General features: G+C 40.9%; 31 protein-coding genes and 5 pseudogenes (1 of these 36 running past the window's edge). 3 read left to right on the top strand and 33 right to left on the bottom strand.

The genetic code is table 11. The annotated features are described in order from the left end of the window. The 7 genes and pseudogenes from DXA05_RS12940 to DXA05_RS12910 form a co-directional block, all read right to left on the bottom strand. Nucleotides 1-528: pseudogene (locus tag DXA05_RS12940) on the bottom strand (FecR domain-containing protein); it reaches 446 nt to the left of the window's first position. Between the two features lie 173 nt (nt 529-701). After that, entirely contained in the window at nt 702-1,010 is a 309-nt protein-coding gene (locus DXA05_RS12935; RefSeq protein WP_120068471.1) for a helix-turn-helix transcriptional regulator, read from the bottom strand. Beyond that, nucleotides 992-1,378 carry a type II toxin-antitoxin system RelE/ParE family toxin gene (locus tag DXA05_RS12930; RefSeq protein WP_128859227.1) on the bottom strand — a complete coding sequence of 129 codons (387 nt, stop codon included), beginning with the start codon at nt 1,376-1,378 and terminating at the stop codon, nt 992-994. The genes DXA05_RS12935 and DXA05_RS12930 overlap by 19 nt, the downstream gene beginning before the upstream one ends. 76 nt (nt 1,379-1,454) lie before the next feature. Further along, complete coding sequence (locus DXA05_RS12925; protein ID WP_008647509.1) at nt 1,455-2,006, bottom strand: RNA polymerase sigma-70 factor; 552 nt, start codon at nt 2,004-2,006, stop codon at nt 1,455-1,457. Between the two features lie 100 nt (nt 2,007-2,106). Then, on the bottom strand, nt 2,107-2,352 hold the full coding sequence (locus DXA05_RS12920; protein WP_128859226.1) for a DUF3098 domain-containing protein: 246 nt from the start codon (nt 2,350-2,352) through the stop codon (nt 2,107-2,109). Between the two features lie 11 nt (nt 2,353-2,363). Further along, nucleotides 2,364-5,498, bottom strand: a complete 3,135-nt coding sequence (locus DXA05_RS12915) for a DUF2723 domain-containing protein (protein ID WP_128859225.1) — start codon at nt 5,496-5,498, stop codon at nt 2,364-2,366. Between the two features lie 878 nt (nt 5,499-6,376). Beyond that, the gene (locus tag DXA05_RS12910; protein WP_128859224.1) at nt 6,377-7,480 is read right to left on the bottom strand and encodes a tetratricopeptide repeat protein; all 1,104 of its coding nucleotides are present in this window, start codon (nt 7,478-7,480) and stop codon (nt 6,377-6,379) included. Nucleotides 7,481-7,733: 253 nt separating this feature from the next. Here DXA05_RS12910 and DXA05_RS12905 point away from each other — a divergent pair, with 253 nt between their 5' ends. Further along, nucleotides 7,734-8,354, top strand: a complete 621-nt coding sequence (locus DXA05_RS12905; protein ID WP_004314330.1) for an HAD family phosphatase — start codon at nt 7,734-7,736, stop codon at nt 8,352-8,354. Between the two features lie 37 nt (nt 8,355-8,391). Then, the gene (locus DXA05_RS12900; RefSeq protein WP_128859223.1) at nt 8,392-9,201 is read left to right on the top strand and encodes an SDR family oxidoreductase; all 810 of its coding nucleotides are present in this window, start codon (nt 8,392-8,394) and stop codon (nt 9,199-9,201) included. Between the two features lie 150 nt (nt 9,202-9,351). Here the strand turns inward: DXA05_RS12900 and DXA05_RS12895 are convergent, their stop codons facing one another. Genes DXA05_RS12895 through DXA05_RS12885 form a run of 3 tightly spaced genes read right to left on the bottom strand, consistent with a single transcriptional unit; the run spans nt 9,352 to nt 11,346 of the window. Continuing rightward, complete coding sequence (locus tag DXA05_RS12895; RefSeq protein ID WP_004296021.1) at nt 9,352-10,080, bottom strand: DUF6064 family protein; 729 nt, start codon at nt 10,078-10,080, stop codon at nt 9,352-9,354. A gap of 11 nt (nt 10,081-10,091) precedes the next feature. Then, nucleotides 10,092-10,577 carry a threonine/serine exporter family protein gene (locus tag DXA05_RS12890; protein WP_004318282.1) on the bottom strand — a complete coding sequence of 162 codons (486 nt, stop codon included), beginning with the start codon at nt 10,575-10,577 and terminating at the stop codon, nt 10,092-10,094. A 1-nt stretch (nt 10,578) separates the two neighbouring features. After that, nucleotides 10,579-11,346, bottom strand: coding sequence for a threonine/serine exporter family protein (locus DXA05_RS12885; protein ID WP_022198938.1), 768 nt, complete (start codon nt 11,344-11,346; stop codon nt 10,579-10,581). A gap of 77 nt (nt 11,347-11,423) precedes the next feature. Between DXA05_RS12885 and DXA05_RS12880 the strand changes: the two genes are divergently transcribed. Beyond that, complete coding sequence (locus DXA05_RS12880; protein ID WP_118299382.1) at nt 11,424-12,677, top strand: MFS transporter; 1,254 nt, start codon at nt 11,424-11,426, stop codon at nt 12,675-12,677. 118 nt (nt 12,678-12,795) lie between these two features. On the opposite strand, the gene DXA05_RS12875 is transcribed toward DXA05_RS12880, so the two are convergent. The 23 genes and pseudogenes from DXA05_RS12875 to DXA05_RS12765 all read right to left on the bottom strand — a co-directional run bounded on the left by DXA05_RS12875 (nt 12,796) and on the right by DXA05_RS12765 (nt 57,470). After that, on the bottom strand, nt 12,796-13,047 hold the full coding sequence (locus tag DXA05_RS12875; protein WP_004309749.1) for a hypothetical protein: 252 nt from the start codon (nt 13,045-13,047) through the stop codon (nt 12,796-12,798). Nucleotides 13,048-13,129: 82 nt separating this feature from the next. Further along, entirely contained in the window at nt 13,130-13,681 is a 552-nt protein-coding gene (locus DXA05_RS12870) for a sigma-70 family RNA polymerase sigma factor (RefSeq protein WP_004296026.1), read from the bottom strand. Between the two features lie 176 nt (nt 13,682-13,857). Further along, nucleotides 13,858-16,983, bottom strand: a complete 3,126-nt coding sequence (locus DXA05_RS12865) for a DUF6298 domain-containing protein (protein WP_118299383.1) — start codon at nt 16,981-16,983, stop codon at nt 13,858-13,860. 30 nt (nt 16,984-17,013) lie between these two features. Further along, nucleotides 17,014-18,695 (bottom strand): annotated as a pseudogene (locus tag DXA05_RS12860) (thrombospondin type 3 repeat-containing protein). A 58-nt stretch (nt 18,696-18,753) separates the two neighbouring features. Next, nucleotides 18,754-23,184 (bottom strand): two-component regulator propeller domain-containing protein, encoded by a 4,431-nt coding sequence (locus tag DXA05_RS12855; RefSeq protein WP_128859222.1) that lies wholly within the window; start codon nt 23,182-23,184, stop codon nt 18,754-18,756. Nucleotides 23,185-23,320: 136 nt separating this feature from the next. Next, a complete protein-coding gene (locus DXA05_RS12850; RefSeq protein ID WP_128859221.1) occupies nt 23,321-25,975 on the bottom strand; it encodes a glycoside hydrolase family 2 TIM barrel-domain containing protein in 2,655 nt (884 codons plus the stop codon). A 312-nt stretch (nt 25,976-26,287) separates the two neighbouring features. After that, the gene (locus DXA05_RS12845; RefSeq protein ID WP_128859220.1) at nt 26,288-29,608 is read right to left on the bottom strand and encodes a glycosyl hydrolase family 65 protein; all 3,321 of its coding nucleotides are present in this window, start codon (nt 29,606-29,608) and stop codon (nt 26,288-26,290) included. A gap of 31 nt (nt 29,609-29,639) precedes the next feature. Continuing rightward, entirely contained in the window at nt 29,640-30,563 is a 924-nt protein-coding gene (locus tag DXA05_RS12840) for a glycoside hydrolase family 43 protein (RefSeq protein WP_165861512.1), read from the bottom strand. 205 nt (nt 30,564-30,768) lie between these two features. Beyond that, nucleotides 30,769-31,437: a DUF3826 domain-containing protein gene (locus tag DXA05_RS12835; protein ID WP_004300481.1), complete on the bottom strand. Its 669-nt coding sequence runs from the start codon at nt 31,435-31,437 to the stop codon at nt 30,769-30,771. Between the two features lie 2 nt (nt 31,438-31,439). After that, nucleotides 31,440-33,177, bottom strand: a pseudogene (locus tag DXA05_RS12830) (thrombospondin type 3 repeat-containing protein). 326 nt (nt 33,178-33,503) lie between these two features. Further along, on the bottom strand, nt 33,504-34,358 hold the full coding sequence (locus tag DXA05_RS12825; protein ID WP_004311799.1) for a DUF6261 family protein: 855 nt from the start codon (nt 34,356-34,358) through the stop codon (nt 33,504-33,506). A 446-nt stretch (nt 34,359-34,804) separates the two neighbouring features. Further along, a complete protein-coding gene (locus DXA05_RS12820; RefSeq protein WP_004311798.1) occupies nt 34,805-36,997 on the bottom strand; it encodes a RagB/SusD family nutrient uptake outer membrane protein in 2,193 nt (730 codons plus the stop codon). Between the two features lie 12 nt (nt 36,998-37,009). Continuing rightward, entirely contained in the window at nt 37,010-40,396 is a 3,387-nt protein-coding gene (locus DXA05_RS12815) for a TonB-dependent receptor (protein WP_008640535.1), read from the bottom strand. A 29-nt stretch (nt 40,397-40,425) separates the two neighbouring features. Beyond that, the gene (locus DXA05_RS12810) at nt 40,426-41,862 is read right to left on the bottom strand and encodes a DUF4992 family lipoprotein (protein WP_008640536.1); all 1,437 of its coding nucleotides are present in this window, start codon (nt 41,860-41,862) and stop codon (nt 40,426-40,428) included. 159 nt (nt 41,863-42,021) lie between these two features. Continuing rightward, nucleotides 42,022-42,915, bottom strand: a complete 894-nt coding sequence (locus tag DXA05_RS12805; protein ID WP_074706494.1) for a sugar phosphate isomerase/epimerase family protein — start codon at nt 42,913-42,915, stop codon at nt 42,022-42,024. Between the two features lie 301 nt (nt 42,916-43,216). After that, entirely contained in the window at nt 43,217-45,490 is a 2,274-nt protein-coding gene (locus DXA05_RS12800; protein WP_128859219.1) for a GH92 family glycosyl hydrolase, read from the bottom strand. A gap of 7 nt (nt 45,491-45,497) precedes the next feature. Beyond that, a pseudogene (locus tag DXA05_RS12795) lies at nt 45,498-46,465 on the bottom strand (1,4-beta-mannosyl-N-acetylglucosamine phosphorylase). Between the two features lie 16 nt (nt 46,466-46,481). Next, the gene (locus tag DXA05_RS12790; protein ID WP_004306233.1) at nt 46,482-47,810 is read right to left on the bottom strand and encodes an MFS transporter; all 1,329 of its coding nucleotides are present in this window, start codon (nt 47,808-47,810) and stop codon (nt 46,482-46,484) included. Between the two features lie 98 nt (nt 47,811-47,908). Next, nucleotides 47,909-50,092, bottom strand: a complete 2,184-nt coding sequence (locus DXA05_RS12785) for a DUF4838 domain-containing protein (protein ID WP_117684348.1) — start codon at nt 50,090-50,092, stop codon at nt 47,909-47,911. Nucleotides 50,093-50,246: 154 nt separating this feature from the next. Further along, the gene (locus DXA05_RS12780) at nt 50,247-51,380 is read right to left on the bottom strand and encodes a DUF1735 and LamG domain-containing protein (RefSeq protein WP_128859218.1); all 1,134 of its coding nucleotides are present in this window, start codon (nt 51,378-51,380) and stop codon (nt 50,247-50,249) included. A gap of 31 nt (nt 51,381-51,411) precedes the next feature. Next, a complete protein-coding gene (locus tag DXA05_RS12775; RefSeq protein ID WP_128859217.1) occupies nt 51,412-52,548 on the bottom strand; it encodes a glycoside hydrolase family 18 in 1,137 nt (378 codons plus the stop codon). A 25-nt stretch (nt 52,549-52,573) separates the two neighbouring features. Further along, the gene (locus DXA05_RS12770; protein ID WP_248005604.1) at nt 52,574-54,148 is read right to left on the bottom strand and encodes a SusD/RagB family nutrient-binding outer membrane lipoprotein; all 1,575 of its coding nucleotides are present in this window, start codon (nt 54,146-54,148) and stop codon (nt 52,574-52,576) included. Nucleotides 54,149-54,159: 11 nt separating this feature from the next. Further along, nucleotides 54,160-57,470: pseudogene (locus DXA05_RS12765) on the bottom strand (TonB-dependent receptor). Nucleotides 57,471-57,671: the final 201 nt, after the last annotated feature.

Here is a 57,671-nt window from a genome sequence, read left to right as displayed (position 1 = left end):
CGCTTCTACAATAAAAGGACTTGCGGTATCTTTTTTGACAGAGAAATAAGCTTCGCCGTCAAGCATGACCAAGCGTTTATCTTTGGCAAAAGTTTCCGGGTATAAAATGGTACTTCCCGCGTTCAACCATACTTCCGAACTGTCTGGTAAGATCAGGCGTTTCTGTTCTCCGTAGGCAACGGATACTTCTATCATTTCGTTTTGGGGAGAAAGATAGTAGAACATTCCTCCTGCAAATAAAAACAAAGGAATAATAACGGCGGCAATACGGGCAAATTTCTGATAAGAAACTATGTTGGTGAGATGCTCCTTATTATATCCCGTTCTTAAATTCACCCGTTCCAATGAAGCATAAGTATTCGAATCGGCTTCTACGTCCAATTCATTCCAAAAATCCAGTGAAGCTTTAGCTTTCGCCTGCTGATTTTTATCTTTGATGATCCACTTCTGCACTTTTTCTTCCGTTTCGGATGGAAAACGGGCGGAGAGGAACATTTTGATGATTTTACTGATATTACTTTTCTTCATTTTTGCTGCACTTTACTATATATACAGTTTGGTGGCAAAAAGCTCAATAAGAAAATAGAAGTTTTTTTGAAAAGTAATTATATAAAGAAAAAAGGTGAAGATATTACAAAAGTTTTCTTTGTTTAGACCTCTGTAACAGCACCACCTTGATATATACATTTTCAGTTTCGCGATTACATAATTGTGAAACTGATTTTACGTCCCAATCCTTGGAATATTTTAAATAACGTAGAAAGTTGAATATCAGTATGACCATTTTCAATACGCGATATATAACTTTTTTTTGTACCAATTTTAGCAGCAAGCTGCTCTTGTGTCATACCAGCCTTTAATCTTTCTGCTCGTAATTGTTCACCAATGATAAATGCTTCACAACTGTTTTCAAACTCGTAACGTTCTGCAGTTCCAGGAACTCCAAAATCTTCAGAGATTAAATCTTCAAGAGGAGTACATCCTCTTTCTTTCAACTTTTCATTATCCATTGTTTATCCCTCCTTTCTCTTTTTTTCTGAAAATACTCATTCATTATTCGTTTGGCTCTTTCTATTTCAGCCAAAGGTGTTTTTTGAGTTTTCTTTTGGAATCCATTGAATAATATCACTAGATTCCCATCATCCATACAACAGAAAACACGATATATGTTACTACTTTCTTCTATGCGAATTTCGAATAATCCCTGCACACCAGTTACCGATTTAAGATATTTTTCAGGTATTTGCTCCAATGTCATGATGTATATGAAGATCTGATACATTTTCTGCAATACATTCCGAGGCAAAGTCTTCCTAAAATCTTTAAAGTAGTTTGCATATGCTACTACTTGGCGAACATATTCCCTTTTTCCTGTCATACGACTCTCTTTTGTTTTACAAAGATAACTAATAAGTGAACAGCAGAAAATGATTGGGCGTTTTTTTTTCGTCAATTTATAGTAGTGATACCAAAAAACATGAAATCACCTTCCGTATTTCTTTCAAAGCAAGGCTTAACTGGCTTTCAACATTTCTTTTGGTAGTATTCAGGCGTTCGGCAATCTCGGCATTGGATAGTCCTTCGTTACGGCTCAATGTATAAATCATTCTCCGTTGTTCGGGCATTCCTCCGACAAGTTTGTCAATCAGCATTTCCAGTTCCTTGGCAATAAGGTCTTCTTCGGAAGTAGAGCTATATTCTGTATCTTGGTTGTTGTTCAGATAGGCATCGCACACATATTTATGTTTCAGGAAGTTGATGGCTGCATTTCTGGCAATGGTGTGCAAATAAGAATTGAATGATTTGGATGTATCAATGGAATGACGATTGATCCAAAGATTGACAAATAAATCCTCTGTCAGCTCTTCTGCATCGGGCTCCGATTTTATATATCCGTCAATGAATGTTTTGGTTTTGTTGTAGTATGCTATAAAAATAGTCTCAAAGGCCTTGTGATTCCCATCCTGAAAGGCCTCCAGCGTTTTTATATCAATGTTATTACTCATACTATTTCCCAACTTTCATTTCATTAGGACAAAAGAAACAATAATTTATCTTATATGAATGCTCTTTTTTGAAATATTAATGATATTAGGAGGATTTATTTTATTTTAATGGCCGGTAAAGAATACCAAATACATTCAGCAGATAGCCTAACAAACAGACTAAAGGGGCAATGCGTATGCGTGTTTCGCTAAATATATCGGGATGATAGGCGGCAAGGGTACTCCCCTCGCCGCTCATCAATATATATCCTGCGATAATCAATATCGAACCGATTATTAAAATGATGTAATTCTTTTTGTTTAATACAGTTTCCTGTTCTTTCTCTTTTACTATTTTTGTTTTCATCTTTCTTGAGTTTAGTTTTGATAATTCATTAGTTGAGTGAGTCGCATGTATTTCTCTTCAAACTGTTGATTACTCTGTTTATACCTCTCTTTATCCATATCTTTCAGTAATTCATTACACTGATTCCACTGCCAGAACTTATACAGGCAATCCCGTTGAACCATTGCTATCCGGCTATCTCCCAGCGAGAAAGCCCAGTCGATATAATCTTTCGATTCTGCTATCAGATCATTCAATAAAGTGATCGCTTTCCCGGTTTTTCCTATGGAGGCATAAGCTGTGGCTATCTCATACGAACCACTCTCGTATACTTGAGGTACATTATACGCCGGAATAGCTTGTTCGGCATACGCTAATACTTTTTGGGCACGGGCATTGTCTCCTTGTTTCACCAGTTCTTTCGCCAGTTGAGCAAAGAGCCTTCGGTGGGAATAGCAGATGCGCATAGTCGTTTCGTCCAGATAAAGTCCGGGAGTATCTAATCCTCCATATTTATATTTGTTCATCACATTCTCGTAGAATTTCTCCGTATCTATTGCATATCCATTGTCCCCTTCCGCGTCTCCCCATTTTTTATAATTAAACGGGGTAAACCGGAATGCCAATCCTTCCTGGACAAAGTAATCATCAAACTTCAATTTAGTGGCATTTCCCACCGAGATAGCCATGTATAACGGACGTTCCCAGTTGCAGTTAGCCAATATTTCGAGTATGAGCAAATCTACTTTAGTCAGCAGGCGTATATCTTTCAGAGAAATAGATAGTTTATCCGGTATCGCATTTTTCAATTCTTCTCCTTTTAAATGACGAATGGCTTTAGGTAGCATTATTCCCGAACGAAGCACTGCATCCTTATCGATGTGAATATTTATCGTATCGGTAGGTATCACATGAAATTCCTGCTTCTCTGCAAATACCCAATGTTTCAAGATATTCTTTATCTCATACGGATCATCTCCAAAACTGTCACGGGCTTCTTCGGGATGCTTTTGATACAATTCTTCTATTTGTTTTTTCAACTCCGGACGAACGGCTACATATTCGTTTTTTCCCTCTTGATATTGATTTTGTTTCCAGCTGATCGGTAGTCCGGGAGCATTGTATAGAGGACATTGTTGCTGATAAATATACCAGTCGGTTTGCGCATAACTTAAGTTGCAGATGCGTGAATCTCTGCGTACCTCTTCCGTGTCCTGATTATACCACAAAGGGAACGTATCATTGTCTCCGTTACAGAATATGATCGGATTTCCTGTATCGGGAAGCGTCATTAGATAATTAGCCCCAAAGTCACGGCAGGTATACCGGTTGCTCCGGTCGTGATCGTCCCAAGTCTGGCTTGCCATTTGTACGGGGATGAGCAGGCAAAGCAGCATGAGTAAGCTGACTGGGAGGACTTTAAAGTGCTTCCGACGAAGCATGTCACAGCATCCGGCAGCTCCCATCCCGATCCAGATAGCGAAGGCATAGAACGAACCTGCATACGCATAATCCCGTTCGCGAGGTTGTCCGGGAGTCTGATTCAGATAGAGCACAATCGCCAATCCGGTCATAAAGAAAAGGAAAAACAAGACACTGAATTGTTGCTTGCCTTTCTTTCCACGTGCCCATTGCCAATAGATACCAAGTAGTCCTAATAATAACGGCAAACCATAGAAAACATTGTGCCCTTTATTCTGACGCAAAGATTTCGGTAAAAGCTTCTGATCCCCCAAGCGCAGGTTGTCAAGCCAGGAAATTCCTGTAATCCAGTTGCCGTGTTCCGGTTCACCGCTTCCTTGAATATCATTCTGCCGTCCGACAAAATTCCATAGGAAATAACGTACATACATGTAGTTGAGTTGGTATGTAATGAAATAAGTCAGGTTCTCTTTTTGTGTGGGTACATCATTCGTGCTTCCCGACCATCCTTTATAAGAAGCAGCCAAACGATCATTCCACATTCGCGGAAACAACATATTTTGAGTGTAGCACACATTTTCTTTATAGCCGATGATTTTATACTTGCCTTCTTCTTTATCTTGTCGATATATGGCACTACCTTTTTCTGTTTTCACTTTGTAATAGTCTCCTTCGGGCACATACTCCGGTTCGGAAGCGTAGGTTCTTCCATAAAGTAAAGGGGCACTTTCATACTGTTCGCGATTCAGGTAGCTTTTGAGCGTGAAAATATGATCCGGTGCATTTTCATTAAGCGGTGTATTGGCATTGGCACGAATCAATATGACCGCATAAGTGGTATATCCTATGGTGAGCATGAGCAGGCACCATAAACCGGTATGTACTATGCGTTTTTTGAATCGGTAGATGGCTCCTATCAACAAAAACAGGACTAAAGTCAGAAAAATGATTAATCCTGTTTGGAAAGGAAATCCCAATACATTGACGAAGAATAGCTCGAACCATCCTCCCATATCAGCCATTCCGGGTATATAAACAAAGAGAATCAATACAATAAGAAGACCGGACAGCGCAATCGTTCCGATCACTCCCTTGAGTGATATTGCTTGGTATTTTTGGTAATAGAACACCAATACAATAGCAGGAATACAAAGCAGATTGAGCAGATGTACTCCGATGGAAAGTCCTATGATATAGGCTATCAGGATAATCCAGCGGTCGCCGGATATTGAATCTGCTTCGTCCTGCCAGCGAAGAATCATCCAAAAAACCAAAGCTGTGAGGAAGGAAGAGAAGGCATATACTTCACCCTCTACCGCACTGAACCAGAATGTATCGCTGAAGGTGTAAGCCAAAGCTCCTACAAACCCTGCTCCTAAAATGATAATTACGTCGGTCGTTGATAGCTTCCGTGCATCATCCGTAAGTATGCTTCGCACCAATCGGGTAATACTCCAAAAAAGAAATAAAATGCACCCTGCACTTAATAGTGCATTTAAAAAGTTGACCATGCGCGACACCTGCGAAGCATCGGATGCAAACTGGGTGAATAGATTCCCGACAAGCATATAGAAAGGTGCTCCCGGTGGATGACCTACTTCTAGCTTTTCGGCACACGAAATAAATTCGGGACAATCCCAAAAACTTGCGGTAGGTTCAATAGTCATTCCATACACAAAAGCTGCTATCAGAAAGACAATCCAACCTCCTAAATCGTTTCCTCTTTTAAATAATAAGTAACTCATTGTTCTGTCATTTTTTTGTTTGCAAAGTTACAGAACATGCATATATGATAAGTGTTTTTAGCCGGACAGATACGGACAAAATGATTCCGTAATTTATTGATATTCAGACTTAATAGAAGTCTAAATACAGACAAAAGCAGACAGCATATATATAGAGGAAATTTATTTATTCTGTAATTTCATTGTTTCTTCAATTTTAGCTTATTTCTGTACGGGTTTTCACCACAGAGGACACAGAGGGCACAGAGGTGAATTTTATTCATTACTTACGGTTTTGAGCATAATTGTGATGCGTAATCCCCTACTATAAAGTTGAAAAACGTAAAAACATCTGCCACCTGCAACGAAAAGCGTGTAATGTGCTAGTTGATAAATAGTTGGAACGTTGCAGATACCTGCGGCAGATAGGTTGCAGATACTTTATCTGCAACACAGTATAAACTTTACATAAGCTAATTCTTTAGGAGTGCAAAAGTTTATTTGAATACATAACTTCCTGTTTCCAGGCGGGGAATTATCGTTTCCTGCATTAGAAACTACAGTTTCCACGGTAGGAACGAGAGTTCCCAAGGCGGGACACTACAGTTTCTACGTAAGGATACTGTCGTTTCTCCGTAGAGACACTACAAATTATCCATAGAGCCATCCCAATTATCCCATAGCTTTGCATAAAGGAATAAAGGCTTTTTCTTTGATTATATAACGTGTTGCAGATACTTTATCTGCAACCTATCTGCCGCAGGTATCTGCAACGCTCCAACTATTTGTCAACTAGTGTATTACACGCTTTTCGTTGCAGGTGGCAGATGTTTTTACGTTTTTCAACTTTATAGTAGACAAAACTTTCATTCATTTCTGCACTGAAATAAATTTCTCCACTAAAGTGGCGAAGTCCCCAGTGATTTAATAATATCTTCCAATGATTCTTTCGAGTTTATCAGCATCAGTTTCTCCGTTTTTATTCTGGAAATTCTTCGTGTTAGTGTTTCGGTAGTAAGTTTCATTAAATCAGCAAAATAAGCCGGTTGAACTCCTTCCCGTAGAAAAGCACATACCCTTAAATCTTCTTCCGTGAGTTTTGGACTTATCTCTTTCAATTTAGAAACAAGTCCATAGACATTCTCTTGAAGTCGCAGCAACTCTGTCCAGTCTTTCTCGGAGAAAGAAGGGATTTTAGAAGACAAAACATTCCGTTCCTTAAATTGCCGTACTTTTGAGACAACCGGAGAACTTTCATAGATATGTAACTGAAGAGACTGATACTTCTCTTCGAGATGATTACATCGCAACATCAGCTTATCCGATTCGACATCTTTCTTCAGTATTTCCTCTTTGAAAAGATTCAGTTGGGAAAGTGCGTGCCGGTTTTTCTTCCAGAGTAGTCCAAGCAACAAAGACATCACACCAAACATACCTAAAGCAGAAGACAGAATGACCGAAGAATCACTTTTGTTATCATTTAATATCAACTGACTGGCGTATGCCTTTCTTTCCATTTCCAGTGCTTCATCAAAGTTACCGTATTTCTGATAATAAAGACTACATCGTTTGCATATTTTTGCCAGATGATCGTATTCCTCTGTTTCTTTGGCAAGTTTGATTGCCTCCTTAAAGTGGATTTCTGCATCCTCTTTCTGTTCCAAATCACTTTCTACACAGGCAAGATAATAATATACTTTAGATTTTTGATATTCATCACCGTGTTTCTCATAATAAGATGCCGCCTGCCTAATCTGCTTATCAGAGGAATGAGGAATGTTTTTATCCTCGTTGAGCTGGGTACACAATAAATTATACTCTGCCAGTTGAGCCTCATTCATTTGGCTTGACTGAATAGTCTCAAGAATAATGGATGCTGTATCAGGGTCCTGCTCCATCAGTTGCGCAGCCTTGTCCAGCCCTTGCTTCACGCTCGTCCCTTCCGGATGACAGGCAGCCAGTGAAAGGAGCATCATATACAATAAAATTCGAAGATTATTCATAACTCTATTTTTGTCTTTGCAAAGGATTGATTGGATTTGCAAATATAAAAAATAATCGGCATTTATGCTTCTATAAGTTACACAAAATATAGTGACGCTATCCTGTTCTTATAGTGACACTATCCTTGCTAAATGGCGTCACTATCCTGACAGGATAGCGTCACTATGTTTTTTTGACAAATATCAAGCCGTTGCGGGCTATTAATTAAGAAGATAAGCCGTATCTTTGTAGCAAACAAGAAAATTATATATCATGATTAAAAACATTGTATTTGATTTTGGAGGAGTGATTGTAGATATTGATCGTGACAAAGCGGTTCAGGCATTTATCAAACTAGGACTGGCAGATGCTGATACCCGGCTGGATAAATATCACCAGACCGGCATCTTTCAAGAATTGGAAGAAGGAAAGCTAAGCGCGGATGAGTTTCGGAAACAATTGGGGGATTTATGTGGCCGTCCATTGACGATGGAGGAAACCAAACAGGCATGGCTGGGCTTTTTCAATGAAGTAAATCTAAATAAACTCGATTATATATTGGAATTGAGAAAGTCCTATCATGTGTATATTTTAAGTAATACCAATCCTTTTGTTATGTCGTGGGCATGCAGCCCCGATTTCTCATCGAAGAAAAAGCCGTTGAATGATTATTGTGACAAACTATATTTGTCTTATCAGGTCGGTCACACGAAACCTGCACCCGAAATTTTCGAATTTATGGTGAATGATTGTAATATCATTCCTTCCGAAACTTTATTTGTTGATGACGGCGCTTCAAATATCCATATAGGCAAGGAACTCGGATTTGAAACGTTCCAGCCGAAGAATGGTGAAGATTGGCGGGAAGAAATGACTGCTATCTTGGAGAAATGATAATTGAGCAGTTAGTACCATACCGCAAATAAGAAATATGCAACCACAAGTCATACTTATCACCGGAGCATCTTCCGGATTCGGCAAGATTACCGCTCAAATGTTATCGGAACGAGGGCACATCGTTTATGGAACAAGCCGGAAACCTTCCGAAGACATGAATCAAGTAAAGATGCTTGTTGTCGATGTTACCAATTCCTTTTCCGTTTGTCAGGCCGTAGAGCGGATTCTATCGGAGCAGGGACGGATTGACGTATTGATTAATAATGCCGGAATAGGTATCGGCGGCGCATTAGAACTTGCTACTGAAGAAGAAGTGAATATACAAATGAATACAAACTTCTTCGGCGTAGTGAATATGTGTAAAGCTGTTTTGCCATCTATGCGAAAGGCGCGAAAGGGCAAGATTATCAATATCAGTTCTATCGGTGGTGTAATGGGAATTCCCTATCAGGGATTTTATTCTGCTTCGAAATTTGCAGTGGAGGGATATAGCGAAGCATTGGCTTTAGAGGTTCATCCGTTCCATATAAAAGTTTGTGTAGTAGAACCGGGAGATTTCAACACCGGATTTACTGATAACCGGAATATCTCCGAACAGACAAGACTGGATGCCGATTACGGAGAAAGTTTTCTGAAATCATTAGAGATTATAGAAAAAGAAGAACGTAATGGATGCCATCCGCGGAAGTTGGGTGCTGCCATCTGTAAGATAGTGGAACGTACCAATCCTCCTTTTCGGACGAAAGTAGGTCCCTGGATACAGGTATTGTTTGCGAAGAGTAAAAAATGGTTGCCTGATGCAGTGATACAATATGCCTTACGGATATTCTACGCAATTAAGTAAACGATACGATATATAAAAGAAACTGTTCTCAAAGTTCCTAAAAGAAAAATCGTCCTTACTATAGTCTATCGTAGTAAGGACGATTTTATAAAATCAAGGTTTTTTTGAACAGCCTCTTTTTTTGATCTGAATATCTTCTATGTGGCCGGATTAACCCTTCGGAACCAATTCCAAAAACATGGTAGTAGTCAGCAACACGGCCAGTCCGACGCAAACGCTTATCAACAGCCAATTGATATATTTTGCTTTCGGCTTGGTGTCGGCATGCAGATTGTTCAGGAAATATTCCCTAAAGAAAAGATACAGGCCGGGGATCGTGGCACTTGCCAATAAGAAATCTTCCGGAATCTGAAAGAAATAAGTTTTGGATAATCCGATCAGTGACCAATGGCAAAGGAACAATACCAAAAACATATTGACCTTTTGCGCAAACAGCAATAACAATCCGATGGTAAACACCACTACCGAACAAGGCATGACCGGAGAAGTCATTTCCGGGAATGAAAGTCCGCGTGCCAATGAAACCAAAGGATATATAAAAGGCATTGCCAACAGGACATAAGACAGTAGATCATATTTGTGGGTACGTTCAAAGGTAGTATATCCCGTAATCGCATCCCATATCCAAATGATAGCCATCACACCCCAAAACATAGCCATTACTCCATTATAACTACGCTCTTCACAGTAGATATAATAGTAGACCAGAGAAATCCACGTATACAGACCTATCATATAGAACTTCATCGCCATTTTCACCCACGGACGTGGTCGGCCGATAAGCAATCCGGTCAATGCAATACCAATCAGAATGATAACTATCTGTAACAGCCAGGTAGCTGAATTATAATATGCAATTGTTCTCCAAAAAATCTCCATAAAAGTTCGTTTTAGTGTCTTGTTAATGAAAAGGCTCTATGTGGGAACAGGAACATCGGGAACGTAGCTCCTACTGCCAACATGAAAATCACTGTGCTTGCTATCAGAGTATTAGAGAAGAACATCGACATGAACTTGTCCAGTTTATCCGGATCATTCACATTTTGCAGACACATGATAAGTGAAAATACCATGTTGTATGCAAACTTTCCCGGAATCATGGGAAGTAACGCCGGAATGTACAATACCGTCATCGGGCAATATACTTTTTTCCCTAACCACAAACTACCGAAGCCGATGACTAATCCGGCAAACAACGAACCTGTGGCAATATCCACGCCTAAATAAGTCATTAAACAAAAACGACAAGCGTGTCCCAATGCTGCCAGTATGGCAATCATCTTGAATGCACGCAAAGGAGGATCGGAAATTGCACCAAATCCTATACCTGCTACTGCTGCAAAAAATCCATCCGTAAGAATGTCAAGTGCTATCATATCAAATTAAACTGTTTTTTACCATTAATAATGTGAAGGAAAGTCCGATAGCGATGCTGACAATCAGCAAAGAAGCCTCTGTCAGACGGGCAAATCCTGTTAATACATATCCCTCTACTACATCAATCACGCCATTAATCAAAGGCACCCCAGGCACAAGATAAAGCACGCTGGTTGCCATGGCAATCTCCGAAGTTGTGTCGAAAATCAGCGCGGTGGAAGCACACAGGGAAGCAACAAAAGCCGAAACAATAAATACAACATAATGATTGATCTTTTTCGCCTGCATTTGTTGTTTCAGGTAGAATCCTGTAATGGTAGCCGAGAACACGATTCCCATCGAAATTAAATCACCGCCGAATAATTTACAGAAAGAGGCATTGGCAAATCCTACTAATAATAATACGAAAAGAGAGTGTATCCGCGGAGCAGAAATAATCTTCTTGTATTTGTCTTTCAATTCTTCCAATGACAAATGATTGTCTACTGCTTCCCAGCTTAATGCGCTTAACTCTGAATTATGTTCAAAACTGATCGGGTGTGCAGGAATGTCTATAACCTCGTTACAAGCCTCGTTTGTTTCTTTGTCTATAATAGTCAGAATGATGTTTCTATGAAATACGCTTAATTTGACATCTAATCCGAAAGCCTCTCCAATACGCTTTGTGTTGCGTACCACCCGCGAGGTGTGTACTCCGGCCCCCATTAAATGGGCTGAATATTCTGCAATAAATTTACCTATGGATAATAAAGATTCGCCTGTCTTCATGAATATGATATTTTTAAATCGGGCGCAAAAGTACAAAAAAAATAGATACCTTTGCCGCGATTAAAAATAAAAAATGCATGAATAACCAATTTACGCATCCAAAAGAGAGAATACGTTTTGCCATATTGACTTTTTTCTTTGCCCAAGGACTTTGTATGGCAAGTTGGGCCAGCCGAATCCCTGATTTTAAAGACGTTTTTGCTGCAAATTATGCTTTCTACTGGGGACTGATTTTATTTATGATCCCTGTCGGAAAATTTGTCGCGATCCCCTTGGCTGGCTATCTTGTTTCGAAGTTAGGAAGCCGGAGTATGGTACAGGTCAGTATCCTGGGATACGCTTCATCCCTGCTTTGTGTCGGACTGGCTCATGAGGTCTATCTTTTAGGCTTTCTGCTCTTTTGCTTCGGGGTGTGCTGGAATTTATGTGATATATCATTCAATACACAAGGCATTGAAGTGGAACGTTTGTATGGTAAAACCATTATGGCCACTTTTCATGGAGGATGGAGTCTGGGGGCATGTGCAGGAGCACTTATCGGCTTCGTAATGATTTTGGCAGGAGTCTCCCCTATTTGGCATTACACACTGATATTTATAATCATCCTTATAATTGCACTTTCCGGGCGGAAATATTTGCAGGAGAGCGCACCGCAGGAAGCGGAAGTTTCTGATACAAAGACGCAGGAAAGAAATACAGCCAAAGCTCCCAATGGTTTTCGCCTGTTATTTCAAAAACCGGAAATGTTGCTTTTGCAGTTAGGACTTGTCGGACTGTTCGCGCTGATTGTAGAAAGCGCAATGTTCGACTGGAGTGCCGTTTATTTCGAATCAGTGGTTCACGTACCTAAGTCATTGCAAATCGGTTTTCTTGTATTTATGATTATGATGGCAACGGGCCGTTTCCTGACTAACTATGCTTATCAGCTTTGGGGAAAGAAGAAAGTCCTGCAACTGGCGGGCAGCTTTATCTGTATCGGCTTTTTTGTTTCTGCCCTGTTAGGAGGAGTTTTCGAATCTATGGCCATGAAAGTAATCATCAATTCTTTAGGTTTCATGCTGGTCGGCTTGGGAATATCCTGCATTGTGCCTACTTTGTACAGCTTCGTGGGAGCCAAATCAAAAACACCGGTCAGTATTGCACTTACCATTCTGTCAAGTATCAGTTTTATAGGTTCGTTGATTGCTCCCCTGCTTATCGGTGCCATCTCGCAGGCGTTCGATATCCGTATCGCTTATATGATTATCGGTATATTGGGTGGATGTATCGTATTAATAGTCAGTTTCAGTAGTGCTTTCGATATTCAGGAATCCGGCGATAAACCTGAATAGAACAAATAAAAAACGCAGCCTTTCACAGTGTTTAAAATTAAACCTCCTGTGAAAGGCCGCGTCAATCTTTTAATGCCTTAACTAACCTAACTACTTTATCTTAACTATACTAACCTATCTACAAAATACCCGAAAAATCTTTTATACTACTAATAATCCTATCTTTCAATTCGTTATTTTCAACTATTGAGAAGCCACAGTCTACATTTGCCGGAGCCAATAATACAGCTTTAGCTTCTTCTGCATCTGCCATCTCTTCCGGGTGCTCTCTGAAATAAGTTTCCCATTGGGAAGCTGATTGCGGAGTTACACCCAGCACATAGTTGATAAAATCATCATCCGTCAAAAAATCCATTACCTTTGAGCACATATCGCATCCTTTTTAAGCGTTTACATAAGTAGGACGGCGTTATCCTGTCTATGTACTCAACCCATTTACCTTTTTACTAAAATTAACTTGCCAGACTACGCAACTTTGTCAATCCGCGATGCATCAGGTTGCGTACAGACTGATAATTCATATTCATAATCTCGCAGATATCCTCGTATTTCTTTTCTTCTATATAATATAATGTAAGCGCTTCGCGTTGGCGGGGAGATAATTGATCCAGCAGACGTCTAACCAATGAAAATTCATTCTTGCGTTGCTCTTCTTCCATATAATCATCTTCTACATCTGTAGGAGTGGATATGCTAACTTCTTCTACTGCTGTATCAGACATATACATACGTCTGCGAAGTTCATCACACAACTTATTCTTTAAGGAGATGAATAAATAAGATCTCAAATTATCGATTGTTCCTAATTCATCTTTCTTTGTATAGAGTTTCACGAAGATGTCATGAATACAATCTTTCAGTAACTCTTTATCAATGGTCAACTTCAATCCGTAATTAAAAAGGACGTTGATGTGCAAGTTATACAGCTGTGAAAAAGCTGCCATGTTTCCCGCTTGAAAAGAAGCGAGCAAAGTGTCGGTTGAATGATTAGTCTGTTCCATCATAGCATTAATTCGATTGATTTGATGTTGCAAAACTAAGCAGTATCGACCGCAACTTTGGGTAAAATCTGGTTTGTGGATTGAAAAAACAAGTATCATGTTTTATAACACTCTTTTACTAGAAATTACCAATAAAAAGCAAAAATCCCGCTGAATGGTCTTCAACGGGATTCTTTGCTTTATAACTTATGGAACCAATAAATGCCTTCTTTCTTATCTGGCACCTTTAGATTGTATAAGCCATTTATTTTCAGTGATTTATTTATCGTTTCAATCTTTCCGGAAGCAGGATGAATGTACTTTAATACATACTTTCCGGACGATAATTGAACAGGAATTTCTGTTCCGGACTTGGAATAAATGATACTTCCAATATCAGATTTTACCATTTTCTTGTACTCATCCGTATTTGTTTCTTCCACTTCCATGGCTGCTGCATCCTTCAGGAACGCTTTATCTGTGCACGGAATTACAGGACATGAACCTCCTGCCATGAATACAGCCCATCCCATAGCCGGATAATTCTGTGCGTAGAATGTCACTGCCTTTTGAGGAAATTTCTGACGATACTCATTGACAGCTTTATATGCTTCTGTGAAAGTCACCTTTCCCACTTTCATCTTACGCATGTGCTGACGTGGCGCCATATTCTTTCCACCTTCCGGCGCAAAGATTCCGTCCGTCTTATAATGCCAATACCGGATATCAATAATATCTACTACGGCAGCGCGTTTAGGATCTGCAAGGATTGCATCCTGTACGTCTTTCGTTGTACTCAATGCCACTTTCGCTTTCTTCCCGGTTTCAGTTTCCCATTCAGCTATCACGTCCAACCAAAATTGTACGAAGTGCAACGGGCCTGTAAATTCGGCGCTTGTCAACTGAATAACATTCGAATTGTCTGCGAAGTTATTCAGGCATTGGCGGATATATTGTCTGTGCAGTTCACGACGGACAGGATGAGTAATGTCATAGAACATATCCGCCACAAAGATTCGTTTGTCTCCGGCAAATGGAGCCGGTTCAGGAAATCCGGTCTGATTGATGTTATTGCTGCTTCTCCATGGAGAATCTACCCAATGAGCACCGGCTTCCAATATATTGTGCTGGAAATAGTTTTCATGGAACAACAGCAGTCCGTCCTTATTTCCTTTTTCTGCAAATTCTTTTAAGCGGCTCCAGTACCATGCATTAGGGCGTTTCAAATCATATTTGCTCAATCCTTCCCATGCTGTTCCCTGACCGCTACGACCGAATGGCTGTTCATAGAAAGGTCCCCATACATCACCATCCCGACGGCGAACCCGTTCGTGGTCATCCCGGCGACGATCATACCAAAGACCGTAATTCTGATCGAAAACAAGAATGTTTTTCTGTTTCATAAAGTCGACTACAGAATCAATGCGGTCGGTTAATCCCAATCCCTCGCGTCCCGGCACAAAGCGGGTGATGGCCGGACTTGCCTTTTTCAGATAATTGGTTTTGAGCTTTCCGTTCCACCAAGGGGTGGTATGACTACCTCCAACCAATAGAGCTCCGTCCATCTGAATACGTCCATTGGTTACAGTTACTTCCGGTTGGGTTAATAATTTAGCAGCAGCAGAAAAAGAAGAAGAATTTGCAAGCGCAGTGCTCTTTTTCTCTTTAATATCATCGATTGATTTTACTCCGGTTGATGCCACTGAAGGAGCAAACTTATTATCACCGATCCAATGTTCCAACGTCAACCGTGGTTTATATGCTTCTTTAGCAAGTTCCATAGCTACTTCCACTGTAGGACTACTGGTTGCACTTGTATTTCTGGGCAGAATACGTGCACGTTCTGCACATTCTTTGTTCAACCGTTCTTCCAATTGAGCATAAAAAATACTACGAGGTTGTACATGATTGTTGGATTGTGCCCATTCACCGTCACCGGAGAATTGTGCCCAACAACCGTATGCACGGTTCATCGCATCTTTTGCCGGGGCATAACATTCGATTTCCGCTGCCGTACATTGCCAAAACAAGCTGTTTGCCGTATTCCAACCGGCTCCGTTTTTATCTTGTCCCAAATTCTTGAAAGTCAGGTTATGACCGTCGATATTTACTACGTCAAACAGCAGTCCGCACGCCCAGGCATCGATAGAGCCACTGAATCCCAAAGATTCATACGAATCACATTGTACAAAAGCATTGGGACCGGCTGCACAATATCCGGCAGCAAAGTCATGAATACCCTGTTCCGAATAGCAGCGTTGAAATAAAGTTTGTTGTCCCAGCGTATGGAAAGTGCAACGACGCATCCCTCCGATTTCTGAAACGGGTTCTTTCGAGATACAGTCTTCAACGGTAATTTTGGAACCTGTACGCTGAACAATTACAGCACTTCCTGCAAAATGCTTGAAATTAACCAGTCTCACCCAACAGTTTTCCGCATCCTCAATGGAAATACCTGTCCAGCAATGATCCTCGTCTTTAGGATAACGCTTGTCGTAATCAGAAATCAGTGTCATATTTTCTACGCCACAATCGTGAATACGTCCGTTCCATTGATAAGTCAACAGGGAAGAAGTTCCATAGTTGGCATCCAAAGCTACGGTCAGCGGAGCATCCAGTGTTACCTGGTTACCGTTTACTTCGCAGACTGTTCTGTCCCAAGTCAGATCCATGTCACCTTCTTTCCATCCCAAAGCACTGATACCTCCTCCAAAAATATCACAACCCAAAGAGGCAATCCATTCTTTGCCGGAAGGACGGGTAACCATGACACGGTCTCCTTTTTTCAGAGAAACACCCGAAGCGACTTCCAATGTTCTCGCGTTTACCGGAACATAGTGGGAAAGCACCTTCAATGTGTCTTGCACATTCAGGTCGTCCACTCCTTCCATGTAGATAAGCGCACCTCTGTCCACGCCCTTTTTCAGCAGTATTGTTTTTTCTTTATCCGTACCCCGCAATACAATTCCGGATGCGGAGATACGAATACTGCCGGACAGGGAAAATTCTCCCTGATCGAGTAATACGGCTCCCCGAAAACCGGAAGCGTCAGGAGTCAGCGAAGCTACATAATCAATGGCACGTTGAATACGCGCAGTATTATCTCCGGCTTTCCAGGGTACAAACACCACATTGCGGACAGAAGGAATATCCTGTTCGGAAGATTTATATCCGCATGTAGAGAAATCGAGAATCCGGTTTCCCCGATCATCATTCAGGTAAGTGATCTGGTCATTCTTAACCTGTAAAGCAAAGGTTTGCGCATAACTTTGCACAAACCCAATGCTCAATAATCCTAAAAGGATCGTTCTTACTTGTATATTCATTACAATAAACTTTAATCTCTTTTCATCCGGTTACAACAGACTTTTCCGTTTAGACAATGTATCGTAATTGTTCTTCAAGTCTGTCCAGTCCACTTTCTTTCTGGTGTCTATACCATTGATGTATTTTTCAATATTGGTATATCCGTCACCGTTGCAGTCCATGTTTGCGTCAGCCGGGTCGTTCGGATTCAATCCGTTGGCAATTTCCCAAGCATCCGGCATACCGTCGCCGTCCGAGTCTACTACCGCTTCACCTTTATATTCGGGCAGGCCGCCTACCTGACGAATATCTGTGATGATACCTTGCTTGTAAGAATCAGCCGGTAACCGTCTCTTCACGTAAGGAGAGACAAACTCCGGTGCATCTTTCGCATAAATGGCCTTTCCTGTTTGTACGGTTTTAATGACACGTGCATCTACTGCGTCACGTTTCGGAAAATTAGCTCCTACATTATCTAATACAAAGGTATAAGCTTTTTTGGTATCCATTACAGTTACCGGTGGCATTTTAAAAGCCTCGTCCGATTTAATTAGCGGCAGAAACTTTGCGGCGTCCACCTCTTCTTTAAGTTGTACGCCTCCGTCCCAATTATCTTTTGTAACTTTGGCATTGCCATGGATAATATTTCCATTTACGTATGCTTTTCCGAATGAAAGCGGTCTGTTTTTGTCACGTCCCGCTTCCGGTTTGAGAATACGATAAGAAATCGGTTTACCTATCGGAGTGATCGGACCGGGCTTGAAGTAGTTGTTTATCATATTGTAGAAACTGTTGTGATCGCCTCCGTCTACGGAACGGTTCCACCAGTTGAAAACAACATTATTGACGAAGTTAAAGTCGCCGTCCATACCTACCGAACTATTCCGGCTGATGTTGGAAGCAAAGAGATTACGGCAGAACATACTGTTATGCCCACCGATGGTTGCACCGAAAGCATGATTGTAGGTATCCAATGCTTCAGAGAAAATAGAATTCTGGATGGTAATGTTTACCGTCGGAAGTTTCAGCCCGTGTCCGTTTGCCCCTCTGTTGTATACATGACGTAGATAGACATGTTTTCATCCAATCCCCAACTGGCGGAGCAATGGTCAATCATGATATTTCCAACCGCATTCCCTCCTACTGCATCATCACGGAAAGCTACGTCCTGCGCACCGCGGCGGAAGCGCATGTGACGAATCACGACATCGTGTGTATCGATCAGGAAAGATTGTCCGGTGACGCAAATACCATCTCCGGGAGCTGTTTGTCCGGCAATTGTTACATAAGGGGCACGTACGCTAATCGGGCTTTTCAAACGAATCACTCCCGCTACATTGAATACAATAATACGTGCACCTCCCGTTTCGCAGGCTTCGCGTAATGTTCCGGGGCCGGAATCTTCCAGCGAAGTGACTACGATCACTTTCCCTCCACGACCACCGGGAGTATACATACCTCCGCCTTCCGCACCGGGGAAAGCCGGGATATTACTTTTTATCAAATCTTCGGGTTTGGAGGCCCAAGGCTTATAGGGACGACCTTTCTTTGCTTCTTCTAACACTGTCGGCAAAGCTTTTTCCCATGCCGCATCCGATTTCCGTTCAAACTCCGCTTCTTGTTTTGCTCCTCTTGCTTTTACCGAGTCCGGAATTACAGGATACTGGGCTGCCACAGGTAGTACACAGGCAACCAGCATCCACGCTGATAATACTTTCTTAATGTTGTTCATTCTTTCGAATCTTAATTAGGTTTCTAAAAGGACGATTAAGAAAGCATTTTGTAATCGGTTATCTCTCTCCTTTCCGCCATTCATTCATATATTCGCGAGGGGACTGATTATATTTTTTCCGGAAACACTTACTATAATATCCCGAATCCTTGAATCCGACAGCAAAAGCAATTTCGGAAACACTTAAATCCGTATTTTTAATCAGCTCGATAGATTTATTCAAACGAATCTCTTTTACCAGATCGACGGGTGCCAGGCCGGTAAGACTCTTCAGTTTCTTGAAGAATGCCGAACGGCTCAATCCGATACCGGATGCTATGGTGTCAATGTTAAAGTCACTGTCGTCCATATTTTCTTCAATGACCTGATGTATCTTTTCGAGGAACTGTACGTCTTTCTTTACCAAAAATTGTTCGTAGCTGTCTTCTTCGGTCGTCGTCTGGTTTTCCATTTGCTGACGGATTCGTTCACGGAACAGTTTCCGTTCGGCAAGCAACTGGTCGATACGTGCCAACAGATATTCCTTACTGAAAGGTTTGGTGATGTAGGCGTTCGCCCCTAAAGTGATCGCTTTGGTCTTGGCGCCTTCATCATTCTTCGCAGTCAGGATAATGACAGGGATATGACTGATTTGGAAATCTTTGCGGATGGATTGCAACATTTCAAGCCCATCCATTTCGGGCATCATCTGATCGGTCACCACAATATCCGGATGATACAGATGTACTTTCTTCAAACCTTCCACTCCGTTATTGGCAATATGGATATTGAATTTGTCTTCCAGCTGGAGCTTTATCAACTGGCAAAGGTCTTTGTTATCTTCCACCAACAGAAGGGTCGGTAATGAAGCGTCGATTTCCGGTTCTTCTTCCGTACCCTCTTCGGATATGGCATTTGCAACAGGATCTTGTTCTACCGAAACAGGGGCTGTCTCCGTATCTCCCACATAGAAGTCTACTTCCGACGGGCGGTAATGTTCCTTATCCATCAGGAGTTCTACAATAAACACCGCTCCTTGTCCTTCGGGACTTTCGGCACGAATCTGTCCGTGATGCAGATTGACGATCTCTTTTGAAAGTGCCAATCCGATACCAGTGCCTTGATAATAGGAGTTTTTCGCGTTCTCTCCTTGCGAGAAGCGTTCGAAAATCTCGGTCAGTTTATTTTGTGGAATACCTACTCCGTTATCTTCCACCCGTACGTAACAACGTTTACCGTCGTCTGTCAATCCGGTAGTTATATAAATACTTCCTCCGGAATGAGTGAATTTGAATGCGTTGGATATGATGTTGCGGATAACAATGCTCATTTTTTCCTTGTCCGCCCATACCATAATCGGTTCATCCGGCAACTGGAAAGTAAAACTGATCTCGTTTTCTTCGGAAAGTACCCGGAATTCTTTCTGGAAAGAAGCTATCATCTCATTAAAATCAATTAATGACACATGCAAACGCATCTTGCCGTTCTGAATCTTCCGGAAATCAAGGATCTGATTCACTAATTGCAGCATTTGATTGGTGTTCTTCTCCATCAGATCCACATATTGCAATCCTTTCGGAGAGAGCTTTTCGCGTTCTCTTAGTTCCTGTATCGGACCTTTTATCAATGTCAAAGGAGTGCGCAATTCATGGGAGATATTGGTAAAGAACTTGATTTTCATCTCCGATACCTTCTGCTCGATATAAATATCATTCTTCATTTTGAGCATGAAGAAAGCCAGGCGCAGGCTGAAATAGAGAGCTGCCAAACCTAGAATTACATATATAAGGGTTGCCCACCAGCTCAACCACCACGGTGGAAGGATAGTAATAGCCAATGTACAGTTGGAAACCAGCTCCGGATTGGCTTCATCTACGGTTTCTACACGGAATGTATAGTCGCCGGGAGGTACGTTGGTATAAGAAGCGATACGATTCTTTCCGTTATAATGCCATTCTTTTTCATATCCTTCAAGTATATATCGGTAAGATACCCGGTTCTGATTATAGAAATTCAATGCGGCAAATTCAATCGTGAACATGGATTGATTGTAGTTCAGTTCGATTGCTTTGGCGTATGTGATGGATTCTTTCAGAATCGGACATTCGCGGAAACTACGCAGATCGCGGTTGGAAACTTTAAAGTCAACAATACGTGTATCGTAGTTCGTATGCAATGTTTCCAGTTTGTCGGGAGAGAATGTCAGGATTCCCTGCCGGGTACCAATCCACAAGTCTCCATTCAAGGTACGGAGGGCACTACCCTCTTCCAGCTCTACGTTCAGGAAACCGTCGTATTTGTCGTAGTTACGAAACTGTTCGGTAGCCTTATTGAAGCAAGACAAGCCAATTTCCGTTGTAAACCACAAGTTGCCGTTTTTATCTTCTACGATGGATTTGACTACATCATTATTCATTCCTTCACGTATGCCGTATGATTTGAAGATCGGTTCACGCTTTTCTTTATCATAGCGGACTAATTTATTCAAACCGCCTCCGAATACACTTACCCAGATTTGCGAATCAGTATCTTTGTAGAGTACATAAATATCGTTATCCGCTACGTTTGAATTTTCGCTGACCTGGCGGTACGTTTCAAACTGGATCTGTTCGGGGGTAGTGAAATGTCCGTCGAAAGACATCAGCCCATCCATTGTTCCTACCCAAATACGTCCGTCTTCATCTTCCGTCATGGTACGCACCTCCATATAAAGACCGTATGCAGGATATTGTTTCAAGCCATTGTATTTATGTATAAAGGTAATTGCTCCGTTCTCTTCGGAAATTAGATTCAGACCTCCTCCCAGTAATCCTACCCAAATGCGTCCCTGGCTGTCCTGATAAGTAAAGTACACATCGTTGTTACTGATAGAATTCGGATTCTTGGGGTCATTGATATAACGGGTAAAACGCAACCCGTGCGGTGAATTCATGTCCGGTTCGGCTTTAACAAGCCCGTTTCCTTTGGTAGAAAACCAAAGATTACCGTCTTTGTCTTCCATAATATGATATACGGCTCCCAACAGATAGTTCTTATCCGAGAAGATTTGTTTCACTTGTCCGTTACGATCCAGGCGATACAGGGCTTGCCAGCGGGTTCCTACCCAAATATCTCCATTTTGCGCCTGGAAGAGGGCACGTATTCCCTGGTTCCAGGAAGTCGATCTCTCGGGCACTACCGGAGATGGAGAAACTTCTGTCAGCAGTTGGAATTGCTTCTTGGGGAAATTAAGCCTGTATACTCCGCTGCTCGTAGATGCCAGCCAAAGGATGCCATCTTTATCCAGCAGAAGATGGAAGAAAAGCTGATTGGGAAGATCGTCGGAGAAAGGCTTCAATTGGTTGATACGGGTCATTTCCAGTTTCTCCCTGTCGAATAGAAGAATTTCTCCTCCCGGAGTCATAAAGAACATGCCCTGTTCGCCGGCATCCTGCATTTCAAAATTGCCGATTGCGTTCTGATTGGGGAATGTAAAGCGGTGATGGCTCCTGTTCAGGGGATCATAATAGGTCAATGCTTGGTTACCCTCCTGAAACCATACCTTATCATATTTATCATAGAATATAATTCCATTGTCTTTTTCGGGGATGGTAAAGGGGAGTTTGGTCAACTGCTTGTAGCCGATATTGTACTCGTATGCTCCTTCGTTGGTGGTAATGTACATCAAACCGGATTCCGTTACCAGCAAATTAGAAACCGGCTGTTTGATTTCCGGTATCTCGTAACGGTTGACCACTCCGTTTTGCGGATCAATGCTATAAATGTGGCCTTTCTTGTCTCCCAACCATAAGAATTTAGAATTATAAGAGGCACAAGTAAACTGATCCGGGTTAGCAGATACTTTTTTCTGTATAAAGTCGGCAGGTTTGTCTTTCAGCGCTTCCCCTTTCCGTAGGGACAGAATCTGATAATCCATACCGATCCAATTGATAAACTCGGCTGTTTCGCAGAATATGTTGTGTTTCAGACGCATGTCGTACACGTTCACGTTAGGACGCGAATCATGCAATTGTTTCATCGTTATTTTACCTTCCTTGTCGGTGTACGCACGCAAAAGACTTTTATCTTTTGTCAGCAACAATACGTCGCCGTCTTCGGTCGTCTGAATTTTGATAATCTGAATGTTCTCGGAATATTCTTTCACATCATCGTAGACGGCATGAAAGCTCTCATGCCGTTTATCAAACAGATAGAGCTTACGGTCGATAGTCTTAATCCACAGAAAACCATTCTTATCTTCTACGATACGCTGAATTTTACGCGGCGGAATATCTGTGGAATAAAAGCCGTCATGGTTATCGTAGGAACGGAATTTACTTCCGTCAAAGCTGCATAGTCCATACCAGGTACCAAACCAGATAAATCCGTCTTGTCCTTTTAATGTACAGTTTACGATATTATTAGGCAAACCACGTTCAGCCGTGTAGTGTTCTACAATCATATTTGGATAGGCAAAAGCATACATGCCTATCATGGATAGTAATAGTATTAGAATATTCCGTTTTCTCATTGATGGCTATAATTGGAATTAAACGTACTCAAAGATAGTCTTTTTTTTTGAATAGTGCTTTAGTAACATATAAAAAACAAGTTGGCAGGTCACCCCGCTAATCTCTAATCACTAACCTGCTAATCACTTTATCGTACTATTTTTCAGTTCCAAATTCAGTCTGTTGACGTTCTACTTCATCCAACACCCGTTGGCGTTCTTCCTCTGTCAGTTGCACTTTTCCTTCAGATGATTCTTTGCCCGGGTTTACATTGAGAGTGGACGGTGTTGTCCTTTGTATTTCATAAGTCTGTTCCTCATAGCAGAAAGGAAGTTCTGCAGGAACGCTTTCCAGTTCAATTTCAGTAGCTGTCGGAGCTTGAGTGCCCTCAAACTGTACGCGGGCTTTCACCTTTATTTTTCCGGCTTTCCGGGTAGAACGAATCAACACCGGAGCAGAGCCGAACTCTACCGCACGGGGATTGGCGCCAATAGTAGCATCTCCGATGATTTCTCCTTCACCTTCTACCGTGAAAACGATATTGTCTTTTGCCAGACGGCGCACATTCCCACTATCATCGGTTACTTCAGCAACTACGACGATAAAGTCGGAGCCATCAGCTATCAGGTTCACTTTTTGAGTATCTACATAAAGACGTAGTTTGGTGGAACGTCGGGAAGGCATTTTCTTTTGAGTGCATACCACTTTTCCGTCGATGATTCCTTCGGCAACCATGTTCACTTTTTGCCAGTTTTTTTGAGTATAGCTATATCCGCGTGCTTCCCAAAAGTCCCAGACATTCTCGAATATAACGGGAGCATTCGGCATGTGCCCTTTGGCATGAACCACCGGTTTCGTCCAGGTTTTCGTTCCATCATAAATAGAAAGACGGACTGAATCACAGTTTGTGAATACAACTACGTCCTTATCGGAGAACTGTGACATTTCATGAGCAATGAATATCATCGGGCCACATTCTGCCAATGGGTGTTGGAGGCTGGCCGGCGACTGGCTGCGAAATACTTCATACGCATATTTCTTCTGACGGAAAGCATCATAAATACCGCCCCAATAAGGATCCGGATGGTAACCACGCTGATGATCGAACGGATGCCATTGGGCGCCACCGATAAATAAACCGGTCGTGCGGTACATCTCGTCATAGCTCTTTGCCAAGGACATAGCCTGTACCAGTAACGGGCGTTCTCCCCAACTGCGGCTGGCACGGTTATTATTGTTGTGAGCATACCAGTCGTCTACATTCTCCCCGAATTCACGGGTAAAGATACATTGCTCCGGCTTGTCTTCCTTTTCATCATCACCCGGCCAGCCATAAACAACGTCATAATGCTCTTTCACTCCGGCCGAATGGACATCGGCAGCAGCTACCGGACGTCCTGGATAGGGATATTCTTCTTTGGTAATCTCAAGAGCTTTCAAGGCAAAATCGAGCGGATAGCGGGTTTCATTCAAGATGGGTTCCCACATCAATACGGAAGGGTGATTACGGTCACGACGAATCATTTCGCGGGTATTCTGATGAACCAACTCCCCGAATTTCGGGTCTTTGTTCCAATACTGCCATCCCGGAGTAGCGACAATCACGAACAAACCGAGCTCGTCACAGGCATCCATAAAGGCTGGGTCTTGGGGATAGTGGGCTACCCTAATAATGGTACATCCGGCATCACGCAGACGTTTGGCGTCACGCCATTGCTGTGAGTTCGGCAAAGCATTGCCTACGTATGCAAAATCCTGATGGCGGTTGGCTCCTACCAGTTGTCCGAAAGGTTTGCCATTCAGCCAGAATCCGTCTTTACCACGGAATTCTGCCAGACGAATACCGACACGGGTAATGCCTCCGTCAATGGATTTATTTCCTTTTTTAATACGTGATTGTACCCTATATAAATAAGGTGTATCCGGTGACCAAAGAGTAGGATTCTTTACTTCCATCTGTTGACGGATGGATTTCTTCTCTCCCGGCTTTAAAGAAAGTTTTCCTGAACTACGCTTGATTACTTTTCCATCCGCATCTGTCAAAGTCGTTTCTACAGTGACTGACTCGGAACGGGTGTCGTCATTCTGAACTTCGGTGTTTACATATACCTGCGCACTCTTGTCACTGATCTTATCAAAATGAACGAATACACCTCCACCGCCAACGATTTGTGAATCAATAGCGTCAGTAATAGCTACCGGAGATTTGGCAATCATCCATACATCACGATAAATGCCACCATGATAAGCAAAGTCTAATGTATATTGACGTTTTCCGGGAGGATAGGATTTGTCATCACTGTTGTCCGTGAAAACAGCGAGCAGACAGGAGTCTCCGGCTTGTACGCCATTGGCGGTCAAGTCTAAAGTAAAAGGCAGATAACCTCCCAGATGTTCCTGAATGCGTTTACCATTCAGATAAAGAATCTGTTTGCCCATAGCTGCTTCAAAATGAAGCACCACCCGTTGCCCTTTTGTTTCAGCGGGGAGGACAAAGTGTTTACGGTACCAGGCCGGTCCCTGATAATTGCGGCATCCGCTTCCTTCGGCCGGCATCAACTCTACGGTATGAGGGGTGGAAACGACATTCCAGGAACGGTCATCGAAGTTTACCGCTTCTGCTCCCCGGACATCGCCTCTGAAAAAGCGCCATCCCGGATTGAAATTATAGACTTGTCGCCCGCTACCGGGAAGCTGGATGAATCCGGCAACCGATGTCTCGGGACGGTAAGTTTCTGTAGCCTGCCCTTTTTCTATCAAGGAAAATAGCAACAGAAAAGCTGATAAGATGATAAATGGTCTTTTATTCATAATTCTTTATTTATATATTTCATTCGTTAAATGGGAATTTATCGGTTAAAATGGGAATTTTGCAGTTAAATGAGAATTTATCGGTTAGGCTGAAAGCCTTACAATTATATATTTATTGGGATGCCCTGAAAGGGCTTAATTATATAGCGTAGGGCAACGCCCTACGAAAAAAACACACCAGCCACAAGCCCTGAAAGGGCGGAACCATATACAATTATGCCCTTTCAGGGCGCAAATTCAGATTGTCGCTTTTACGTAGGGCGTTGCCCTACGCTATATAATTAAACCCTTTCAGGGCACTCCGCAAAATTATCATTTAAGTGCATTTTCACAAACGATTTTTGTCAATGTATTCGCCTGCCCTACTTCCTTACCATCTACAAAAATGCGCAATCCTTTTCCGCAATGATAGCGATCACCATTCTTATCCCAAAGAATCGTCAGATTATGACCATGATATAATACATTATCCAGGCAGAACCAATCCCACTTGTCAGCAGGAATTAAGGGGTTCACTTCAATCGTATTATCCAAACGCGGACGAAGCCCGATCAATCCTGTAATTATCAGGTCGTTGAAAGTGGAATGGTTATAATAACGGCTACGTTCCTGATCTCCTTTCAGCCAATAACCGGCCACCTCATCCAAATATTCACCAATATAGGGACGACCACGATGATACTGTGATTCCACATACAATTCCATCTGACGGAAATATACACTGTCAGACAATACAGTCTGCGGATAATTATTCATAAAGTTAGCCATTGCTGTCAATGTCTGTGCGGAAGCAAACGGCCAGATAGCACCGTCCCATTCACATTTGCCTACTCCACGTGTACGGAACTCCGGATGACGACGTTCTGCAGTTGTCAATCCATAAGGAGCAGAGAAGCCTTTTTCATCCATAATTTCTTTCCAGGCAATTTCATACTTTTGGGTGGTATCCGGCAGGTTGAAATACCAAGGAATATATCCGATTGCTTCACGCACATTCGCGGAAGAGTCCGTACGCATCGTCTCAAAAAACTGATGACGTGTATTCCACAATTCATTTTCTACCAGATTTTTCAAAGTATCCGCTCTCATGCCATATTTCATAGCCATCCCCTCATCACCGGAAAGGATTCCCATACATGAAAGTGCTTTGGCATTGCCATACATATAACTATTAATTGTCGGCCGGGCATATTTCTTCTTCCGCCCGCCACTGATTGATTCTTCCATACCATCCTGTACGTCACCCTGCCAATACAATCCGTTCTTCAAACGGTTTGTACGTTCCCAACGCTGATATTCGGTTTCCAGATCTTTCTTCATATCCAGCAGATAGTCCTTATCACCATCTACCATGTAACGAGCCAAAACAGCATCTGCGTTCCATGAGCTGAACTTATCCATTTTCTTCATCGGACCGCCATCATTGCCACGATACCATGTATGAATAATCTGATCCAAATATTTCGGATCACGCAACCAACGGCTTTCATAAATGTGATGTCCAATTGCACAGGCAATCAAATTATATTTATCTGAATAAGAACGCTGAACGAGAAACTCGGTCATGCCATAGCCAACAGGAGTCTCCTTGATATGCTTACGCAATGACCACCAACGATAATAATACATTTCTTCAAAGTTATGTTGCGGACACTCGAACAAAGGAATATTTTCCTCCATCCATTCCGAAGCCTTTGCATTGGGAATTGCCTGAACAATATTTTCGTCTTCCATACCGTTGAAATAGTCTACATAATGACTGAAGTCAGCATACTTTAAAAAAGCAGAAGACGCATCTTTATCTGCAGAAGATGTTTTCACATTGGCAATGCCATATTCAGCCAATGGATCTTGCGCACCTGCATTCGGCAGATCATAAGTCTGGTCGGCAGGAGTATCTACAGTCGGGAATGTACGAGGTACGCCAGTACGGAATACGATTCGCTCCACAGCAGCCACGGGCGCATAGAACATACGCAGCCCTACTCTCTTGCCATCTACATATACTTGAATATTACGATCAACAGTAGAAAGGACTGCTTCTACATGATAAACCTTTCCTGCTTCATATTTCATCATATTTGCAAACCGGGAGCCGCCTTTCAATCGGAAAATGCCATCATCAGTAAGTTCCATACGAGAACAGGCTATTCCATTCTCATCCAGAAATTCAATCTGGAGTGTGCCTTTATTATTCTGGCCGGCTTTCAAATCAAATGATACTTTCAATTCTTTAGAAGCCGGAATTTTACGTTCCACTTTGGCATAATCAAACGGATCTTTATCCTGCAACTTCAACCATTGATCCTCCAAAGAAACAGGAGCCCAAACCGGAGAATAAATATTCCAGTCAGTCAGTTCCGCAATTGATTTATTTTTAGAGAAATCATCATCCGCATGTGCTGAAGCATTTATTTCCACCGGGACAGGAATACGGGAAATCCACATATCTTCCTTGTTCACACTGTAAGAAACCCACAAATCACCATCGGCAGGTACCCCATTGCCTTCCTGAATACCACGTGGATATTGAGGACCGTATGATTTATAATTTCCTCCATAACGCATGGGAGTGATTTCACCATGCACCAGATTCAATGTTGTATATTCCAATCCATCTTTACTCAAAGATATAGCCAGCGGCCAACGAAATTCCGACGGATTATATACAGTAGCGTATGTACCATCACTTAAACGCTGTCCCCAAATTTTCGCGTTGCTATTAACGAAACCTTTTGCACGAAGCACAGGCTCTGCCCAAGTATGTCCGCCATCCTCACTGATAGAGGTAAGCGCATGTTTCCAAAGACTGGCAATACGTCCATCCGGCAATGTATAACAATTGAATGCTTTGTATCCTTTCTTCAGCGGGAGAATAGGATCTTCACGGTCGGCTTCTTCCACCCACTGCATCATATACAGCGGATTGTCAAGAATTTCCTGGCAAGCCTTCACAAACTCACGATCCTTGCTTTTCTTAAAATACGGATAATCAGTATTCTTTTCATTAAATCCATGATTATAATAAATGAAATAGATCGGTCCGTAAGAACCGTCTTTCTTTATTTCACGAACCACCCGGCCAATACCGTTTCCATCATTGGGATCATCTTTTTTATCCAAAGCAACTCCATAATTTCCCATTGTAATCAGCTTGCCGGATTTAGAAACATAGAATCCGACACGCTGGTGCATAATGGCAATCAGATCTTTGGCCTGCACACCCGGACGAGACTCTTTGGTGTATCCATCGGGAACTTGATAAGGAGGAAACACAATTTCCGGATTTGTCCAGCGATATCCATCCTTCGATGTCATCAGAAAAGTCTGTGAAGGCGGTACGTGTTCGTCAGAAGGATCTGCCAGGTATTGATAGAAAAACTGTCCATTCCAATAAGCCAGCATCGGCTGATGATTATACGTCCATCCATTGCCGTTCGAAGCATCGGGATGTTCACGATTGGCACGTACCAACTGAATGTTATGTACTCCGACTACCGGAGACAGTTGTCCGTCGTGACAAGCAGGGTTCGATAATTCTTTTCCTGTATAATGAATTCTATCTTGTGCAAAGGCTGTAGTAGTCAACCAACCGGCAGCCAGTACAAAAAGAATTTTAGCAGAGTTGTTCATGATTTATTCTGATTTAAAATTGTTTCCGGGTTTATTTCTTTTCTTCCAGCAATGTTTTTACGACTGATTCCGGAGCCGTAAATATGGTTCCATGCTTATGCCCTACAGGGATGCTTACCTCTTCTGTTACATCTGTAAAGTTCCGGAAATCCTTCGTACGCATAGCGCCATATATTTTTTTCTTATATACATCAAAATAGATTAGATAATCGTCTCCCACTTTCTCTACAGACGGTCCTTCTACAAAGGATTCAGTGAAAGGTTGGGATGCGGGTGAATAAGGACCGGTCATAGAATCGGAAAAAGCGATTTTCAGATTACGTTCTGGACGGGTGTTATCCTTGAGTACCATTACATAGTCATTCTTTGCCCGTTTCACGATAACGGCATCAATGGTACTGAATCCCGGATCATACAAAAGTTTTGCTTTCGAAACGGTTTTAAAATCTTTTGTAGTGATATAGTATAAACGATGATTATTATTCTCTTCTTCTATCCCCTTTTCGAAACGTCCGGGGACACAGGAAGCCCATACGACCATGAACTGATCGTTCTCGTCGTCATAGAAAATTTCCGGAGCCCATACATTAATGGTAGTCGGTTCGTTTACCATTACAGGAATCATCTGTTGTTCCGACCAATGGATCAGATCTTTGGAATGTGCGTAGCCAAATCCTAAATCACCTTTCCAACTTGTAGTCCAGACCAAATGGTAGGTTCCATCCGGGGTACGTACCATCGAGGGGTCCCGCATGAGCTGGTGCTGTCCCAGTTCCGGCTTTAGCCAAACTCCTGGAATACTGTCCCAGTGAATTCCGTCCTCACTATATAAGTATCTCAAACCCTCATCAGCCGGTTCATGAAACGAAGTGAACATGTAGTAGTCTTTGTTCCCCCCACAAGAAGCCAGAAACAGAAGACTTATTGCGGCTAATGTATTTCTTAACTTTTTCATTTCTATATTCTATATTTGTATCTTTTATACAGAGGAGACGATAGAAAGCGTCATTTGTACTCAAATATACTAGAAGAATCAGTAGATTCAAAATTTATATACGATAAAAGGGCGACTCTCCGAGCCACCCTTTCCACCATCAAACAAACTAACCATTTACAATGGGAAAGAATTTCACTTCTTTTTATAGTATCTTATTTTTTAATTATATAGAACCTCCACGGGCTTTTATACGTTTATACCATTCCTCTCGTTCTTTCTTCAGGTCATATCCACGTTTAGCCAGATAGTTGTTGATACGTCCTTTGTATTTTCCGAAAGCAGCGTGTTTCTTATTCGAATTTTCTGCATCCAACGCAAATTCACGAGCCTCTATCAACCAAGCATAGATTTGAGCTTTTTCTTCTTCTTTCAAAGTAGGGATCATGTCCAGATGTGAGTCATAAGTCACTTTTACTACTCCATAAGTCATGCCATCTTTAACGGCTTCTATTTGCTTTTCATCAAGAAAGAGGGATAAATTGGCAGGAAAAGCGAAATGTGAACGATATAGCGCCGCATCTTTTTCATTTTCCGCAGCTTTCAAAGCTTCATTTTTAGCCTCACCAGTCAACCCGGATTCTTTTACTTTCTTGACTTTCGCATCCCGTACCTCATAAATATCATTTAATTCGAAGTAACGATTGGCTATGACATTGCGAACATCTTCGGCTATTTTCGCATCTGTAAGTCCGAGTTTATCAACGATCTTTTGTGATCGGCCGACAATAGACTTTACATATTCAGGATCACGATTCTCTTTATTTAAGTCGACTGCCTGCGCAGACATCCAACCGGAAATAAAAAGCAATGATAGTATCAGTATCTTTTTCATAATTACATTAATTTTCCTTTTTCAGCCAATGTATCGTAGTTGTTCTTCATATCTCTCCAATCTACTTTATGCTTTGTACTAATACCGTTGATATATTTTTCAATATTCGTATATCCGTCACCAGTACAGTCTTTATTGGCATCACTCGGGTCATTCGGATTTAATCCGTTAGCAATTTCCCATTCGTCCGGCATACCATCTTTGTCTGTATCAACATAAGGAGTACCTTTGTATTCAGGATAACCACCCATCTGGCGAATATCAGTAATAATACCCTGCTTATAAGAATCTTTCGGTAAACGACGATACTTGAACTGTCCGTCTTCTCCCATTGACTTAGGAGACAAACCTGTCAAGTCACCATAAGCGTCTTTAGGAAGTTTCTTTTCATAATAAGGAATACCCGTTCTTACTTCTTCAATCACACGTTCGTCAACAATATCACGACAAGGAATATTCGCGCCTACATGTTTCAATACATAGTCATAAGCATCTTTAGCTCCCATGATATTGATATACGGCATCTCGAACGGCTGATAGCTACGCATGTATTCAGTATATCCGTCAGTGTTCGGTTGAGTTTCAATCTGAATACCGCCATTCCAGTTATCTTTAGTTATTTCAGGATAGCCTTCCATTATATTTCCGTCGGCATATACTCGCCATATTCTTTATGATCCAGCTTACTACGTCCTGCTTCCGGTTTCAAGATACGATGTCCTACATTGGAATCCTTAGGAGTAGCAGGTCCCGGTTTGTAGTAGTTGTTAATCATATTGAACATCGCGGTATAATCACCACCATCGGAAGAACGGTGCACCCAATTGAATACTACATTATTAACGAAATTGAATATACCATCCAGCCGATAGAAGGATTACGTCCGGAGTTACTAGCCCAAAGGTTACGGGCAAATGCACAGTTCTCACCACCTAACGTGCTACCAAACGCATGATTGTATGTATCCAACGCTTTTGCCGAGATAGTATTTTGAATAGTTACGTTTACAGTAGGAAGTTTCAAATCTTTGCTTTCATATTGTCCTTCACTCGGGTCGTACATGTGGCGATAGAAAGAAATGTTTTCATCCAATCCCCATGTACAGGAGCAGTGGTCGATCATTATATTACCAACAGGGTTACCTCCGAAAGAGTCATCACGATGCCATACTTTCGTTTCTCCACGACGGAAACGCATATGACGTACAACAACATCATGTGTATCTACCCAAAATGATTCTCCAGCAATACAAACACCGTCTCCTGGAGCTGTTTGTCCGGCAATAGTTACGTAAGGAGCACGGACGATAATCGGAGATTCCAGACGGATGATACCGGCAACATTAAATACGATAATACGTGCACCACCAGTTTCACATGCTTCACGGAAAGAGCCCGGTCCACGATCATTCAGATTTGTGACAGTTATCACTTTACCTCCACGACCACCGAAACTGTACATACCACCACCTTCAGCACCTGGGAATGAAGGGATATCAGCCTGTGGCAAATCGTACGGACGACCAGCCCAAGGAATATATGGACGTCCTTCTCTAGCTTCTTTTTGTACTATCGGCAACGCTTTTGCCCATGCTTCATCAGAGCGTTTCCGCTCTTCAGTCATCATTTTTGTATAGTTTTCTTTGGCTTCGCCAGATATTTGTGGGTATTGCGCCCATGCAACGGTCGGAGTCAACATTGTTGCAGCAAAAACTGCTAAAAGTACCTGTTTCTTCTTCATTTTTATTTGGTTTTGTGAAGTTGTTAATTCAAAAATACAATAATAAGACGAAAGAAGAAAAGATTTGTAATCAGTGATGATGATCTTTTATCAAATGCGGGGGAGAGAAACGACTTTCCAGTCTCCAATGGTCCGTGTAGTACTATCGAGAATCACTTTGCTGAAAAGTGTCTTTTTCTGCCGGTCATTTCTCTATCGGAAGAAAAAACGACGAAGGAAGGAATGTGTCACACACGAAATCCGAATAACCGGAATAGCTTGGTGTAAAAGAAAAGAGGGAATCTTAAGATTCCCTCTTTTCACATTTTCTCTTCTATTAGCTGCCGTCAGAGAGCCGGATCGGGAGCTTCGCCACTGTCGCTGCCACCGGAAGGAGGAGTTACTCCACCGCCTTCATCAGGATCGGGAGCTTCACCTTCACCAGGCGTTATCGTTCCGTTGCCTCCGGAAGGCTTTGAGGGAGCCGTAATACCTTTACGACGATTATAAGCAGCTTTTGTTTCGGCTATGACTTGGTTGAGAGCAGTAAGAAACGCTGAAGCTTCCGTTATGGAGGGAGTCAGTATATTGACAGCGGTTATGTGCATCACCAAGTCATCGTAGAGTGAATCAAGCTGCGCACGCACAGTCTTTGAGTCCGCAACCGATTCTGCTGTACGAGTAACGGAACGGGCGTCTGTCAGTGCCGAATAGTTTTTATTGGCGGTTTCGAGTGCCGTTAATATGGCATCCAAATTGAGTGCCGTAACGGCGGTTTTCACGGCTTCCTTGCGGAAATCAAGCAGTAGTCCGCTGATGGCTGCCGTTTCCTCCATATTGCGCATGCGTGCCAGTCCGGTATAAGGGCGCACCGTGATTTCCAAGGTATTATATGCATCTCGTTGCGCTGCCAACGGTGAGTTTTTGGCCGCACGGACAGTAGCCAACAAATAACTGACATACGAATCGCGTTCGGCATCCAGTTTCAGTAAATCCTTTGTTTCGGCGTTGGCCGTGGAACGGTTCACCAGGTCTTCCATTTGTACCAACTTCGGCTTGATGCTGTTCACGATGTTTGTTACTGTCAGTTTGGAAATACTTCCTGCGGTGAGGAGTGTCAGCACACGATTCATGAAATTGGTGTACTCAGTGTTGTTCAGTTGTGACAGTGTGATACCGTCTGCTTTTTGATAACTTCCCATAATTTTTTCTTTCGGGATTCATACTTGTTCTATCTATCTCTGAAAAATTCGAAGTCCGGACAAGCCCGCGAAATGGTTGCTGTAAATTCGCGGACGTTTTGCATACCTGTGAAAGCATTTTTTAAAATTTGCAGGCGTTTTTCAAGCTTGCAAAAGCGATTTAAAAAGTTTTCCGGCATTTTACAAGCTTAGGAAAGCGTTTCTGGAAGTTTGCAGGCATTCAGCAGGCTTGGGGAAGCGTTTTGAGAAGTTTGCGAAGGCAAAGATAACTAAAATCAGCTGATTTAACGAACAAAAATTCACCAATTCCTGCCGTCTTCTCAAAGAAAAGAGGGAGGAACCGGTGAATTTCTATGGTTTTCGATGCCGAAGCATCCTGTGATTCATCTCCGATGTAATTATCCCTGCACCGAAATGCAGGGTCTTATCGAAGGAAGTTGAGTTTTTTATTCAGCCAGCGGGTCAAAAGTACCGTTTGCGCCACCGTTGTTGTAATCTCCCCAGCCGATGGTTTGCAGCAATGTACTATTATTACCCTGGATACCTTGATGGAAACCAAGGATATAATACCTTGGAAGGAACGCGATATACAATGGAGAATGGCTATCATCATAAGAATCGCCTTTCTTTGTCTTACGGGTCAAATAATTTGAATAAAATTCTTTCAGCCTATCCTGTTCGCTGGCAAGATCCTTTCTCAAATCCATTGCAGCCGGACGGGTAATTCCAGCTTTTACTAACGGATCGTCGTCAACATTTGTTCCACCAATGCCACCGTTTACAGTTGTACGGAATTCAAGATTCTCGCGACGTTGTCCGTTGAGTGGCTTAAAACCAAGATATGTACATGTGTTTCCACCCCAGCCAGTCAGTTTCCAAGTAGCAGGCGCACCTTCAGGAAGTTCTATGCCGCCATCAAACAACATCCAGCGACGCATATCATCGAAACGTTTTCCTTCGTATGCCAATTCAATTTGACGTTCATACATGATAGCTGCCATACATTTAGCTTGGTCACCGTCCAAACCTGCTTCCAATCCATAATTATTTTCAGCTTTATAACCAACACGAGCACGGATTTTTTGTAATTGATCAACGGCAACTCCCATCTCACCCGCATTACATGCTGCTTCTGCATAATTAAGTAATACTTCCGCATATCTAATCTCCATATACGGCGCGGCAGAACGTGTGAATCCCCCGGACTTTTCATCATAGACATAACGGGCAATAGCATTCACATCTCTGTCATCAGAGCGTTTACGTACATAAAAACCTTTTACATCATTAAGGAGACCATCAGCGCCATAGGTCACACTGCTATTGGCTTCAATATCATCTACATAAGCTGCATCCGTATACCAGGTATAGTTCCAAAGTTCATAATCAGGACCATTGTGCGGGTATCGGTTCCCTTGTGTCGTAGGATTACCGACAAACGACCAACGAACTCCCGGGAAAGCGAATGTACGATAGAAGCGCGGATCACGATCGACGAAAGGAAATTCGCGATAATAAGGTATATCTGATTTAGTTAACGTATTGTATGTTTCACAAGTTGCAGGTATCTTGCCGTCAGACATAGGAAACATATCTACCAACATGGCGGAAGGTGTTTTGCCACCTCCTCCTCTAGCATTGTACGGCCGGATGCCATTTTCCCATGTATTATTCTTACGATAATCAGGAACTCCTTCCGTCAGCGTGTTGTGTAGCGTTACAAATACAGCTTCTTGACTCGGCACTTCAGTAAAAAGATTAGCCCAACCGGAAGCGTTCACACCGGGATTACTTTCATTAGCCAAGCCATATCCGGCAGCTGTCAGCACGTCAATAGATCTTTTTATATCATTGTAAGCCTGTGTCCAACGAGACAAATCATTGGAGCGATTAAATAACGGACTGGCATATAGTACACGTACTCGACCCAACAAAGCCACTGCTGTACCGGAAGTAACACGACCGTAATTATCACCAGACATCCATTGTCCGGCTCCCGTAAAAGGTGCTAACAATGTTTCAGCTCTCTCCAAATCGTCACAAATAAATTTGAAACAATCCTTTGCGGAAGAACGGGGAACAACAGAACTTTCAACAGGTTCCTGTACTTCCGTAATGATGGGCACACCACCATACCATTTCACCAAATTATAATAGCACCATGCACGAAAGAAGTAAACCTGCCCTAACAACTCATTCTTTTCTTCCTGCGAAAGCGTGCTTCCTTCAATGCCTGCAATGACATCATTAATATTACGAATACGTCCATAAGCGGAAGTTATAGGATCACCTTTCGTTCCTTCAAAGTAATCAGGTACAGGATTATTTCCGGTTTGATAAGTCAACGGCTTGAGTGGATCGACAAAAGCACTGAATCCACTATATTCTTCAGTCGACTTAGATTGGTCGTCTGCTAAACCGGTACTGTTATACATTGAACTGGGAGTAGCCTTAGGATCTGGCAGACATACTCTATAAACATCTGCTACACGTCCCAGTGCACCACTCCAATAATTATAAGCATCGGCAGTAGTGCTGTCAAAGTTCTGCTTGTCTTGCATGAACTGGTCGCTACAAGAAGTAAACGCAGTCATCGCCCAAAAAGCTACGCTGATACGGAATATATTTTTTCTTTTCATTTTACTGTTCTTTTAGAATGTTAAATTAACACCAATCGTGAATTTACGCAGGGTAGGATAATTCCCATAAGTAGTCATCGGATCAATAAAATTATCCGGATAAGGATTATAGAAACTTAATAGATTCTGTCCTGTAATGTTAAAACGGCAACTTTCGATACCTATCATTTTTGTATATTTTGACGGTATACGGTAAGCTAATGTAACGCGATTCAGTTTGACACGTGTTCCGCTTACTCTCCAGAAAGAAGAAGTTACTGCATTCACGCTGCCCCATCTCAAGTTCGGATATTTTCCATTGCGATTGGCTTTCACCACTACATTACCTGCTGCATCTACTACGTCGTTATACACAAACATATTGTCTGTAGTCCAGAACGAAGGCATATTTGCATATTCCAAATCATTATACTTATTAGCCGATGTTCCTTGGTTTCCTAAAGAAATTGCATCATCAGGCAAGAAACTATAACCACCCCAGCTCGCATTAAACTGAGCTGTCAAAGAAAGCCCCTTCCATTCTGCGTTCAGGTTCATTGTCATGCTGTAAGGATTGCTTCGATTAGATAACCGTACTTGGTCATCTTCAGAGCTAACCACACCATCCGGTCCGGCGTATGTACCATCATCTTGTCTGGCTCCACGCACGTCTTTATAAATCAACATACCCGGTTTTACATCTTCTTTAACGTTACCCATATAGGAAGTAATATTGTACTTGGCAAAATACTCGTCAATATCCTGATAGCTGCGGAACATACCGATACACTGCATACCCCAGATGCCTTGATCCAAACGATCACCCTTCTTATAGCTCTTATAAGTAGGCTTCTGATCCCAGTCTCTTACCAAAATCTCATTATCACTATACCCGGTGTTCAACTGAATTTTATACTTAAAATCCTTACCTATCTTGTCTCTCCATGTAGCAGACAGTTCGATACCATAAGTATTCAATTCTCCATAATTCACTTTCGCAGAATTAGCTCCCACTGTAGATGGAACAGAGGCATTATAACTAAGCAACATCTCACGGTTCCATTCATAGTAAGCGTCAATATTGAATGATAAACGATTATCGAGAACATTGAAATCAAGCCCCAAATTACCTTTATAAGATTTATCCCAATGAGCATCCCGATTGATTGCTGCATTGTTTTTATTCATTGTGAGGTGACTACCGGCATTGGCCTCTGTACTAGTGCCAAATACTGGCCCTTTATCCTTATCTGTTCCGTAAGTCTGCAACCATTGCCATGCTGTTGTATTATCACGACCGGTCAAACCAAAAGATGCACGCAACTTTAAGTAATCAATCCATGTAACGTTCTTAGTAAACCATTCTTCTTGTGAAACCACCCAACCAGCAGATACTGACGGGAAAAATCCCCAATAATTTTCAGGAGCAAACTTGGTGGAAGAATCCGAACGAAGCAGGAACTCCAGTAAATATTTGTTATCATAAGAATAATTCAAACGACCGATATAAGATAAATTACCCGACTCAAAACGAGTGAATTCTGTACTAGGAGTACTATTCCAGTCTACCGAATTAGATTGTCCTGTCGTAAATTCGTATGGGTTAGTAACCATACCGTACAAATATTCTGTTTCTGATTCAGACTTTTCAATGGAGAATAAACCTCCTACAGAATGTAGTCCGAAATCCCTATTATATGCTGCAGTAAAGTTCATCTGATAGTTATCCGAACGAGTCATGGAACGAGACAAATATCCAGTAATATCACTTGTACTGGAGTTAACCACCGGTTTTCCACTATTTGCCAAATAAAAACTAGTATTTTCAAATGCACTGTTATCCGCTCCTTCAATTGGAGTATACAAATGTTCTCCACTACCAGAACGAGTCTCCAAATAATAAAGATTATAAGAAGTACCATAATCATTTGTCTTATTCGTATTGACACTCTTCGAATAAGTAAACTTCAATTTCAGTCCTTTCAACCATTTATTCCATCCGAAATCGTATTCCAACCCGGCATTAATATTCATGTTTGATGTCATGTTTCGTTTATAGTCGCCATTATTCTGAAGTACATTGAAATTGTAATTCTGAATATTACTTACCGATGAATTAGTAGGACCGTAAGCAGCTACCGCATATTCACCCACATATTCGGGAATATAATAAGGATGTGTCAACAGCGTATTGTAATCTTTCTCTGCAGACGAACCTCCGACCTGATTCAGAGGAGTATTTTTCTTTCCATAATCACCGGAGACCTGTACATTCGCTTTTATCCACTTGCTGATTTTCACATCTACACCAGCACGGTAATTCCAACGATTGTAATCCAGCTTACCTAAGTTACCATCCTGATCAAAATAAGAAATTCCGGCAAAATAACTGGCTTTTTCAGTAGCACCGCTCAGGTTTACACTATGCTGCTGCGTCAATGCGGATTCCCAATATTTATCCAGTAAATCATAGTGCAAACTTTTCATGGCATTCAACTCATCCTGCTGAAAAATAGCTCTTAACGGATCAATACTTGTCTCCGTCGGGTCAGCCATACGTACTGCATTCCATAACTTGCCATACTCATACGCATTCAACATCTTAGGACGAGATACTTCATCTGTAATACCAAATGTTCCATTATATGAAATTTTAGGCGCACCTAACTTTCCCTTTTTTGTGGTTACCAGAATAACACCATTTGCTGCACGAGCACCGTAAACTGCTGCAGAAGCATCCTTCAAGATAGAAATACTTTCCACAACTGATGGATCTAAGTTGTTAAACGCTTCCGCACCCAAATTAGTATAAGTACTTCCCACTTTTACTTCCGTAGGATAAATGTAACCATCAATAACATACAATGGCTGCAGGTTGGTACCTCCCATTTCTTCCAACTCACCATTCTGACGAATAGTAATCGTAGCGTTTTGTCCCGGACGAGTATCACCTCCGTTTACAGAGATACCATTTGCCAAACCGCTCAATGTACTGGCCAAACTTCCACTTGAAATATCCTGAATATCATCAACGGGAACAGTGGCGATAGCACCAGTCAAATGCGCTTTCTTCTGCGTACCATAACCCACAACTACAACTTCATCCAATTGCTGCGTATCTTCCTTCAAGATGATCTTTGTCAATTTGAATGGAGCAGAAAAACGTTGTGGTACATATCCTATATAAGAGATTTCCACTTCCTTACCATCAGGAACATTCAATGTGAAATTTCCATCTAAATCCGTTATTGTTCCCACTGTTGTTCCTACAACCTTTATGGCAGCTCCAATAATAGGTTGCTCGGTCTCATCCAGCACAACTCCTTTGAATGTTTTAGTATTCTGTGCTATTGTCGGCAAAGCCATCACAAAAGCTAGAAGCAGGCTGATACTGATTCTATATATATTCTTATGTTTCATCTTTATCGTATTCTAGATTTATTATCTTTTTAATTTAACCAACGCGGGTCGCCACTACCATGAGCAAATACTTCGGGAGCACTCGGAGTAAAATCACCGTTTGCAGCATCAGCGAATCCCGGATCCACGCCATAAGCAGAATTGCTCTTATCACCATCCGCACGATTTGAAGTCTCATCCAGTGGCAATGCGCCATTGTACCAATAACAGTTATTTTCAAAAGTTGCAGCTACCTTTGTACCCTGCATTCTTATACGACGATTGAAATTTCCCGAAAATGAGTCAATAAACAAATTGTTCTTTGAAATTACCTCATTATGTGTCTGTGACCAACCATTGCCATTAAAACTCTGTCCGGAATAGGAGAGATTATAGAATGTATTGCTTATAAATGTCATCGATCCTCTTGACCAACCATCATAACTGGTTGTTTGTCCACCTCCATAACGTAAAAAACGAGAACCGTTTTGGTTATGACTATAAATCGTAGAGTTACTTATTTCGAAGTCTTTCACAATCGAACTGCTAGAGTTAAAGTTTATCAGGTCAGCAGCTTGATAGCAATCTATTACACAATTTCTGATTGCAAAATTTTGAATACCATACTTCTTTCCGTTAATGTGAACTAAGTATTTTCTAACAGCCTTGATATTGCAAGATTGAATAACCATAGGATTAGTTACTTTTCCATGATCGGTTCTCTTTGTATCCAATATCTCTTCCGGAACATCACCAAACTTTAAAAAAGCCCCATCTGTCACTACATCACAATCAAAGTTGATAAACTTCAAGGCTAATCCTCCACCACAAGTAATAATAGAAGCCGGAGCAGTGAATTTCACATTCGCATTCCCGCGTGTTTTATTTCCGCGCAACTGTACATTATTTACGCCAAAGTTCAAATCTCCTGAAATATAATACGTCCCTCCTGCTTCCAGTTCGAAAGCAACTTCTGTATCTTTTCCCGTAGTCACCGGATGTTCAGCAAAATATGTAGTCAAGTCTGTACCATTAGGAACAAGCGTTGCGGCAACAAGTGTAGACCAACTGATTTCAGTGGCGGAAACGGAAGCTGTATTATTCAACTTTTCATTCCCCAATGCTGCAATCTCAACCTTATAGTTCGTATCTTCTACCCAAGGACATACTACAGCCGTCCCGTCTACAATACTGTCCTTCACTACAGCTACAGGATGATCAGGGTCATCTACAATGTACATAGAAAATTTATAACCACCTGCCCCCATAACAACAGACCAAGTAACTTTTACATTATTTTCAGTTGTAGCCAGTTTTTCAAAAGCCACATCCGATGCTTTCGGCGAATCCAATTGCGTATTCGTCACGCCACCGGAGAAGGTTTCTTCATCAAAACCATCTCCAGCACAAGAGCCCATAAATAAAATCATCGATAAACAAGCTATGCTCCCGACAACTTTCATTTTAATCTTCATCTTACTCTTCATAGATTAAATTTTAATTTAAACAAAAATAATATATTATATCTTCAAAATCTAAAAGTTCTTTTAAGGAAAGACGTACAATCAAAAAATATGTAATCACTTAAAAGAATAAAAAAATAGATTTTGCACTTTTTTCTCTCTTAACTATATCATAATATCCTCCTATCTCTGTTGAAACACCTCTTTCAAATACTTAATATTCGTACCATAATTCTTTTTCACGTTCCGCACGTCATTCTTGTCACGCGAACGTTCTACCACCAGCCATCCACTCCATCCCATCTTATCCAGTGTCTTTTTCACCTTATTCATGTCCAATCGTTCATTATAAGGTAAAGTCACTCCATCTGTGTCCGTACAGTGAATCTGGCAAATCCTCTTTTTCCCCAGAATCTTCAACTCCTTGCACAAATCCCTTCCATTCTCCAATGCATTTTGAAATTTAAAATAGATCTTGATTCCGGGAGAATTAATTTCTTTCAGTAGTTTCACATCTCCTTTTGCATCCAGTTGAGTTTCAATACCAATCACCACTCCTTCAGAAGCTGCCATATCTCCTACCTCCTTCAAGCGTTTTACAACTTCTGTCCGTAGTGCCGGAATCTTTTCCCATCCGGCTTTGATTCCTCCCAAAGGAAGAAAGGCAACTTTGGCATTCATCACTTTCATGGCATGAAGGCAATCCTGAACTAAATCTTTATAGTTAGCTCGTTCCAGAAAAGACTGTCCATAGAAACCGGACATAGCAATAGAAGAAACTTCTAATTGATATTTTTGAGCAGTTTCACGAAATAACTGCTGGAAATGAGGTTCGCGCAATTTATTATCAAACATTTCCCTCTTGCCAAGACCACCCATATCCAATTCTACACCGTCACCATTCAATTCATGTACCAATTGGAATGAACCGATTTTCTGACGTTTCAGAATCATCCAGTCACATACGGCTATTTTATAACGTTGTTCCTTTTGCTGCGATCCGGCAATTGCCAATAGAGGAAAACACTCTGCAAGTATCAATATCCAAAGGATATGTTTAAATAAATTTCTTCTCATTTTTTATTTTATTGCATACGATTTACATAGTAGACGTATGGAATAGATTTTTGTAATCACCTATAAAACAGAGAATAACTAAAAATACTACGGAGTATAATTTAATAAAAGTAAGATAGTGACGGTATCCAAGACAAATAGTGACGCTATCTTGGTCCGATACCGTCACTATCCCGGGCATATACCGTCACTATTTTCGAAGAAGTAATAACAGAAGTAAATGTAAAAAAATGGGCTGCCGGACTATTAGAAGTCCGACAGCCCTGTCAACCCAAAAACGATACCTATGAAACACTGTGTGTTATTTCAAATCAAACTTTAAATATTTGCCGTGAACAAGTTCATCATGTGTGATATGATATTTATTGAACTTCTTGCCATTCAATAGTACCTTATTAATATATAAAACTCCTAGTTGAGTACGATTGGTTTCAATCACCAATTCGTTTTCTTTATACCATTTCGGATCTAACCGGATCGTTACCTTATTAAAGACCGGAGTCGTCAATGTATATTCGGGCAGTCCGGGACAATCCGGATAAAAACCGATCATATTGAAAATAGCCCAGGAAGACATCGTTCCCGTATCATCATTTCCTGGAATACCATCAGGTTTTGTTGTAAAGTACTTATCTAATAAACGCTGCGTCTCTTTCTGCGTACGCCATTCTTCACCTTTAAAGTATGAGAATAAATGAGCATAAGCAATATCCGGTTCATTTGCCGGGTCGTAAAGTCCTTCGTCAAAAACCATTTGTAGTTTATCGATAAAAGGTTTCTTTCCCCCCATTAATTTCGCCAAGCCATATACATCATGTGGTACATAGAACGTATAATTCCAGGAACTACCTTCATGGAAACCGGGATTCGGTTCAAAGTTCTCTCCTTGTCTCGGATTAAACGGGCTATAAAACGTTCCATCGGGGAGAATCGGACGGAAAGTACCAAATTCTTTACTATAATAATGTTTGTATCCTAAAGAACGTTTATAGAACATCTCTGCATCTTTCTTTTTACCTAAAGCAGCTGCAAAACGAGACAATGCAAAATCGGCAATATAATATTCCAATGCATGAGAGACGGAATTGTCATACTGTTCACGAAGGGGTACATATCCTTTAGACATATAATCATCATTATCAGGACGCATCAAGTTTTCCGCCCCCGGTAACGTAGCAGATTTGTACATTGCCTCATAAGCCAAATCAACATCAAAGTCACGCAAACCTTTCATCCAGGTATCTACAATTACCGGAATACTCGGATCACCTTCCATTGTCAATGTTTCTCTGCCATATAATTCCCACTTAGGCAACCATCCATGTTCACGATACATATCAAGCATTGTACGTACCATTTCCATCTGACGTTCCGGATAAACCAAGGTTAGCAATTGATGAACATTACGGTAAGTATCCCAAAGAGAAAATACGGTATAGCGATCACCTTTGGTTGTCAGGATCTTATCACTTTCCATTGCCGGATATTCTCCGTTCACATCCTGCAAAATATTAGGATGAATCAGCAAATGATAAAGCGCTGTATAAAACACAGTCTTTTGGGCATCTGTACCACCTTCCACTGTTATGCGTGACAAGTCATCATTCCATTTGGAACGTGCTTCCGCATGGATCTTCTCAAAATCCTTTCCAGCCTGTTCACGATCCAGATTCAAACGGGCATTTTCTACGCTTACAAAAGAAACTCCCATTTGCACTTCTACCTGTTCACCTTCTTCTGTATCGAAGGAGAAATAAGTACCAATGTCATCTCCTGCTATTTCTTTTCCGTAACGAGTATAAAGTTTATACTTTCCCTGATCCTTATCCCATTCAGCCTCAACACCCATCATCGGACGCTGTTTCTTCCAATACCCTGTTGCAGAAGGATTCTTTTTAACCCGCAATACAAAGTAAATAGGGAATACAGCTTGAGGATTATAACAAAATGTACCAAGTAGTTTGACTCCTTCCACTTCGCTATCGCTTACACGACGAAGCATAGCGCCACTCTCATTCGTTAACCCCTCACCCAAATTCAGCAGGATGTGGCTTTTCCCTTTTGGGAAAGTAAACCGGGCAATACCGCTACGCGGAGTAGCCGAAACTTCTGTTTTTACATTATATTTAGTCAGATAATTAGAATAATAGCCCGGTGAGGCCTGTTCATCCTTATACTTACTACCATATTCTTTATAATCCACATTCAGTTCTCCGGTAGTAGGCATCAATAATAAAGAACCTAATTCCGGACAACCGACTCCACTCAAATTCACATGAGCATATCCGGTAAAGAAACAATTTGTATATTCATAAGGCGTAGACCACCATCGGGCATCTTTATCGTATGTGTTTTCGGAAGATCCCATCACATTGAAAGGAACCACAGACATCATACCATTGGGGCAAATCGCTCCCGGATTGGTCGTTCCGAAATTTGTAGTTCCGATAAAAGGATCCACATAATCTATCAAAAGACTTTTATCCGTATTTTTAAGGGGAGGGCTCCCCCCTTCCCCCGCATAGGCGGAAAGAAGGGAAAAAGCAAGTGTGTAAGTTAATATAATACGTTTCATATCTTTATTAAATGATACTCGTTCGTTTCGTAAAATCGATAATCTCTTTTATATATCCGAGGCCATACCTACCACAGTATCTGCCGCACCATAATAAACAGCAACACGTTCACCATCTTGCAAAGCAGCACAGGGGAATACTACATTAGGAACGTCACCCTGAAGTTCGTAAGGAGCAGCCGGACCTATCAGATATTCACGTGTACGGTAAAGAACTTTTTCCGGATGATCTTTATCCAATATGGCAGCTCCCATAGCGTAACGGAAACCATTACAAGTAGTGATTACACCATGATAGAACAGCAACCAGCCTTCATCTGTAAGGAAAGGAACTGAACCTGCACCAATCTTCGTACACTGCCAAGCGCTTTCCGGGAAAGGAGTCACTTTCATTACACAACGGTGTTCACCCCAATATTTCATATCCGGACTATAGCTGATGTATATATCGCCAAACGGAGTATGTCCATTATCACTGGGACGACTCAACATCGCATACTTGCCATCGATCTTCTGCGGGAAAAGTACACCATTACGATTGAAAGGCAAGAAAGCATTTTCGCACTGGAAAAACTCCTTAAAGTCAAAAGTATAGGCAATACCAATCGTAGGGCCATGATAGCCATTACACCAAGTCACCCAATAACGGTCTTCAATCCATGTAACACGAGGGTCGTATTTATATTCCGACTCAATCATTTCCGTGTTACCTGCTTTAAACTGAATAGGTTCATGATTGATATCCCAATGAATTCCGTCCTTACTAAAACCTGCAAAGATATTCATCTGTACAGCTTTGTTATCACAACGGAATACGCCTGCAAAACCATCCTCAAAAGGAACAACAGCACTATTGAAAATACTATTAGATGAAGGAATATGATAACGTCCGATAACTGGATTTTGTGAGTAACGCCACATAACGTCCGTACATCCGACAGGACGATCTTCCCAAGGAATTTGAATTTTATTCATAATCGTTGATTTTATATTATTTATTTTTTGAGTCATCATACGTGAAAGGTATGAAATAAGTAATCAGAAAAGCTGGAATAGTTGCGATTAACACATAGATAAAGAAATTACGATATCCTAATAAGTCACTAAGATAACCACTAACCATTCCCGGAAGCATCACTCCCAGATTCATGATTCCTGAAGCAAATGCGTAATGTGACATTTGATGTTTGCCTGGAGCAATCTGTTGCATCATAAACAACGTCAGTCCGACAAAACCAAAGCCATAACCAAAATATTCCATTGTTATACAAGTTCCGATCAGATATACATTAGTAGGCTGTGCAACTGCCAAAAAGGTATAGGCTACAAACGGAAGATTAAAAATACAGCAGAGAGTAAATAGTGTCTTTTTCAATCCGAACTTAGAGACATAAATACCTGCTAACAATGAGCCTAAAACGAAAGCAGCGGAACCAAAGATACCATTTAGCGTGCCGATCTCTGTCAACGACAGTCCTAAGCCGCCTACATCCCTTGAAGCACGTAAAAACAGCGGAGCTATTTTCATGATAAAGCCTTCTGCCAAACGATATAAAATAATAAAACAGATATAGTAGAGAATATGCTTTTTAGTAAAGAAGTTAGCAATGACTGCTACCAGTTCGTGCCCAACTTCTGATGCTGTTTTCTTCGTTGTTGACGGAACCTGTGTAGAAGGTAACATTTTTATATGATAAATACCGATCAGTACCATTATTGCCGCAATTACGCCGAAAATAATCATCCATGCAGATGAATACGCTCCTTTGTTAGCATCTATCGAAGCACCTTCTATTGCTCCGAAATGCTCTGCCAATGCTCCTGCCATAGCAACTAATCCTCCATTAGCAACCAATTTGGCTACATTATAAAAAGCACCTTGAACTCCGATATATTTTGCCTGATCTTCCTTGTTCAATTCAGCCATATATACACCATCACAAGCAATATCGTGCGTTGCTCCACTAAAGGCAATCACTGCCATCGTAGAGATACTTATGGCGAAAAAGTAATCGAAAAACAAAGAAAAGGCTACTACTCCAAACAATACACCACTCAATAATTCTGTAATCAATACGAAAAATTTTTTCGTCCGATACATTTCAAGAAAAGGACTCCACAAAAATTTCAGTGTCCAAGGCATCATAATCAGAGAAGTCCAGAATGCAATTTGCGTATCCGAAATTCCAAGATCCTTAAACATGAAAACAGAAACCAGATTAATAGCAATAAAGGGAAGTCCCATTGCAAAATAAGCAGTAGGTACCCAGCAAGCCGGGTTAATAGTTTTTCGTTGAGAAGCAGTTTTATTCTGTTGCATAAATCATAGTATATAGATGAAAAAATTCATTTTTCTGACCCATCTATATATAATACAACTAAAAGGGGGAAACTACTAACGTCTCCCCCCTACTTTTTTTATTTTATTATCACTTCGTCTATAAAAAACCACGAAGGATGGCCTACACCATAATGCCAGGTCGGACATTCTTTCGTTCCGGTGACTTCTACTTTCACATAACGAGTTTTTATCGGTTCGGCTGATTCAGCCTTGACTCCACGGAATTTTACCTCACCCGTACGTTCTTCCGGTAAATCAATCGTTCTCCAATGCGTATAATGTTCACCGTCTTCAGCGTATGAATAAACCACCTTTAGAGGAAAAAGAATCCAGGCCCCTATTTGATGAAGAAAATCTGTTTCCACACTATGTATCTCTTTCGCTTCGCCCAAATCTATAACGAATGCACCATCGGTTCCTTCCCAACCAATCCAGCTATCAACAAAGGTTGCTCCACCAAACAAACCGTCAACCAATGCGTTTTTTCCTAATGCCGCATATTTTCCCGTAGGAGGAATTAGATAAGTAACTTTTGCGCCCAAAGCCAAACTTTTTTCTTTTTGCGGCATGTAACGTTCCCTATACAATTTGCAATAGTCTACCGGTGAATTGGAACGTTCATTCAATGTAGGAACTTGAAACTCTTTCACGCGTTCCTCAAAAAGGTCTAACTTTTTATTGATATCTACCAAATCTTTTTCTGTCTCCGTTCGTGCTATTTCCAGTTCTGAATACTGAATTGGCAGGCGTGCCCGTTGAACTCGTTTTAAGAAATCTGGTTCTGCTGCAACAGCCTTTTCAGCCAAATCAAATAAATGATTATAACGACGCATCAAAGCAGGCTTTAGCATGCCATATTTATGTGATACGGGTGAATCATATATCCACAACCTCTGTCCACTACCGATTAATGCGCCTTCCATTATCTTTATGTACTGATAAAGATATGGCGCTGCTTCCCCATAATATCCATGCAGAAAATGTTGCATCAATGAGTCTACATTAACTTCTGGATTCCACATTAACTTTGACACTAAATAAGCGCGAAGTTCTGCAAAATCTCCTCCCCTGCTCCCTGCTATTTGAGAGAAATGCATGGTGGCATGATTCTTTTCGAAAAGACGGATATTGTCCTGTAAAATATGGAAATTAGGAAATGGAGCCAGATAATTATCAAAGTTAATACCGTAATCCCACACGAAAATATTATTGGTAATCTTAGACCATCCTTCCATGGCTTTCACAAACTCTTTTCCCGAAGCATTCTCCGTCAAAGTTACTTCACGGTCACAGTCAATATCACATAGCATAATATTCACATTCGGCAAAGGTTTCACATGTTTCGGAGGATTCATAGTATATAGATAAGCCAATGTGGAAAATTCTTTATCCGGGAAACGGGCAGCCAACTTATTCAGAAAAGTGATTATGCTTCCTGATAATGCTCCTTCATAATCATCAATTGCCTTACAAGCATCACACGTACAATTTGTATAATTACCATCATTCTGACTTACAGACATGATATGCTTATCTGGATTTGCTTTGAAAATAGAATCAACACGTTGAGCTACAATCTCAAAAACCTCCGGATTACTCAAACACCACTGACTGGCCTTTCCCGGGTGGCGTTTTCCTTTGAAGTAAGAATAATATTCCGGATGTTCTTTCCCATAAATGGATGAAGGCAGAAGCTTATCAAAAGTATGCACCCAATAACCGGCAGCAAACACTTCATTCGGTTCCTCTAAACGATTCCACCACTTATAAATAGAGTCTGTATGGATAGCATAACATTGTGTCTGACGGTAACGAAAGCCCGGATTCTCGACTTTATTAATGAAGGGTAAGTTCACCGTTTTTGAAGGGGTAAGAGAATATTCATTCTCTCCCCAATAATCGATACCCAAATATTGCTCCAATAAAGTAACAACCCCATATACAACACCGTTTTCTTTACCAGATATTTTTAGAATACCATCTTGAGTAGAAATAGAGAATCCATCCTCTGTTACTTCCGCCGAAGATTGACCACCAATGAGAATATCTCCTTTCCGAGGAGTTTTATCATTTTCAATAGGAAGTGCAACTCCCGAAATTTCAGTAAGAAAACGTTGTAAGAATTGCGCTGACGTCTTACTATTTGGCATCTTGTCCTGCACAATGATGCGAGCACTACTTTTGCCATCTTTTACGAGTGTTATTTGTGCTGAAACAGTACCACATACCACCAGCAAAACAGATAATAACCAATGTTTCATGTTTGTTAGAATTTAAGTTTATATGAGCATTTACTAGAAGTACAATTCAGGAGAATAAAGTTCTAATAAATTATGGATACTTTAACATATAAAAAAGAGGATATGCCTCTGCGACATATCCTCCTCTTTCAATGAATTATTAGCCTAAAACATTTTATTTATCAAATCGGATATTATGTTCCCACCTTTGAAGTGCACCATTAGATGTTGCATTGTGTCCGTTTCCTGTAGCATCTCTAAAGGAAGTGCCATCTCCTTCATCCATTGGCCAAAGGGCAATCAAATTAGGATTCTTAGGATTAACTTCAAAATACATATTGTTTGCGATCTCCGATTCTGTACGAGCTACTTTCCATAGGCGAACCTGACTCATAGCACAATTATTACGGAAATAGCTACCACTATCCACTATTTTCATAAAATCAAAGCGTACGCTTCCACCTTTCGGTACAGGAGGATCAAAGAAGGTATCTTGTTTTCCATTCCTATAAATGGTAAGTGTTGTTCCATTATAAACGAAAGCCCAATGATACCAAGTGTTTGCTTCCAAATCACTGGCTGTTTGTTTTTGACCTCCCAAAGACTTTATCTGTAGATAATTGTAAGGCCTATTGGCATCTCCAAAACGGATATAGATTTCATGATCATTACTTCCGGAAGTGAAAATAGCCTGATTATTTATACTATAACCATCCATACGTACCCATGCTTCCAATGTCCATGCATCTACTGTAATTCCCCAATCCGTTTCAGGAAGTGTTGTTACATTTCCGGCATTACCACGTAATACAGGAACAGAAACATTCAAAGGCTTAGCTAATACATAAATAAATTTACTTTGAGCTTTTGATTTTACAATATTACCTTTTATAACATTTCCTAATGTAAGAGGAATGGCATAAGTAATACCATTAGTCACAAAATCATCCACATGAAGTCGATAATTAGCACTAATTTCACCTGCCGGAATTATCACTGTCGCATTCTTTGGAAGCATATCGGCTGGCAAGACTTCATATTCCGTACCGCTAGTTGCATTGTATTCAGCCAGTAATTCAGGAGAGAACTGGATTTCCACTTCCACATCTTCCATAACTTTTTGAGCTAAACGCACAACAACGTTAATGTCTGCACCATCATCCATGGTAACAGTAGTAGCATTGTTTGTACCAGCCGCATCTGTTATGTAAAGGCTGTTTGACTGTGCCTTGTATTCTGCATTCTCACATCCTATAAGAAAGAATGCTGACAATGCAATCATAAGACTTGATAAATAGATATATTTCATAATTTTCATTCTTATAAAATTCGTTTAATCATTATTCTTCGTTGGCAGCATTCATGCGATCATAGAAATTCCTATATATGTTTGTAATTCCCTGACGCAAGAAATAATATTCCGGTGAACCATCATAATCGCCCTTACCTTGTGCATAGTCAAAGCCTACACGATAAAGACCACATCCACCAATTAACTGGTCTATTTCATAAGGTTTTCCATTAACAGTATAAGTATTTTTATATACGTAGTTTGACATACCTAGGAATCCTCCTCCAGTATTAGCATACGATTCAAAATTCTCGGTAGCTATGGTTCTACGGACAATTTCATCCGGAGTAATAATCCCCTGTTGTATCCAATCATCCATATCACGCAACACGCCTGTCATTCTATAATCTGCCATTCCACCATAAGCTTGCAATACAAAATAGTCTACATAGTATGAAAGCCATTCTTTATCCATACCTGTTCGGATTCCAACCTCACCGTCAATCAAGAAAAGAAGGCGTTTCTCTGGCATAGGGCGATCTCCACGATCGCGGTTAGGATCCATAGCACCATGTCCAAACCAGTAGGAAAGTTCCTCGACAAAAATAGTTCTCTGTACTTTATTTGACCAAAGCGGACCAACTCCCATTCCACCACCAGGCTCATAATCCCAGTCATAACCATCATATCCACATTCAAGACAAGCTTTATAAATATCCTCTGCATAGGCTTTAATTGCAGGCCTCACCTTTTCCGGATCACTACTGGTTCCAGCTTCGTGATAAATTTCTTTATCCGGAAGGTCGTCGCCTACATTTTGAGAAAATAAGGTAACAACAACCTTTGTGCCTTTCACTTTTTGTACATATTCCATATCAGCCTTTCGCTCCGAAGTTAATTCAAATTTCGGATGCCCACCCCAGTTGGAAGCAATGGTTACAGAATCAGGCAGACCTCTCAAGCTATTTTCACCAGTAGGAGAAGTTCCTGTCCAATTGTCGAACCAAACGAACACTTGTGGAAGTCCCGGTGTTTCTTTCCACTTGCGCAAAGCAGCATAATATTCATCAGTTTTAATTGTTTGATTCAAATCAACATCATTAATAGATTCCACATCCGTACATCCAACGAAGAATATAGCGGCAAATACAAATCCGAATGCATTTTTTATATGCTTTATATTCATATTCTATATTTTATCAGGTTAAAATTTAATTCTTTTTCGCCCACCACAAATCTGTAGCTCCGGTGTCCGGACCACCTAACATAGTTGCAATAGCTGCTTCTACATTGGCTGAGTTACTAGATTTTTCCGTTGTAGGATATGGTAAACGACGTACCATACGTTTACTATCAATATCACCGATATAACCAACAGAGCTTAGATTATCTCGCGCCGTAAACAATTCAGGATAACCAGTTCGGCGATAATCACACCACGCTTCGATTCCCAATGGATAGTTGGCAATCCATTTTTGAGTAATAATCTTCTGAAGTTTATTACTTCCGTTTTCCCATGCAACAGTAGGAACATCAGTAAATGAAATATTATTTTGAGAGTTCCATCGATCTGTATACCCTTGAGGAACAACTGTACTTGAAAGATAATCACCAATCTCTACGCCATATTGATTCATTGAAATTTGAATACCTTGTTCATAGTAACTCTTAGCTGCCGCTGTTCCACCTGCAATCCATCCTTGTAAAGCCGCTTCAGCTTTTAAGAAATAAGTCTCTGCCGCATAAAAAACTGGCATAGGAAAAGCATCTGTTACAGCTGGTTTAGAGTACCTTGCAGCACTACCTTCAACGCTTTTACTTGTATCTTTAATACCCATACGTACACCACGATACTCTCTATACGAAGTCGAGGTATTCATATATTTGCTGATACGTGGATCATTATATCCATTCATGTATGCAGAAAGTGTTGCATTGATAGCTAAATCACCCCAATCTGAAGCAATCCAAAATGGGTTATATGGCATAGATGGAAAAAAGGCATTATCATCATTAGATTCTATTACTCCGCCATCAATCGCTTCCGCCATCATTTGTTTGGCATATTCTGTATCTTCAGTATTAGAAGCGATACGTACGGCCATACGAAGTTTTAATGAGTTAGCGTATTTGATCCATTTGCTAAAATCACCATTATATATGATATCATATTCGGCAACAGGTACTTCTTTTCCTTCATTTTCCTGAACAAATGCCGAAAGTACATTGATACTACGTGTCAAATCATCAAACATATTATGATAGAGTGTTTTCACATCGTCATATGCCACTTGGAATTCTCCTTTTCCCATTTCAGAGTAAGGGATAGGACCATAAATATCAGCTACACGAAGCATAACACCGACCCGCAGAATAGATGCCCACGCATAAATATATCCGGTACCTCCTGTAGATTCTTTTATTGTCTGGAAATTCGGATAAAACTCTGTAAACATATCTTTATAAGGAACATCTACCCAGTCAGCACTAGGATTGAATGTTCCAAAATTAGTACCATTCCAAGGAGCAGTTGTTGCAAAATACCCGCCATACTGCCCTACCATTTGTTCAGTGTGTTGACTGTTATTTTCCTGACAGGCATTCAATAAGCGAGTCATAGCCACAAACAACGTACCGACCCGTTCCGTCGGAGTCATATCTTCGGGATACACGTCTGTTGGATGTGTGTTTAATTCGTCAAAGTTTCCCGTACATGAAGCGAATAGCAGAGTAGTAGTGAAAGCTGCCACGCTTACAGTCTTAATTATATTGAATCTTTTCATCATTCGTTGCTTTATTAGAATTGTACTTTTATACTAAATCCCATGTTTCTCAAGCTAGGTTGCATGAAATAATCCACACCAGTATAGAATGTACTGGTAGATGACGCAACCAATCAGGATCGAACGGTGCCTTGCAATATATCATGCCCAGATTATTTCCGATTAAACCTAATGTTACATCAGCAATGTTATACAACCACTTTTTAGGGAGTGTATATTCAAGACTAACCTCCTGCAAACGAATATTGGTTGCTTCATATACATAGTGGTCACCTTCACCAGTACCAGCCGCTACTATGCTGAGATAATCCTTAGCGGATACATTTCTGTTATTGATGGTTACTCCTCCAGCCTGACGAAGTTGTGCGCTATATTCGGAAACACCACAACGATCAAGGAAAGCTTGTGTATTAGATACAACCAAACCACCAAAACGTCCGCTTAACAATATATTCAGACGTAAACCTTTATAAGTAAATGAGTTTCTCCATCCTAAATTAACCTTTGGAAGCAATGAACCGATTTTCTTATATTCGGTTTCCACCATACTTGGCAAACCTGTCTTGGCATCCAAATAGATATAACCATTATTATCGCGTTTAAAGTCACGGTTGATATACAGGTCTCCCATAGAACCACCTTCTGTCAGGCGTACTACCGGTGAAGTAGAGCCTCCTAATCTTGCTTTGTCTACATAAGGCATTTCAATCGGTTCCCCCGTAATTCTGTTTGTAACACCATCAGCCAATCTTTTAATTTTATTCTTATTATAAGTAAAAGTAAAATTACTGGACCAACCGAAATCACGCCACTCATTTTTATATCCTAAGGCCATCTCTATACCTTGGTTCTGTACACTACCTGCTTGGATGTTAACAGCCGTATACCCAGAACTTGCCGGAAGAGGCGCAGCGAATGTTTGGTTACGTGTATCAGAGTTGTAATAAGTAATATCAAAATTCAATGTATTCTTGAAGAAACGCATATTCAATCCCGCCTCATAAGATTTAGTAATTTCTGGTTTCAAATCAGAGTTTGGATACAAGGATTCTGCTTTATATTGGTCAAGCTGATCATCATAAACATAACGTACCTTTGTCAAATATGGATCATAGGCATTACCCACCGAAGTGAAAGAAAAACGTGCTTTTAAGAATGAGAACCATTCAGGCAAATCAATAACTTCACTCAAAATGCTTGAAAGACCAATAGAAGGATAGAAAAACGGTTTATTTCCTCTTTCTGAAAGAGCCAGAGAAGAATCCCAGTCAGCACGTCCGGTGAGACTTAAGTAGAGAAAACTTCTCCAGCCTATTTCCGCATTGGCAAAAACTGATTGTGTCTGACGCTTTAAACCATCAGCATTTACTTTATAATAACCACTGCGTGTAAGGTTTTCGATAGTAAAATGATTAGTTACATTGTTCAAGTCTCCATGTAAAGAAGTCAACTCCATACGAAGATCCTTAATAGAAGCACCCAAATTGGCCGTTACATTAAATTCATTGAACGTTTTATTGAAGTTCGCCAATACATCAGCATACACTTGTCTGTCTAGACGGTTTTCTTCTTTATATCGCCCTTTTGGACCGGCAAAATTACCGACCGTACCTGCGTGGAATTTTTCGGTGTATTTACTTTCGGTGTTATCGATGCTCACACGTCCTTGTACATTTAGCCCTTCAATGATATTATATTGTAGACTAGCAGCCAATTTATAACGTCTTCTATCGTTCTCACGATTCATACGATTCATAATCCAATAAGGATTTTGAGACGAAACACCGCCTAAATCACCATATGGCCAATACTGAGTATTTACACCCGACAAATCATCATAACGTTCGTATACAGCTACATCAGAAAAATCTTCGCCACGTGGGAACAAGTACAAAGAAGTAAGCGGGTTAAAATACTGCCCTTGCGATACCATATTCTTATCGTTTTGAATAATATAGTTAGCACTTGTATCCAAAATAAACTTATTATTCAAGAAGTTGGTAGTATTACGGAATGAGAAATTATATCTATCATAGTCATTATTGGGCATAATGCCTGTTGCATTAGTTGTGGCTACAGAGATATAGCTTTGACTCTTATCATTACCTGTAGAGAGAGAAAGTGCATTGGATACATTGCTTCCTGTATTAAAAAAATTTGCAGGATCGTATCTCTTATCAGTTTCTAATCCCCAGCTCATCATTTCACCTGTCATATTACCATAAGTGTTTTGAAACTTAGGCATCATCATAGGATCACTGAATGTGGTATTATTACTATAAGTCACGGTTGTCTTATCAGCACGTCCCTTCTTGGTAGTAATTAATACTACTCCATTAGCTCCTTCATATCCATACAATGCAGCTGCAGAAGGTCCTGTCAACAACGACATGCTCTCAATATCATCCGGATTAATGTCAGCTATTGATTCACTGCTCGGTTGTGTAGCCATAGCTCCATCACCCCCGGAAGAAGCACGATTATACATTGGAATACCATCAATCACATAGAGAGCGTTATTATTCTGCGTAATAGATTTAGCACCTCGCATTACAACCTTTACACCACCGCCTGGACCTGAAGCACTAGAATTAATCTGTACCCCTGCTGCTTTACCAGCCAGTGCTCCCATAAAGTTAGTACTCTTTACAGTTGTAAGTTCATCCCCTTTCACCTGTTGTACATTATACGTCAATGCTTTCTCTGACCGCTTGATACCCAATGCAGTAACAACTACTTCATCCAATACTTGCGTATCTTCTCCTAGGGTAACTTTCATGGGTTGTGCGTTGGTAAGTGTGATTGCTTGGGAGGCATAACCGATATAGGATACTTCAAGTACATCACCTTTAGCTGCTTGTATTTTGAAATTTCCATCCATATCAGTGATAGTACCATTTGAAGTTCCTTTTACCAAAATACTAACTCCAATCAATGGTTCTCCTTTTGAATCAGTAACAGTACCACTTGCAGTAATTGGTGTTTTTTTCTGCTGCTCTTCTTTATTACTCTTCGCAGAAAGTACAATATGATTATCTACTATTGAAAAACTGACATTAACTCCTCTGAATAACTGATTCATTACATTATTCAAAGATTCTTTTGTTACCTTGATAGATATGACACGATTTATATCGACATCATTTGTGTTATAGACTACTGACATTGAAGTTTGTTTCTCAATTTCTTTCAAAGCAGTGTTCAAGGGTACTTTCGATAGATTAAGAGTGATCGTTCGTTTTTGCCCATAAGCTGAAGCAAAACACGAAACCAACAAAAGGAAGAATAACAAGTGTGAGAACTTGTGTTTTATAATTTCTTTCATCTTATTCTTTTTAATTAGAAATAGTTTTTAGAGAGTTTGTAATTAGAAGCGGTAAATGTGATTACCGTTTTCACACAAAGGTTTCATGTATCTCTGTTTATCTAATTAATAAATTTAAAGTTACACTTAAAATAAATTCCATAAGCGCTTATTCAATAGTAATACATTTTATGTTGTAACCTTACTAAACGAAGATAAGAT

Source organism: Bacteroides sp. AM54-2NS, assembly GCF_003602935.1.
Classification (GTDB): domain Bacteria; phylum Bacteroidota; class Bacteroidia; order Bacteroidales; family Bacteroidaceae; genus Bacteroides; species Bacteroides xylanisolvens.
Note: the sequence above shows the minus strand (reverse complement) of the source record. Positions and strands in the feature narration are given on the sequence as shown.

Excerpts from the sequence above, each read along its gene's own strand:
- DXA05_RS12935 (WP_120068471.1), bottom strand. The coding sequence starts at position 1,010 with ATGGATAATGAAAAGTTGAAAGAAAGAGGATGTACTCCTCTTGAAGAT.
- DXA05_RS12930 (WP_128859227.1), bottom strand. The coding sequence starts at position 1,378 with ATGACAGGAAAAAGGGAATATGTTCGCCAAGTAGTAGCATATGCAAAC.
- DXA05_RS12925 (WP_008647509.1), bottom strand. The coding sequence starts at position 2,006 with ATGAGTAATAACATTGATATAAAAACGCTGGAGGCCTTTCAGGATGGG.
- DXA05_RS12920 (WP_128859226.1), bottom strand. The coding sequence starts at position 2,352 with ATGAAAACAAAAATAGTAAAAGAGAAAGAACAGGAAACTGTATTAAAC.
- DXA05_RS12915 (WP_128859225.1), bottom strand. The coding sequence starts at position 5,498 with ATGAGTTACTTATTATTTAAAAGAGGAAACGATTTAGGAGGTTGGATT.
- DXA05_RS12910 (WP_128859224.1), bottom strand. The coding sequence starts at position 7,480 with ATGAATAATCTTCGAATTTTATTGTATATGATGCTCCTTTCACTGGCT.
- DXA05_RS12905 (WP_004314330.1), top strand. The coding sequence starts at position 7,734 with ATGATTAAAAACATTGTATTTGATTTTGGAGGAGTGATTGTAGATATT.
- DXA05_RS12900 (WP_128859223.1), top strand. The coding sequence starts at position 8,392 with ATGCAACCACAAGTCATACTTATCACCGGAGCATCTTCCGGATTCGGC.
- DXA05_RS12895 (WP_004296021.1), bottom strand. The coding sequence starts at position 10,080 with ATGGAGATTTTTTGGAGAACAATTGCATATTATAATTCAGCTACCTGG.
- DXA05_RS12890 (WP_004318282.1), bottom strand. The coding sequence starts at position 10,577 with ATGATAGCACTTGACATTCTTACGGATGGATTTTTTGCAGCAGTAGCA.
- DXA05_RS12885 (WP_022198938.1), bottom strand. The coding sequence starts at position 11,346 with ATGAAGACAGGCGAATCTTTATTATCCATAGGTAAATTTATTGCAGAA.
- DXA05_RS12880 (WP_118299382.1), top strand. The coding sequence starts at position 11,424 with ATGAATAACCAATTTACGCATCCAAAAGAGAGAATACGTTTTGCCATA.
- DXA05_RS12875 (WP_004309749.1), bottom strand. The coding sequence starts at position 13,047 with ATGTGCTCAAAGGTAATGGATTTTTTGACGGATGATGATTTTATCAAC.
- DXA05_RS12870 (WP_004296026.1), bottom strand. The coding sequence starts at position 13,681 with ATGATGGAACAGACTAATCATTCAACCGACACTTTGCTCGCTTCTTTT.
- DXA05_RS12865 (WP_118299383.1), bottom strand. The coding sequence starts at position 16,983 with ATGAATATACAAGTAAGAACGATCCTTTTAGGATTATTGAGCATTGGG.
- DXA05_RS12855 (WP_128859222.1), bottom strand. The coding sequence starts at position 23,184 with ATGAGAAAACGGAATATTCTAATACTATTACTATCCATGATAGGCATG.
- DXA05_RS12850 (WP_128859221.1), bottom strand. The coding sequence starts at position 25,975 with ATGAATAAAAGACCATTTATCATCTTATCAGCTTTTCTGTTGCTATTT.
- DXA05_RS12845 (WP_128859220.1), bottom strand. The coding sequence starts at position 29,608 with ATGAACAACTCTGCTAAAATTCTTTTTGTACTGGCTGCCGGTTGGTTG.
- DXA05_RS12840 (WP_165861512.1), bottom strand. The coding sequence starts at position 30,563 with ATGAAAAAGTTAAGAAATACATTAGCCGCAATAAGTCTTCTGTTTCTG.
- DXA05_RS12835 (WP_004300481.1), bottom strand. The coding sequence starts at position 31,437 with ATGAAAAAGATACTGATACTATCATTGCTTTTTATTTCCGGTTGGATG.
- DXA05_RS12825 (WP_004311799.1), bottom strand. The coding sequence starts at position 34,358 with ATGGGAAGTTATCAAAAAGCAGACGGTATCACACTGTCACAACTGAAC.
- DXA05_RS12820 (WP_004311798.1), bottom strand. The coding sequence starts at position 36,997 with ATGAAAAGAAAAAATATATTCCGTATCAGCGTAGCTTTTTGGGCGATG.
- DXA05_RS12815 (WP_008640535.1), bottom strand. The coding sequence starts at position 40,396 with ATGAAACATAAGAATATATATAGAATCAGTATCAGCCTGCTTCTAGCT.
- DXA05_RS12810 (WP_008640536.1), bottom strand. The coding sequence starts at position 41,862 with ATGAAGAGTAAGATGAAGATTAAAATGAAAGTTGTCGGGAGCATAGCT.
- DXA05_RS12805 (WP_074706494.1), bottom strand. The coding sequence starts at position 42,915 with ATGAGAAGAAATTTATTTAAACATATCCTTTGGATATTGATACTTGCA.
- DXA05_RS12800 (WP_128859219.1), bottom strand. The coding sequence starts at position 45,490 with ATGAAACGTATTATATTAACTTACACACTTGCTTTTTCCCTTCTTTCC.
- DXA05_RS12790 (WP_004306233.1), bottom strand. The coding sequence starts at position 47,810 with ATGCAACAGAATAAAACTGCTTCTCAACGAAAAACTATTAACCCGGCT.
- DXA05_RS12785 (WP_117684348.1), bottom strand. The coding sequence starts at position 50,092 with ATGAAACATTGGTTATTATCTGTTTTGCTGGTGGTATGTGGTACTGTT.
- DXA05_RS12780 (WP_128859218.1), bottom strand. The coding sequence starts at position 51,380 with ATGAAATATATCTATTTATCAAGTCTTATGATTGCATTGTCAGCATTC.
- DXA05_RS12775 (WP_128859217.1), bottom strand. The coding sequence starts at position 52,548 with ATGAATATAAAGCATATAAAAAATGCATTCGGATTTGTATTTGCCGCT.
- DXA05_RS12770 (WP_248005604.1), bottom strand. The coding sequence starts at position 54,148 with ATGATGAAAAGATTCAATATAATTAAGACTGTAAGCGTGGCAGCTTTC.